This is a genomic window from Ferdinandcohnia sp. GQ5 (assembly GCF_059759275.1).
Window position 1 is genome coordinate 1 of sequence record NZ_JCAXEW010000017.1, and the last position, 57,671, is coordinate 57,671.

Annotated in this window: 59 protein-coding genes and 1 other RNA gene (1 of these 60 running past the window's edge); 44 read left to right on the forward strand and 16 right to left on the reverse strand. The window is 36.9% G+C overall.

Annotated features, from left to right (window positions below):
• Positions 1 to 24: 24 nt before the first annotated feature.
• The 5 genes from AC6CHV_RS19005 to AC6CHV_RS19025 all read right to left on the reverse strand — a co-directional run bounded on the left by AC6CHV_RS19005 (position 25) and on the right by AC6CHV_RS19025 (position 2,030).
• Positions 25 to 168: a hypothetical protein gene (locus AC6CHV_RS19005; RefSeq protein ID WP_341331074.1), complete on the reverse strand. Its 144-nt coding sequence runs from the start codon at positions 166 to 168 to the stop codon at positions 25 to 27.
• A gap of 14 nt (positions 169 to 182) precedes the next feature.
• Entirely contained in the window at positions 183 to 431 is a 249-nt protein-coding gene (locus tag AC6CHV_RS19010; RefSeq protein ID WP_121449657.1) for a sigma-G-dependent sporulation-specific acid-soluble spore protein CsgA, read from the reverse strand.
• A 38-nt stretch (positions 432 to 469) separates the two neighbouring features.
• On the reverse strand, positions 470 to 670 hold the full coding sequence (locus tag AC6CHV_RS19015; protein WP_341331075.1) for a hypothetical protein: 201 nt from the start codon (positions 668 to 670) through the stop codon (positions 470 to 472).
• A gap of 66 nt (positions 671 to 736) precedes the next feature.
• Positions 737 to 1,216 carry an Hsp20/alpha crystallin family protein gene (locus AC6CHV_RS19020; protein WP_341331076.1) on the reverse strand — a complete coding sequence of 160 codons (480 nt, stop codon included), beginning with the start codon at positions 1,214 to 1,216 and terminating at the stop codon, positions 737 to 739.
• A 118-nt stretch (positions 1,217 to 1,334) separates the two neighbouring features.
• Positions 1,335 to 2,030 carry a Crp/Fnr family transcriptional regulator gene (locus tag AC6CHV_RS19025; protein ID WP_341331077.1) on the reverse strand — a complete coding sequence of 232 codons (696 nt, stop codon included), beginning with the start codon at positions 2,028 to 2,030 and terminating at the stop codon, positions 1,335 to 1,337.
• Between the two features lie 242 nt (positions 2,031 to 2,272).
• Here AC6CHV_RS19025 and AC6CHV_RS19030 point away from each other — a divergent pair, with 242 nt between their 5' ends.
• The 7 genes from AC6CHV_RS19030 (at position 2,273) to AC6CHV_RS19060 (ending at position 8,828) form a co-directional block, all read left to right on the forward strand.
• Complete coding sequence (locus tag AC6CHV_RS19030; protein WP_341331078.1) at positions 2,273 to 3,958, forward strand: peptide ABC transporter substrate-binding protein; 1,686 nt, start codon at positions 2,273 to 2,275, stop codon at positions 3,956 to 3,958.
• A gap of 96 nt (positions 3,959 to 4,054) precedes the next feature.
• Positions 4,055 to 4,984, forward strand: coding sequence for an ABC transporter permease (locus tag AC6CHV_RS19035; RefSeq protein WP_341331079.1), 930 nt, complete (start codon positions 4,055 to 4,057; stop codon positions 4,982 to 4,984).
• Positions 4,981 to 5,910, forward strand: coding sequence for an ABC transporter permease (locus AC6CHV_RS19040; protein WP_440274864.1), 930 nt, complete (start codon positions 4,981 to 4,983; stop codon positions 5,908 to 5,910). The genes AC6CHV_RS19035 and AC6CHV_RS19040 overlap by 4 nt, the downstream gene beginning before the upstream one ends.
• Positions 5,911 to 5,944: 34 nt before the next feature.
• A complete protein-coding gene (locus tag AC6CHV_RS19045; protein WP_341331081.1) occupies positions 5,945 to 6,943 on the forward strand; it encodes an ABC transporter ATP-binding protein in 999 nt (332 codons plus the stop codon).
• Positions 6,944 to 6,957: 14 nt separating this feature from the next.
• Positions 6,958 to 7,914, forward strand: coding sequence for an oligopeptide/dipeptide ABC transporter ATP-binding protein (locus tag AC6CHV_RS19050; protein ID WP_121449665.1), 957 nt, complete (start codon positions 6,958 to 6,960; stop codon positions 7,912 to 7,914).
• Between the two features lie 376 nt (positions 7,915 to 8,290).
• A complete protein-coding gene (locus tag AC6CHV_RS19055) occupies positions 8,291 to 8,497 on the forward strand; it encodes a cold-inducible protein YdjO-related protein (protein ID WP_121449666.1) in 207 nt (68 codons plus the stop codon).
• Positions 8,498 to 8,627: 130 nt separating this feature from the next.
• Entirely contained in the window at positions 8,628 to 8,828 is a 201-nt protein-coding gene (locus AC6CHV_RS19060) for a cold-shock protein (protein ID WP_099351638.1), read from the forward strand.
• A 106-nt stretch (positions 8,829 to 8,934) separates the two neighbouring features.
• Here AC6CHV_RS19060 and AC6CHV_RS19065 read toward each other — a convergent pair whose 3' ends face one another.
• Entirely contained in the window at positions 8,935 to 10,440 is a 1,506-nt protein-coding gene (locus AC6CHV_RS19065; protein WP_121449667.1) for a DHA2 family efflux MFS transporter permease subunit, read from the reverse strand.
• Between the two features lie 154 nt (positions 10,441 to 10,594).
• Here AC6CHV_RS19065 and AC6CHV_RS19070 point away from each other — a divergent pair, with 154 nt between their 5' ends.
• The 12 genes from AC6CHV_RS19070 to AC6CHV_RS19125 all read left to right on the forward strand — a co-directional run bounded on the left by AC6CHV_RS19070 (position 10,595) and on the right by AC6CHV_RS19125 (position 24,307).
• A complete protein-coding gene (locus AC6CHV_RS19070; protein WP_121449668.1) occupies positions 10,595 to 11,467 on the forward strand; it encodes a TetR family transcriptional regulator in 873 nt (290 codons plus the stop codon).
• A gap of 41 nt (positions 11,468 to 11,508) precedes the next feature.
• Complete coding sequence (locus AC6CHV_RS19075) at positions 11,509 to 12,951, forward strand: protein adenylyltransferase SelO family protein (RefSeq protein ID WP_121449669.1); 1,443 nt, start codon at positions 11,509 to 11,511, stop codon at positions 12,949 to 12,951.
• A 121-nt stretch (positions 12,952 to 13,072) separates the two neighbouring features.
• Positions 13,073 to 15,355 carry a DEAD/DEAH box helicase gene (locus AC6CHV_RS19080; protein ID WP_121449670.1) on the forward strand — a complete coding sequence of 761 codons (2,283 nt, stop codon included), beginning with the start codon at positions 13,073 to 13,075 and terminating at the stop codon, positions 15,353 to 15,355.
• A 13-nt stretch (positions 15,356 to 15,368) separates the two neighbouring features.
• Positions 15,369 to 16,631 (forward strand): ribonuclease H-like domain-containing protein, encoded by a 1,263-nt coding sequence (locus tag AC6CHV_RS19085; protein WP_121449671.1) that lies wholly within the window; start codon positions 15,369 to 15,371, stop codon positions 16,629 to 16,631.
• 518 nt (positions 16,632 to 17,149) lie between these two features.
• Positions 17,150 to 17,386, forward strand: a complete 237-nt coding sequence (locus tag AC6CHV_RS19090; protein WP_121449672.1) for a CotD family spore coat protein — start codon at positions 17,150 to 17,152, stop codon at positions 17,384 to 17,386.
• 116 nt (positions 17,387 to 17,502) lie between these two features.
• Positions 17,503 to 18,063 carry an SLOG family protein gene (locus AC6CHV_RS19095; RefSeq protein WP_121449673.1) on the forward strand — a complete coding sequence of 187 codons (561 nt, stop codon included), beginning with the start codon at positions 17,503 to 17,505 and terminating at the stop codon, positions 18,061 to 18,063.
• Positions 18,064 to 18,150: 87 nt separating this feature from the next.
• Positions 18,151 to 18,450 carry a cell division regulator GpsB gene (gpsB, locus tag AC6CHV_RS19100; RefSeq protein ID WP_121449674.1) on the forward strand — a complete coding sequence of 100 codons (300 nt, stop codon included), beginning with the start codon at positions 18,151 to 18,153 and terminating at the stop codon, positions 18,448 to 18,450.
• A 100-nt stretch (positions 18,451 to 18,550) separates the two neighbouring features.
• An RNA gene (rnpB, locus tag AC6CHV_RS19105) (RNase P RNA component class B) lies at positions 18,551 to 18,946 on the forward strand.
• 171 nt (positions 18,947 to 19,117) lie between these two features.
• Positions 19,118 to 20,260, forward strand: a complete 1,143-nt coding sequence (locus AC6CHV_RS19110; protein ID WP_341331082.1) for a THUMP domain-containing class I SAM-dependent RNA methyltransferase — start codon at positions 19,118 to 19,120, stop codon at positions 20,258 to 20,260.
• A gap of 94 nt (positions 20,261 to 20,354) precedes the next feature.
• Positions 20,355 to 20,540, forward strand: coding sequence for a DUF3921 family protein (locus tag AC6CHV_RS19115; protein WP_121449676.1), 186 nt, complete (start codon positions 20,355 to 20,357; stop codon positions 20,538 to 20,540).
• 309 nt (positions 20,541 to 20,849) lie between these two features.
• Complete coding sequence (locus AC6CHV_RS19120) at positions 20,850 to 22,775, forward strand: helicase C-terminal domain-containing protein (RefSeq protein WP_121449677.1); 1,926 nt, start codon at positions 20,850 to 20,852, stop codon at positions 22,773 to 22,775.
• A gap of 14 nt (positions 22,776 to 22,789) precedes the next feature.
• A complete protein-coding gene (locus AC6CHV_RS19125) occupies positions 22,790 to 24,307 on the forward strand; it encodes a carboxypeptidase M32 (RefSeq protein ID WP_341331083.1) in 1,518 nt (505 codons plus the stop codon).
• Between the two features lie 46 nt (positions 24,308 to 24,353).
• Here the strand turns inward: AC6CHV_RS19125 and AC6CHV_RS19130 are convergent, their stop codons facing one another.
• The 3 genes from AC6CHV_RS19130 to AC6CHV_RS19140 form a co-directional block, all read right to left on the reverse strand.
• Positions 24,354 to 26,006, reverse strand: a complete 1,653-nt coding sequence (locus AC6CHV_RS19130; protein ID WP_341331084.1) for a b(o/a)3-type cytochrome-c oxidase subunit 1 — start codon at positions 26,004 to 26,006, stop codon at positions 24,354 to 24,356.
• Positions 26,006 to 26,476: a cupredoxin domain-containing protein gene (locus AC6CHV_RS19135; protein ID WP_121448221.1), complete on the reverse strand. Its 471-nt coding sequence runs from the start codon at positions 26,474 to 26,476 to the stop codon at positions 26,006 to 26,008. Before AC6CHV_RS19135 ends, AC6CHV_RS19130 begins: the two co-directional genes overlap by 1 nt.
• Positions 26,477 to 26,587: 111 nt before the next feature.
• The gene (locus tag AC6CHV_RS19140; protein WP_057997355.1) at positions 26,588 to 26,743 is read right to left on the reverse strand and encodes a cytochrome c oxidase subunit 2A; all 156 of its coding nucleotides are present in this window, start codon (positions 26,741 to 26,743) and stop codon (positions 26,588 to 26,590) included.
• Positions 26,744 to 27,303: 560 nt separating this feature from the next.
• On the opposite strand from AC6CHV_RS19140, the gene AC6CHV_RS19145 reads away from it, so the two are divergent.
• The 6 genes from AC6CHV_RS19145 to AC6CHV_RS19170 all read left to right on the forward strand — a co-directional run bounded on the left by AC6CHV_RS19145 (position 27,304) and on the right by AC6CHV_RS19170 (position 35,894).
• The gene (locus AC6CHV_RS19145) at positions 27,304 to 28,383 is read left to right on the forward strand and encodes a PRK06851 family protein (RefSeq protein WP_341331085.1); all 1,080 of its coding nucleotides are present in this window, start codon (positions 27,304 to 27,306) and stop codon (positions 28,381 to 28,383) included.
• Between the two features lie 226 nt (positions 28,384 to 28,609).
• Complete coding sequence (locus AC6CHV_RS19150) at positions 28,610 to 29,704, forward strand: type III polyketide synthase (RefSeq protein WP_341331086.1); 1,095 nt, start codon at positions 28,610 to 28,612, stop codon at positions 29,702 to 29,704.
• Between the two features lies 1 nt (position 29,705).
• Positions 29,706 to 30,278, forward strand: coding sequence for an isoprenylcysteine carboxyl methyltransferase family protein (locus AC6CHV_RS19155; RefSeq protein WP_341331087.1), 573 nt, complete (start codon positions 29,706 to 29,708; stop codon positions 30,276 to 30,278).
• 316 nt (positions 30,279 to 30,594) lie between these two features.
• Positions 30,595 to 34,275 (forward strand): dynamin family protein, encoded by a 3,681-nt coding sequence (locus AC6CHV_RS19160; protein WP_498079492.1) that lies wholly within the window; start codon positions 30,595 to 30,597, stop codon positions 34,273 to 34,275.
• Positions 34,276 to 34,475: 200 nt separating this feature from the next.
• Positions 34,476 to 34,733: a YpbS family protein gene (locus tag AC6CHV_RS19165; protein ID WP_341331089.1), complete on the forward strand. Its 258-nt coding sequence runs from the start codon at positions 34,476 to 34,478 to the stop codon at positions 34,731 to 34,733.
• 297 nt (positions 34,734 to 35,030) lie between these two features.
• Positions 35,031 to 35,894, forward strand: a complete 864-nt coding sequence (locus AC6CHV_RS19170; protein WP_498079493.1) for a 5'-3' exonuclease H3TH domain-containing protein — start codon at positions 35,031 to 35,033, stop codon at positions 35,892 to 35,894.
• Positions 35,895 to 36,123: 229 nt separating this feature from the next.
• On the opposite strand, the gene sspL is transcribed toward AC6CHV_RS19170, so the two are convergent.
• Positions 36,124 to 36,261 carry a small, acid-soluble spore protein L gene (gene sspL / locus AC6CHV_RS19175; protein ID WP_341331091.1) on the reverse strand — a complete coding sequence of 46 codons (138 nt, stop codon included), beginning with the start codon at positions 36,259 to 36,261 and terminating at the stop codon, positions 36,124 to 36,126.
• 99 nt (positions 36,262 to 36,360) lie between these two features.
• Between sspL and AC6CHV_RS19180 the strand changes: the two genes are divergently transcribed.
• Positions 36,361 to 36,822, forward strand: coding sequence for a divergent PAP2 family protein (locus AC6CHV_RS19180; protein WP_341331092.1), 462 nt, complete (start codon positions 36,361 to 36,363; stop codon positions 36,820 to 36,822).
• A 59-nt stretch (positions 36,823 to 36,881) separates the two neighbouring features.
• Complete coding sequence (locus tag AC6CHV_RS19185) at positions 36,882 to 37,160, forward strand: DUF6123 family protein (protein WP_341331093.1); 279 nt, start codon at positions 36,882 to 36,884, stop codon at positions 37,158 to 37,160.
• Positions 37,161 to 37,189: 29 nt separating this feature from the next.
• On the opposite strand, the gene AC6CHV_RS19190 is transcribed toward AC6CHV_RS19185, so the two are convergent.
• Positions 37,190 to 37,582 carry a reverse transcriptase-like protein gene (locus AC6CHV_RS19190; protein WP_341331094.1) on the reverse strand — a complete coding sequence of 131 codons (393 nt, stop codon included), beginning with the start codon at positions 37,580 to 37,582 and terminating at the stop codon, positions 37,190 to 37,192.
• Positions 37,583 to 37,695: 113 nt separating this feature from the next.
• A complete protein-coding gene (locus AC6CHV_RS19195; RefSeq protein WP_498079494.1) occupies positions 37,696 to 38,373 on the reverse strand; it encodes a queuosine precursor transporter in 678 nt (225 codons plus the stop codon).
• A gap of 188 nt (positions 38,374 to 38,561) precedes the next feature.
• Here AC6CHV_RS19195 and AC6CHV_RS19200 point away from each other — a divergent pair, with 188 nt between their 5' ends.
• Positions 38,562 to 39,221, forward strand: coding sequence for a ribonuclease H family protein (locus AC6CHV_RS19200; RefSeq protein ID WP_440274254.1), 660 nt, complete (start codon positions 38,562 to 38,564; stop codon positions 39,219 to 39,221).
• A 97-nt stretch (positions 39,222 to 39,318) separates the two neighbouring features.
• A complete protein-coding gene (locus AC6CHV_RS19205) occupies positions 39,319 to 39,495 on the forward strand; it encodes a zinc-finger domain-containing protein (protein ID WP_121448235.1) in 177 nt (58 codons plus the stop codon).
• A gap of 97 nt (positions 39,496 to 39,592) precedes the next feature.
• Here AC6CHV_RS19205 and cspD read toward each other — a convergent pair whose 3' ends face one another.
• Positions 39,593 to 39,793 carry a cold-shock protein CspD gene (cspD, locus tag AC6CHV_RS19210; protein WP_010283969.1) on the reverse strand — a complete coding sequence of 67 codons (201 nt, stop codon included), beginning with the start codon at positions 39,791 to 39,793 and terminating at the stop codon, positions 39,593 to 39,595.
• Between the two features lie 514 nt (positions 39,794 to 40,307).
• On the opposite strand from cspD, the gene AC6CHV_RS19215 reads away from it, so the two are divergent.
• The 5 genes from AC6CHV_RS19215 (at position 40,308) to AC6CHV_RS19235 (ending at position 44,657) form a co-directional block, all read left to right on the forward strand.
• The gene (locus AC6CHV_RS19215) at positions 40,308 to 40,469 is read left to right on the forward strand and encodes a hypothetical protein (RefSeq protein WP_498079495.1); all 162 of its coding nucleotides are present in this window, start codon (positions 40,308 to 40,310) and stop codon (positions 40,467 to 40,469) included.
• A gap of 126 nt (positions 40,470 to 40,595) precedes the next feature.
• A complete protein-coding gene (locus tag AC6CHV_RS19220) occupies positions 40,596 to 42,776 on the forward strand; it encodes a DNA topoisomerase 3 (protein WP_498079496.1) in 2,181 nt (726 codons plus the stop codon).
• 138 nt (positions 42,777 to 42,914) lie between these two features.
• Positions 42,915 to 43,523, forward strand: a complete 609-nt coding sequence (locus tag AC6CHV_RS19225; protein ID WP_498079497.1) for a TetR family transcriptional regulator — start codon at positions 42,915 to 42,917, stop codon at positions 43,521 to 43,523.
• A gap of 71 nt (positions 43,524 to 43,594) precedes the next feature.
• Entirely contained in the window at positions 43,595 to 43,957 is a 363-nt protein-coding gene (locus tag AC6CHV_RS19230; protein ID WP_341331099.1) for an SCP2 sterol-binding domain-containing protein, read from the forward strand.
• A 19-nt stretch (positions 43,958 to 43,976) separates the two neighbouring features.
• The gene (locus AC6CHV_RS19235) at positions 43,977 to 44,657 is read left to right on the forward strand and encodes a methyltransferase domain-containing protein (RefSeq protein ID WP_498079498.1); all 681 of its coding nucleotides are present in this window, start codon (positions 43,977 to 43,979) and stop codon (positions 44,655 to 44,657) included.
• Between the two features lie 32 nt (positions 44,658 to 44,689).
• Here AC6CHV_RS19235 and metA read toward each other — a convergent pair whose 3' ends face one another.
• Complete coding sequence (gene metA, locus AC6CHV_RS19240) at positions 44,690 to 45,595, reverse strand: homoserine O-acetyltransferase MetA (RefSeq protein ID WP_341331101.1); 906 nt, start codon at positions 45,593 to 45,595, stop codon at positions 44,690 to 44,692.
• Positions 45,596 to 45,796: 201 nt separating this feature from the next.
• Between metA and AC6CHV_RS19245 the strand changes: the two genes are divergently transcribed.
• The 3 genes from AC6CHV_RS19245 (at position 45,797) to AC6CHV_RS19255 (ending at position 49,393) form a co-directional block, all read left to right on the forward strand.
• Positions 45,797 to 47,485, forward strand: a complete 1,689-nt coding sequence (locus AC6CHV_RS19245) for a formate--tetrahydrofolate ligase (RefSeq protein ID WP_498079499.1) — start codon at positions 45,797 to 45,799, stop codon at positions 47,483 to 47,485.
• A 50-nt stretch (positions 47,486 to 47,535) separates the two neighbouring features.
• Entirely contained in the window at positions 47,536 to 48,048 is a 513-nt protein-coding gene (locus tag AC6CHV_RS19250) for a hypothetical protein (RefSeq protein ID WP_341331103.1), read from the forward strand.
• A 499-nt stretch (positions 48,049 to 48,547) separates the two neighbouring features.
• Positions 48,548 to 49,393, forward strand: a complete 846-nt coding sequence (locus AC6CHV_RS19255) for a DegV family protein (protein WP_498079500.1) — start codon at positions 48,548 to 48,550, stop codon at positions 49,391 to 49,393.
• Between the two features lies 1 nt (position 49,394).
• Here the strand turns inward: AC6CHV_RS19255 and AC6CHV_RS19260 are convergent, their stop codons facing one another.
• A complete protein-coding gene (locus AC6CHV_RS19260) occupies positions 49,395 to 49,640 on the reverse strand; it encodes a hypothetical protein (protein WP_341331105.1) in 246 nt (81 codons plus the stop codon).
• Positions 49,641 to 49,778: 138 nt separating this feature from the next.
• Here AC6CHV_RS19260 and AC6CHV_RS19265 point away from each other — a divergent pair, with 138 nt between their 5' ends.
• Both AC6CHV_RS19265 and AC6CHV_RS19270 read left to right on the forward strand, forming a co-directional pair.
• Positions 49,779 to 50,426 carry an HD domain-containing protein gene (locus AC6CHV_RS19265; protein WP_498079501.1) on the forward strand — a complete coding sequence of 216 codons (648 nt, stop codon included), beginning with the start codon at positions 49,779 to 49,781 and terminating at the stop codon, positions 50,424 to 50,426.
• Positions 50,423 to 52,309 carry an ATP-binding cassette domain-containing protein gene (locus AC6CHV_RS19270; RefSeq protein ID WP_498079502.1) on the forward strand — a complete coding sequence of 629 codons (1,887 nt, stop codon included), beginning with the start codon at positions 50,423 to 50,425 and terminating at the stop codon, positions 52,307 to 52,309. Before AC6CHV_RS19265 ends, AC6CHV_RS19270 begins: the two co-directional genes overlap by 4 nt.
• A 732-nt stretch (positions 52,310 to 53,041) precedes the next feature.
• Here AC6CHV_RS19270 and AC6CHV_RS19275 read toward each other — a convergent pair.
• A complete protein-coding gene (locus tag AC6CHV_RS19275) occupies positions 53,042 to 54,076 on the reverse strand; it encodes a peptidoglycan-binding protein (RefSeq protein WP_498079503.1) in 1,035 nt (344 codons plus the stop codon).
• A 338-nt stretch (positions 54,077 to 54,414) separates the two neighbouring features.
• Between AC6CHV_RS19275 and AC6CHV_RS19280 the strand changes: the two genes are divergently transcribed.
• From AC6CHV_RS19280 to AC6CHV_RS19300, 5 genes are all read left to right on the forward strand, one after another.
• Entirely contained in the window at positions 54,415 to 55,539 is a 1,125-nt protein-coding gene (locus AC6CHV_RS19280; protein ID WP_498079504.1) for a virulence factor, read from the forward strand.
• Positions 55,540 to 55,691: 152 nt separating this feature from the next.
• Complete coding sequence (locus AC6CHV_RS19285; protein ID WP_121448250.1) at positions 55,692 to 56,126, forward strand: BrxA/BrxB family bacilliredoxin; 435 nt, start codon at positions 55,692 to 55,694, stop codon at positions 56,124 to 56,126.
• A gap of 59 nt (positions 56,127 to 56,185) precedes the next feature.
• The gene (locus AC6CHV_RS19290; RefSeq protein WP_498079505.1) at positions 56,186 to 56,959 is read left to right on the forward strand and encodes a class I SAM-dependent methyltransferase; all 774 of its coding nucleotides are present in this window, start codon (positions 56,186 to 56,188) and stop codon (positions 56,957 to 56,959) included.
• An 80-nt stretch (positions 56,960 to 57,039) separates the two neighbouring features.
• On the forward strand, positions 57,040 to 57,174 hold the full coding sequence (locus tag AC6CHV_RS19295; protein ID WP_341331112.1) for a YuzL family protein: 135 nt from the start codon (positions 57,040 to 57,042) through the stop codon (positions 57,172 to 57,174).
• A 371-nt stretch (positions 57,175 to 57,545) separates the two neighbouring features.
• Positions 57,546 to 57,671, forward strand: the start of a protein-coding gene (locus AC6CHV_RS19300; protein ID WP_341331113.1) for a YpjP family protein. 468 nt of this gene lie beyond the right edge of the window; only the first 126 of its 594 coding nucleotides appear in the window; its start codon is at positions 57,546 to 57,548; its stop codon lies beyond the right edge, outside the window.

A 57,671-nucleotide genomic window follows, 5' to 3' on the forward strand; every position in this document is an offset into this window, starting at 1 on the left:
ATTCAGCTTTCTTTTTATATTGGTTTATTTAGGTTTCTTTTGTTCATTGTACTGCTTTGCCAAAAGCTGTAATGCTTCATTATAGGATAATCCAGAATTTGCATTCAATCGTTTTACTTCTTCGACATTTGTATTCGAATACTGTTTCGTAGTAAATCCGTTTCCCATTTTATCCACCTTTTCTAAAGCAATTCATATACTTCATTAAGTTGATGAACACGTGTAAAATCTTTTTCGTCCATCGCGTAATTGATTTCTTCAGGTAAAACTTTGTTCAAAAATTCGATTTCTTCCTCATCTAAATCTCTTACAAATGCTTCTTCAGATGCGTATTGGTTGTTTATCATTTTTGTAAGAATAGCACGGCTTGTCTTATTCTCATCACCATAATTTGAAATTGATTCTATTAGATAGCCTAGCGTTTTATCCACGATTAATCACCATTTCATAATTATTTGAACATCCTCTATTAGGATTCTTCGAAAAATGAGGTAAATTCCTCTCTATTATCTGATTGAGATTCTTTAAAATACGGGTTTTCCTCAGTTGCATTCTTAGGGTCAAGATTCGTCTTAATCACAAGCATTGGTTCATCACTGGCATCTGCAATGATTCGATCATTTAATTCCTTAAAATCAGGTAACTTTTGGTTGCCTGCCTTTTTGTCCATAATTACACCTCCTAGCCATATCATGCTAATCTTCGATAGAAAGTATGTAAAAAAGAGCATGTATTTTCACATGCTCTCATCAATTGTGATTTTTCGTTTTCTTGGCTTTGGGATCCGAATTTTTAAGACACCATTTACATAAGATGCTTTAATTTGGTTTGTGTTTATGGGGTAAGGTAACGAAATTGTCCGACTTGCTTTGTTGAAAGAATTCTTTTTTACATAATAATGTTTTTTTTCATTGGTTTCTTCCATTTCTTCAACATGGTTAACAGTAATCGTAATATACCTTTCCGAGTACTCGATATCAATTTGTTCTTTATTGACTCCTGGTAGGTCTGCTGAAACAATTAGCTCAGTGTCTGTTTCATACATATCAATGGGAATTGTTGAGAACGGGAATGGTTTTTCGAAAAATTCGTCTATCGTATCTAATAGTCGTTTGACAGGTTGCTGGGTAAAGAACTCATTCATTGATTTCATAAGTGGACCGAATGCTTCATTTTCATCTTTTGGGTTTGGTTTATTTGACCTTTCGTCTTTCATTCTTTTTTCTCCTCCCTAGACGTATTATCTATTGTCACTATATTCATTACATATCAAAATGTTTTTATTTTGGGCATGAAAAAAGAACTGAGTTAAATTTGGCTCAGTTCTTTAATACTTAAATAAATAGTTCTTCCTCTAAGCTTTCTAAATCGACCATGATGTTACCTTTTTCATCAACTTCCACTATTTCTTTTTTCTTTAATTTTGTTAACGTTCTGCTCACTGTTTCACGGGTAGTACCAATCATGTTGGCTAAATCCTTATTTGTAAATTGAGTGGTAATCATGATTTTACCATTGGATATCTCCTCGCCATCTGACTTACAAAGGCGCATGATTAATTTAATAATTTGTTCATATGTATTATTTAATATTTGAGCTTCGAGACGATTTTGAAGGTCTACTATTTTCTCACCCAATACCCTGAAGAGCTTGATGCTAACTTGTGGCTGCTGTAGCAATACGTTTTCAAAATGAGAAATTGAAATAACCACAGCCTTTGTATTCTCTAGCACCAAAGCATAAGCAGGATAGTTACCCTTTCTGAAAAAACCAACATGTGGGAACATATCTCCGTCCTTTTGGACAGTCACAATTTGTTCTTTTCCATTTACATCATTTTTATATATTTTTACTTTTCCTTGGTAGATAAAATAAACATTCTCTAAAGGGTCGTCTTGCATAAAAACATGGGACCCCTTTTTATACTGCCGGTATTGGGCAATGTTCACGATTTCATTAAGTTCATTACTTGTTAGTTCTTTAAAAAGTGGTACCGTTTGTAACACCTCAGTTATCTCAATCCGATTCATTTGTATCACTCCAAGTCTCTACTGTTACTTTAAGTGTACCAAACTACTAGATTACAGGTAAAGCATCTCCAAGCTTTTTATCGGCTTAAAAGGTCGTTGTATTAAAGTATGAAAGGAAAACTAGTACTTATCACTTAAAATAAAAAGAAATTTATCGCTAGTGTCATATTTTGATGATTTTTTTTATAGATTTAATGTAGAAATCATATGATTTCAAAAAAATAGTATAGGGGGTCAATTTTTTGAAAAGAAAGCTTTCAGTTGGATTGGTATTATTGCTTTCTATCTTTTTAGCTTTATCTGGTTGTTTTAGTGGTGAATCGACGTCAAATGAACCAGAAAAGCCATCAACTCCTAGTGAGGAAGGTAAAGAAAACGAACAGGAATCATCTGGACCAAAGATTCTGCGCCTTAATAATAATGAGGAGCCTGGTTCATTGCACCCAGGTACTGCACAAGGAACTCATGATTCATGGATTCTTGAACATGCATTTGAAGGATTGACAAAGAAAACACCAGAAGGTGAAATCGTAGCCGGTATGGCAGAATCATGGGAGCCGAGCGAGGATGGGTTAACTTGGACATTCAAGCTTCGAAGTGATGCAAAATGGTCAAATGGTGACCCTGTTACCGCTCATGATTTTGAATATGCGTGGAAATACGCTTTGAATCCAGAGACCGCGTCTACATATGCTTATCAACTCTATTATTTAGAGGGTGGAGAAGCATATAATTCGGCAGAAGAAGGTGCTGATCTAGCAGCACTTGAAGCTGCTGTAGGTGTAAAAGCAGTTGACGATACGACGTTAGAAGTCAAGCTTGCACAGCCTACACCATATTTCTTAGACTTAACATCTTTCTATACGTACTATCCGATTAATAAAGCTGTTCAGGAAGCAAATCCAAATTGGTACCAGGAAGCAGAATCCTACGTTTCAAACGGTGCCTTTAAATTAACAGAGTGGAAGCATAAAGAAAGCATGAAGCTTGCAAAAAATGAAAATTATTACGAGAAAGATAAAATCAATCTAGATGAGGTTCAATTTGTCATTATTGATGATGAAAACACGTCTTGGCAAATGTATCAATCAGGTGAATTGGATTTAGTCTACCCACTTCCACAGGATGTAATTGGTCAGCTAAAAGCTGAAAATAATCCTGAGTTTGAAATTGGTTCTGACCTTTCTGTTTATTATTACAATTTAAACACGGAGAAGGCGCCATTTAATAATGCAAAGATTAGAAAAGCATTATCAATGGCAATTGACCGTGAAACAATTGTGGAACACGTTGCACAAGGTGGACAATCACCAGCATATTCAGTCGTACCACCTGGAATTCCTGATGTTGCAGGGGACTTCCAAGAAAATACAGGTAAGCTATTTGAAGCAAATATTGATGAGGCGAAAAAGTTAATGGAAGAAGGATTGGCTGAAGAGGGCCTCGATAAGTTCCCAGCGGTAACATTAACTTATAACACGTCAGAAGGGCATAAGATGATAGCTGAAGCTGTTCAAGAAATGTGGCGCAAAAACCTTGGTGTTGAGATTACTTTAGAGAATGTTGAATTCCAGGTTAAACTTGACCGTGAAAAAGCGGGAGACTATCAAATCTCTAGAGCGGGTTGGGTTGGTGACTATGTAGACCCAATGACATTTATGGACCTTTGGGTAACGGATGGACCATATAATGACGCAAACTGGAGTAATGCTGAGTACGACAAGTTAGTTAATCTTGCGAAAACGACAATGAATCAAGAAGAACGTATGAAGGCAATGCATGATGCTGAAAAGATCTTAATGGAGGAAATGCCGATTGTCCCAATCTATTTCTATACAAAACCGTTTACTGTGAAGCCACATGTAACTGGTATCTTTACACCAATTAATAGTTATCCTCAGTTCATCTATGCGGATATAACAAACTAAGTATCAGGTTAATCGAGGTATGCTAGCAATTAGCATACCCCGATTTTTATAAAATAGAAACTAAGGCTAGCACTTTAGATTTAAGAGGGGGATAACATGCTTAAGTATATTGGAAAACGGATTGTCCTAGCAGTTGTAACCCTTTGGGTGATCGTCACACTAACTTTTATTCTTATGCATAGTATTCCAGGAAATCCATTTGCCCAAGAGGGAACGATGCCAGAGGCAGTCTACAATAATCTACAAAGCTACTATAATTTGGACAAACCTTTACATGTACAATATGGTCTTTATCTACTTTCTATTTTGCAGTTTGATTTTGGGCCTTCTTATAAATCTTCAACCCTAACAGTGAATGATCTAATCGTGAACGGTTTCCCAGTTTCCTTACATTTAGGAACACAGGCCTTGCTGATTGCGATTCCACTTGGCTTGCTTTTCGGAATTATTGCTGCCCTTTATCGAAATAGGTGGCCTGATTACTCCTCTATGATTCTCGCAATCATTGGAATTTCTGTACCGAACTTTATTCTTGCAACTTTTCTTATCAATTATCTGGCAGTTGAATTAAGATGGTTCCCTGTTGCAACATGGAAATCATGGTCACATACCGTATTGCCGTCCCTATCACTTGCGATGATGCCCATGGCCTTTATCGCGAGATTAATGAGATCCAGCATGCTTGAAGTTATGAGTCAGGACTATATTTTAACAGCAAAAGCAAAGGGACTTAAAAAAGGGTCGATTATTTTAAAGCATGCCATTCGAAATGCGATTTTACCTGTCGTTACAATTGTAGGAATCTTGATAGCCAATATTGTAACTGGAAGTTTTATTATTGAAAAAATCTTTGGTATCCCTGGTATGGGAGAAATGTTTGTAACAAGTATTTTTAATCGGGATTACCCTGTTATTCTTGGCTCGACTATTTTTTATTCTGCCATCCTGATTCTTTTTATTCTGATTGTTGATATCGCCTACACGTGGATAGATCCAAGAATTAAGGTAACGGGGGAGAGCAAATGAAAAATCAACCAAATCTAACGGAAGATATGTTTACACCAGTTGAACAGAAATATGCTGAAGCAGAGAGAATTGCGAGACCAAGTATTTCCTATTGGGGAGACGTTTGGAATCGCCTAAAGGAAAATAAATTAGCAATGTTAGGGCTTATAATCATTATTATTATAGGGGTCATGGCCATCATTGGTCCCCATATAAACGGATATACGTATTATGAGCAGGATTTTACAAAAAAGAACTTACGTCCGAATGCTGAGCATTGGTTCGGAACAGATGCTTCTGGACGAGATTTGTTTACACGAGCATGGTATGGTGCGCGAATTTCTTTATTTATTGGACTAATGGCTGCTCTGATTGATTTTGTAGCAGGGATTATTTACGGAGGTATTTCGGGTATTCGCGGTGGCAGAGTCGATAATATTATGATGAGAATCGCGGAAGTGCTTTATGCCATTCCTTATCTCCTTATGGTCATTTTAGTCATGATCGTCCTTGAAAGAGGATTATGGGCAATTATTATTGCAATGTCCATAACAGGTTGGATACCAATGGCAAGGCTGGTCCGTGGGCAGGTGCTTCAACTCAAGGAGTATGAGTACGTCCAAGCAGCAAATGCGATGGGAGCAAAAACCTCCTGGATTTTAAGAAGACATATGATTCCTAATACAATGGGGCCAATCTTAGTAAATGTCACATTGACTGTTCCAACTGCAATATTTGCTGAAGCAACACTTAGCTTTTTAGGACTTGGGATTCCTGCTCCGAAGGCAAGTTGGGGTACGATGGCGAATGATGCATTAGGCAGTATTTTGATCGGGAATTTCTATCAATTATTTTTCCCAGCTTTTCTCATCTCACTTACAATGTTCGCGTTTAATGTGTTCGGAGATGGTTTAAGAGATGCACTTGATCCAAAATTGCGGAAATAGAATATCTGCATTGATTAGAAGAGGGGGAAAGTAGATGGAAAATATACTAGTAATCAATGATTTGCATGTTTCGTTTGATACAAGTGCAGGAAAGGTAAAGGCAGTTAGAGGAGTTTCCTTTTCAGTAGAAACAGGGGAAGCAATAGCTATTGTTGGTGAATCGGGCTGTGGTAAAAGTGTGACGGCTAAATCGATTATGAAACTTCTTCCAAGCCCACAAGCAAAAATCGAAAATGGTTCTATTCTTTTAAATGGAGATAATTTAGTTCAAAAATCAGAAAAAGCGATGGAGAAAATTAGAGGAAATGAAGTAGGGATGATTTTTCAAGATCCTATGACATCGTTAAACCCTACAACTAGGATCGGGCTGCAAATTGCAGAGGGAATTATTCGTCATAGAAAAGTTTCAAAAAAAGAAGCACTTGAGTATGCCGTAAACATGCTTGAAATGGTGGGTATTCCTCAACCGGAGAAGCGCATTCATCAATATCCACATGAATTTTCAGGTGGGATGAGACAGCGGGTTATGATTGCTATTGCCCTTGCCTGTCAGCCGAAACTTTTAATTGCTGATGAACCTACAACTGCACTAGATGTGACCATACAAGCACAAATTTTAAGACTGATGAAGAAGTTGCAAGAGCAAACCAACACTTCGATTATTTTAATAACCCATGACCTTGGTGTTGTAGCGGAAATGTGCAGTAAGGTTGTTGTGATGTATGCAGGTGAAATTGTTGAAACTGGTAGTGTCGAGGAGATCTTTTCAAATCCGACTCATCCGTATACGAAAGGATTGTTAAAATCCGTACCTCGTCTAGATATGGATAAGCATGAAAAACTATCCACCATAACTGGAACTCCTCCAGATTTACTGTACCCACCTAAGGGCTGCTCATTCTATCCAAGGTGTGAAATGGCAATGAAAGTTTGTGCTGAACATAAACCAGTTTTTGAAGGCGTTAGCCCAACACAGCACAGTTCATGCTGGTTAAATCATCCGATGGCTAAAAATCGTTTAAATCATGTATAGGGGGGGGTAAGAAAGTGGTAGAGAAATCAAACGCATTACTTGAAATAAAAAATGTTAAGAAATACTTTTCTATCCAAAAGAAACCGTTAAAGGCGGTTAATGATTTGAATTTAATCATAAATAAAGGAGAAACAGTTGGACTAGTTGGAGAAAGTGGCTGCGGAAAATCAACAGCAGGAAAAACGATTATTCGCTTAATTGAACCAACAGCAGGTGAAGTCTTGTTTGAAGGAAAAAACATTTATCAGTTTAATCCAAGACAAATGAAGGAGCTTCGCAAAGATGTTCAAATTATTTTTCAGGATCCCTATGCATCCTTGAATCCAAGAATGAAAATTGAGGATATTATTGCAGAACCACTTGATATCCACGGTCTTGCTAAAGGTAAAAAGAGAAAGGAAAGGGTGAAGGAACTTTTAGAATTGGTAGGTCTTCGTCCAGAGCATGCGAATCGATTCCCCCATGAGTTTAGCGGTGGACAAAGACAACGAATTGGAATTGCCAGGGCACTGGCTCTAAATCCAAAGTTTATTGTTTGTGATGAACCAATTTCAGCATTAGATGTATCAATTCAGGCGCAAATAGTTAATCTGTTAAAGAGTTTGCAGGAAAAAATGGATTTAACATATTTATTTATTGCCCATGATTTATCAATGGTCAAATATATTTCAGATCGAATTCTTGTGATGTACTTAGGAAATATGGTTGAGTTTACGAATAGTGAGTCCCTTTATGATGAACCACTACATCCATACACAAAAGCATTATTATCCGCTGTGCCAATTCCGGATCCGGTAGTGAATCGTGAACGAATTGTACTCGAAGGAGAAGTACCCAGCCCGTTATCTCCACCATCTGGTTGTGTGTTTCGAACAAGATGCCAATATGCAATGGAAAGATGTTCAACTGAAGTTCCACAGTGGAAGGAAGTAAAGCCATCTCATTTCACAGCTTGTCATCTTTATGATTAATACCTACGTTTTACAAATATAGGTAGAAAGTGGTATAATATTTACTAACTAAGATAAATTAATAGTAATGCTTATTATAAGGAGTTTCTCAAGGAAGCTTCGCGTTAACAAAAAGCTCTAAAGCCAAAGTTAGCCGTAGTGGCGCTGATCAAGTTTAAAAGCGCACAAAGAACACTTTTTATAATAAGTTTTTTTATTGTCTAGCTCCAGGCGCTATCGGATCTTTGGTCTAAGCGAATCGCTTCGGAAGGCAAAAAAACCTTCTGTCAGTGCTTATCTTATGCTTGTAACCGATAGACGAACGCCTTGCGCTTATCTTTTTAAACAATAATTTACTATAAGTTTCGTGCCAACCAAAACAAAGGAGATGATTTGAATGGCTTTTGGAAGAAGACCAGTCGAAGAAATTGTTACTGAGGAAACGAAGGTGTGGGAATGCACATCTGAGGAATGTAATGGATGGGTACGAGATAATTTTAAGAGCACACAAGAGCCAACCTGTCCATTATGTGGAGCAGAGATGGAGACCAATACAAGATTATTACAGGTTGTCAACAACCATAATAAAAGCTTTTTAGCATAAAAACGTTATTTGTTTCCTCCACCAAAAAATAGAAAAAAATTTTTTAGTTATAAAATGTTTTTTCTATGGACATAATAATTCATGCATTACCTTGCAACAACTTTTGTTGCATTACATAGGAGGAAACAATATGGCACAAGGAAAAGTAAAATGGTTTAACAGTGAAAAAGGCTTTGGATTTATCGAAGTTGAAGGTGGAGACGATGTATTCGTTCACTTTTCAGCTATCCAAGGTGATGGGTTCAAAACGTTAGAAGAAGGTCAAGATGTTACGTTCGATATCGAAGAAGGTAGCCGTGGACCACAAGCTGCTAATGTTCAAAAGGCATAATGAACCAAAAATAAACCGTTCAAAACAGATTCTATTATAGAGTCTGTTTTTTTATTGTTAAAAACCGAACTAAAAAACTCCCCTAACTAATGTTAGGGGAGAAAAATTAATTTGTAGCGGCTTTAACTGGTTTAACAGTTTCAGCCCCATGAACAGCCTTGTTGCTAACATCTACTCGTTTAATAAAGAATGCTAATATTAAAGCAACTATATTAATACCTAATGCTACTAGGAAGGAATAATTAATTCCTGCAAGTAATGCTTGTTGGCCAAGTAAAGCTTGAGTGCTTTCTGTTAATGTCGTTGGATCAACATTTGCCATGAGACTTTCGCCTTCTGACTTGGTCACGCTATTCATGATCGTTACCAATACAGCTGTTCCAATAGAACCAGATACTTGTTGAGCTGTATTGTTGATAGCTGTTCCGTGTGGATAAAAACGTGCAGGCAATTGATTTAATCCGTTTGTCATAATCGGCATCATGACCATTGACATTCCAAACATACGAAGAGTGTATGTTGTTATGATATAGGTGTACGAAGAATCAATTTGCAGTTGTGATAATAAATAGGTTGAAACTGCTGTTACGATTAACCCACAAATTGAAAGAAGACGTGGGCCGAACTTGTCAAATAATTTTCCTGTAATCGGGGACATAATTCCCATAACGATTGCTCCAGGTAACATCATTAAACCAGATTCAAATGGTGAAATTCCACGAACACTTTGAACATATGCTGGTGTTAAAATCATTCCTGAGAACATCGCTACCGCGTTTACGATGGAGATGATTGAAGCTAGTGCGAACATTGGATATTTATAAGCTCGTAAATCTAGAACAGGTTCATCTATTTTTAGTTGACGTAAAATAAAGACAATGAGTGATATGCCACCAATAATTAATGATGCCAGAACTAGGGTATCGCTCCATCCGTCGTTGCTTGCGGAGCTGAATCCATATAATAAGCCTCCAAATCCGATTGTTGATAGAATAATGGATAAATGATCAATCGTCGCGTTTTTGTTTACTTCCATCACATTCTTTGATTTCCATACAGCAAGGACTAAGCTGATTACTGCAAGAGGTAAAATCATTTCGAACAATACTCGCCAATCGTAATGCTCTACAATATAACCTGATAAAGTAGGTCCAATTGCAGGTGCTGTTATCATAACCAAGCCAAAAACACCCATTGCCGCACCGCGTTTTTCAACTGGGAAACTAACAAGCATGATGTTCATTAGTAATGGTCCCATGACTGAAGATCCTGCAGCTTGAACCATACGGCCAGCAAGTAATACTCCAAAATTAGGTGCAAATGCTGCCATTGCAGTACCCAGTGCGAAAATGACCATAGATGTAATAAACAAGCTACGATTTGAAAAACGTGTAATTAAATATGCTGAAGCAGGAATTAATACACCGCTAACCAGCATATATCCAGTTGCAAGCCATTGTACAGTAGAATAATTTTCGATTTTTAAATCAATCATAATGGATGGTAATGCAACATTTAATAATGAATTATTTAAAAAAGAAACAAAAGCACCAATAAATAATACAGCTAACATTAAATATGGTGGTTTTTTTTGTTGTAAAGTAGATTCCATTCATCTTCCCCTCGATTCGTTCAATAAAATATTTACTTGATGATTTTATACCATCAGTTCAATTTGTGCAATATATTTATACTTAAGGTATAATGTTCTAGTAGTAGTAAATAAAATGTTTACTTGGAATATAAAGGAAACGGTTGGAGGATGTATGAATAAACGTAGGAGAAAAGTGGCTGACGTTGCTTTGAAGTTATTTGTAGAGAAAGGATTTCAACAAACCTCGATACAAGATATCATTGAACAAGCCAATATTTCAAAAGGTACATTTTATAATTATTTCTCGAATAAAAATGACTGTATTGCAGAATTATTAGAAGGATTGCGTTATGATGCTAGCCAAATTCGTATGGAATTACAGGTTGGAAAAGATGAAACGGACCGAGTTGTTTTAGTTGAACAAATTTCGATACTAACCAAATTAAATAGAGAGCGTAACCTCAATACCATTTTTGAGGCGATTTTAAATTCAAATGAAGTAGAACTGAAAAAACTGGTGATGCATCACCGGATTCATGAATTGGAATGGTTAGCGGGACGATTTGTAGATGTTTATGGGGATCATATAAGGCCATATGGGTTTGAACTTTCGATTCTTTTTTATGGGATGATGCATTATATCTCATTTACAATGAAGATTACGAATAGTACACAACCAATGCACAAGACGGTAGAGGTGCTATTAACCTATTTGGAGGCAATAATACCAATTATGGTCAAAAATGGCAGTACTTTGCTTGACTCGTCATCTCTTCATTTTTTACAAGCGAGAATTGATCGAAAGGTACTAAACTTACAGGAACTTTTAGATTTAGCTAAGGAAATCGAGCAGGAAGCAATTTTTACAACAGACCAGCGAGATTTATATGATACGATTGTGTCAGAACTACAGCGGGAACGGATTCGGAAAAGTGTGCTTCAGCCTTTGATAAAACCATTTCAACTGTCATTCGTACAATCGGAAATTGAACATGAAGTAAATACTTTTACAAATTTTCTTTGGTATTACTTAAGGATGCATTAAGATAAAAATACAAAGGGGTGTTCGAGATTACAACTAATAAAATGGGTTGGAATTTTGACAATAGTTATGTTCGTTTACCAAAGGATTTGTATTCAAAAACAGATCCTACTCCTGTACGCGAACCAGAACTAGTGATCTTAAACAAGTATTTAGCCGACCTCCTTGGGTTAGATGTAAATGCTTTGCAGAAAGATGGGGTTGAGGTCTTTGCTGGGAATAAGATTCCTGAGGGGGCTGAGCCTATTGCGCAAAGCTATGCTGGTCATCAATTTGGTCATTTTACAAATCTAGGAGATGGCCGTGCGGTGTTGCTAGGTGAACAGATGACACCAGATGGAGAACGCTTTGATATTCAGTTAAAAGGTGCAGGTCGGACACCTTATTCACGCGGAGGGGATGGTCGTGCAGCAATTGGGCCAATGCTTCGCGAATATATTATTAGTGAAGCGATGCATGGCTTAGGTATTCCTACTACCCGAAGCTTGGCTGTAGTTACGACAGGAGAACCGGTTTATCGAGAGACAGTTCTACCAGGTGCGGTTCTTACACGCGTGGCATCAAGTCATATTCGTGTGGGTACATTTCAATTTATTGCTGGACTTGGGAAAATCGATGAACTAAGATTATTAGCCGATTATACGATTGAGCGACATTATCCCGAGATTAAAGAGGAGGAAAACCGGTACCTTGCTTTACTACGAGGGATGATTAATCGCCAAGCCGCTTTGATATCAAAATGGCAATTAGTCGGATTTATTCATGGGGTCATGAACACCGATAATATGACGATAAGTGGTGAAAGCATCGATTATGGCCCATGCGCCTTTATGGATACCTATGATCCAGCCACCGTTTTTAGTTCAATCGACACGGGAGGTCGTTATGCATTTGGTAAACAGCCATATATCGGTGGTTGGAATTTAGCCAGATTTGCAGAATGCTTATTGCCTTTAATAGATGAAAATGAAGAAAAGGCACTTCAATTAGCGCAGGATGAAATGTCAAAATACATCGGGATTTATGAAGAAAATTGGTTAAACGGGATGAGAGCAAAGCTTGGCTTGTTCGATGAAGAGGCAGAAGATAAGAGTCTTATTGAAAACCTATTGGAACTGATGAACTCAAACCAACTAGATTACACGAACACATTTGTAGCGTTAACCTTCAATAAGCTTGATAGCATTGAAATATGTAATTCGGAGAAATTTAAAAGCTGGCAGCAAAAATGGAAGGAAAGACAATCTAGGCAAGGGAAATCTGAGGTTGAGATAAATGAATTAATGAAAACATCAAATCCTGCTGTCATACCACGAAACCACCGTGTTGAAGAAGCATTGGAGGCTGCTGCAGATGGTGATTATAATGTCATGGGGAAACTGTTAAATGTATTAAAAGATCCATTTGCTCACTCCTCTGATCAAGCTGAATACGCAAAACCACCTGAGCCAACAAATAGGCCATATCAAACATTTTGTGGAACTTGATATAAAAAGCACACTTATTTAGGTGTGCTTTTTTGTATGCTTAAATATACCAGAAGGAATAACTTCAAAAACGAACGTTTATTCTGTACAATAGGAGATAGAAATCCTGAGGTGATTGATTATGAAGTTTCGAAAAAATATTCATGAAATAATAGATCTAATAAAAGAAAATCCGCAATACGCGAAAAATATTGTACACTGGCATACGATTGAGGCGACGTCTGCTAAAACAATGGACATGCCGAGAACCATAGATAATAGATTACGAGAAGCGTTGGACAAAAGAGGAATACATCAACTTTACACCCACCAACATTCTGCCTATGAAATTGCACGAAGTGGTGGAAACTTTGTCGCTGTAACTCCTACAGCATCAGGAAAGACACTTTGCTATAATCTTCCTGTATTACAGGCAATTGTTGAAAATGACCAGGCACGTGCACTTTATTTGTTTCCTACAAAAGCTTTAGCACAGGATCAAAAAAGCGAATTAAATGAAATCATTGAGGAAATGGGAGTTGCGATTAACAGTTATACATATGATGGTGATACACCGGCAAATATACGCCAAAAGGTAAGAAAAGCTGGACATATTGTTATCACAAATCCGGATATGCTGCATTCTGCGATTCTCCCACATCACACAAAATGGGTTTCCTTGTTTGAAAACCTGAAATATGTTGTTATCGATGAACTACATACATACCGTGGTGTTTTCGGAAGCCATGTTGCTAATGTAATTAGACGGTTAAAGCGGATCTGTGAGTTTTATGGCAGCAGTCCGGTTTTTATGTGTACATCAGCGACAATTGCCAATCCGAAAGAACTTGCAGAAGATTTGACTGGTACTAAAATGGAGTTAATAGAAAACAATGGTGCCCCAACTGGAAGAAAGCATTTTGTTTTTTACAACCCACCCATCGTCAATAAACCACTCAATATTCGGAGAAGTGCGACACTCGAGGTGCGAAAATTAGCCAGTGAATTTTTAAAAAATAAAATTCAAACCATCGTTTTTGCACGAAGTAGAGTGAGGGTGGAAATCATCCTAACGTATTTACAAGAACTTGTTAAACATAAGCTTGGACCGAAAGCGATCCGTGGTTATCGTGGTGGCTATTTACCGAAGCAACGTCGTGATATTGAACAAGGTCTTCGAAATGGAGACATTTACGGAGTAATCAGTACAAATGCACTCGAATTAGGTGTGGATATTGGACAGCTTCAAGTTTGTATTATGACAGGCTACCCTGGAACAATTGCTAGTGCGTGGCAACAAGCAGGTCGTGCTGGTCGTCGGCAAGGAGAAGCCGTAATTTTTATGGTGGCTAGTTCCAATCCATTGGACCAATATATGATTCAAAACCCAGAATACTTTTTTAGTAGAAATCCTGAGACAGCTCGAATTAATCCAAATAATCTTGTGATCTTAATTGATCATATTAAATGCGCTGCCTATGAATTACCATTTAAAACAGGTGATACATTCGGTGAACTTGATCTGGAAGATATTCTAGAGTTTTTAACCGAAGAAAGAATTCTTCATCAGAATGGTGACAAATGGTATTGGATGAACGATTCATTTCCAGCCCACAATATTAGCCTTCGTTCTGCATCGCAAGAAAATGTTGTCATTATTGATCAAACAGATATTGCTGCAGTCAAGGTCATTGGTGAAATGGACCGCTTTAGTGCAATGACTTTACTACATGATGAAGCTATTTATTTACATCAAGGTGTTCAATACCAAGTTGAAAAGCTCGATTGGGAAGAAAAGAAAGCATTTGTTAGGGAAGTAGATGTTGATTATTTTACAGATGCCAACTTAGCAGTAAGTCTTCGCGTTCTTGAGGTTGATAAAGAACGCTCAGAAGAATCTGTCGAAATTGGCTATGGGGATGTTTCCGTTCAAGCAATGGCAACAATCTTTAAGAAAATAAAATTTGAAACACATGAAAATATCGGTTCTGGGCCGATTCATTTACCCGAAGAGGAACTACATACTTCTTCAGCTTGGATTAGCTTGAAAAAATCAGAGCTTGAAGGCATAAGTGATCAAAGGATTGAAGAAGGATTAGTTGGTGTCGCTAATGTCTTAAGACATGTTGCACCATTGATGACCATGTGTGACCCTTCAGACTTACATGTAGTCCCCCAAGTGAAAGCTGTTCACAATGAGCAGCCGACAATCTTTCTTTATGACCGTTATCCAGGAGGAATTGGTTTGAGTGAAAAAGTCTATGAGGTTATGGAAAATCTCCTCAATGAATCTGAAGAATTAATTGGAAGATGTTCGTGTGAATCAGGTTGTCCCTCTTGTATTGGTACGGATGTGCTAAATGAACGAGCAAAATTTGATGCACTTACTTTAATTACAAAGCTAAAACAAGGTTCAAAACTTTAAAGGGGACATGGTAATGTCGATTAAAGGGAAATTAAATCGATTAAAAAATCATATTGTGAAAGAAGAAGTGGTAAAGCAAAAGCCGGAAGATCTGTCTTTACATTTGGAGGAAATTCCTTATTTAGATAAGTGGAAAGAGTTTGGAGCAGAGCCCTTTTATTTTGATGGTACCTATTGTATGGTTCGTAAAATAGAGTATCCACTGAATTTTCAGCATGGCTTGTATTCTTTTTCTAAATTATACGATGTAATTGAGCTCTGGAATAATTCTGAATTGAATCATCCATTGTCTGCAAAAGGACATCAAGTTTCTGATTTATTTTTCTTTGACACTGAAACAACTGGACTAGGTGGGGGGACGGGCAATACTATCTTTCTATTAGGACACGCTAGGGTTCAAGAAGATCGCGTTGTTCTCACGCAACATTTTTTACCTAACCCAGGTAGTGAGGTAGCTCTTTACCAAAGTTTTCTTTCAAGTGTTGACTACACAACCCTTGTGACTTATAACGGAAAATCATTCGATTGGCCACAGGTGAAAACTAGGCATACATTAATTCGTAATGCACTTCCGAAACTTCCAGAATTTGGGCATTTTGATTTATATCATGCAGCAAGAAGATTATGGAAGAACAAACTCGATTCTGTAAGACTTTCAAATGTTGAAAAAGAAATTCTTGAAATCCAGCGTGATGGGGACGTACCGGGTTATTTAGCACCGATTCTTTATTTTGATTTTGTCGAAAATCAGGTGCCTGATGGGATTTTTGGAGTGATGCGCCATAATGAAATCGATATTTTATCGCTCTTAACCCTTTATATTCACTTATCTGGTGCTGTTATTCTTGACGAAAAGAATAAATATACGACTGATAAATACGAAGTTGCGAGATGGTTAGAGGCACTTGGGGAGACCTCTAAGGCACAGGAACTATATAGACAGGTTGTTGACGTGGACTCAGAGAAAGAAATGAAGGCAAAGCTTGCATTAGCGTTAATATTTAAAAAGGAAAAAAAGCTTGAGGAAGCGATAGAGTTATTTGGTGAAGTATATGAAAATGGGGCAGACCATGATTCTGTTCTAGCAAGTATAGAGTTGGCGAAATATTATGAACATTATACAAAGGATTATAAATTCGCTTTGGATATTGCAAATAATGGCTATTTGAAATGGAAAGAAATCAGCGATCCACGCAATAAGACAAAAAATGAAAAGATTGAAAATGAGTTTCAAAAACGACTTTCAAGAATAACCAGGAAACTTCAAAAAAAATAGAAAATATTGCCCAGGTAAGCGCAAATTTAGTGCTTTTTCGCGCTTTATTTGTCGATTTTATGAAGATTTGTAAACTTCCTTCATTTGTCATTGTAGAACTTTGTAATACCATGTAAAATAGTGTTTTGTGTAAAGGAAATATTATTTTAGATGGAGAGAGAAATGTATGTATAAGAAAATTTTATTTCTGTACTTTTTTGTACTTGTAATAACTGTAATCGTATTAACTGGAATAAAAGAAGGCTCGTATGCCTTTTTCTAATAAGAAGAGAACGATTTAAACTTTTACAGAAAATTGGTAATTTAAATAAGAAAGAAGATGACCGAGATTATCAGGGCGGCGCAGCTTTGAGTTACGGATCGCGATTATGTTTTAAGTGGAACACTGAAAATTGATTCGTTAAATTCACAACAGTTTATAAACTTCTTCTAAAAATAGGTGTTTTGATTAGTACATGACTATCCATTCCTTCATAGGCTATTAATGTAAGACAGATGAAGGAAAGGAGATAAATAAAATGTATTGTCCAACAAACGTAATGCAACCTATTGTTCATCCAACTAAATGCTGTGTCCAACATCATTGCTGTAAAACAATTGTTCCACATATTCATCCTTCACATACGCAACATGTAAATCATCATATGTATCAACATATGCATTATTTCCCACACACAGAATCTGTTGCGAATGAGGTAACGAATCAACACTTTAATTGTGGACCAAGACCACCAGGACCATTTATGGGAAGATAATTCAAAAATAAAACGCAATATAAAAATGTCGTATAAGAAGTCAATCTAACAGGAACTTTCATGGTTCCTGTTTTACATACTTTAGAAAAATTCATTCGATGTAAAGGAGTGTTGACATGGTAAAGGTTGTTGCAATCACAGGCTATAAACCATTTGAACTTGGGATCTTTGGACAAGATCATCCGGGAATCAAATATATTAAACTAGCCCTTAAGAAGCAACTGATCCCCTTAATTGAAGACGGACTAGAATGGGTTATTATAAGCGGTCAACTTGGTGTTGAGCTTTGGGCTGCCGAAATTACATTCGAGCTTCAAGAGGAATATCCTGACCTGAGACTTGCTGTCATTACTCCATTTCTTGAACAAGAAGAAAAATGGAATGAAACAAACAAAGAATTTTATCAGCTTATTTTGTCGCAAGCCGACTATGTAAACAGCATCACAAATCGAAAATATGATAATCCATCACAATTTCGCTTAAAAAATGCTTTTTTTCTTGATAAGAGCGATGCATTATTAATTTTTTATGACGAGGAAAAGGATGGTAGTCCTCGTTATATCTATGCAGATGCAAAAAAGAAAGCTGAATATGAAGATTATCAACTTATTACAATAAACGCTTATGACCTTCAGGCAATCGTGGAAGAAGAACAATTCGCGAATAATGACTACTAATGGTTACACCATTTAAATTGACAATACACGAATTTTTTGAAAAAATAGGTTTAGGAATAATGGGGAAAGTGTATCGAGGTGATTGATATGATATCAGATAAAATTAAATTAAGTGCGACACAAATACTTGAAAAAGAATTTAAAACAGGCATGAAAGGCTATAAACAAGAAGAAGTTGATAAATTTTTAGATGTTATTATTAAGGACTATGAAGTGTTTTACCAAGAAATTGAAGAACTTCAACAAGAAAACCTCCGTTTGAAGCGTCAGCTAGAAGATTCTTATAAGAAACAGCCACAGGCACAAACGGGAACAACTAATTTTGATATTTTAAAACGGTTATCTAATCTTGAAAAACATGTTTTTGGTAGTAAATTATACGACTGACTATGGTTTACTGATTTTATGATTAAGGAAAAAATTGCCAGTTTGTAATACTTGCAATATTAATGTTTTTCCACTATACTATTTTTTGCACACATTAATAACGTTCGGGTAATCGCTGCAGGGTAACCTGCAGAGGAAAGTCCATGCTCGCACGGACTGAGATGTCCGTAGTGTTCGTGCCTAGCGAAAAAATAAGCTAGGGTAGCTAAAGTATTGAACTTTGCTAACGGCAGGGAAAAAACCTAAGTCCATTAGGATATGGTTTGACTACCTTTAAAGTGCCACAGTGACGAAGTCCTGTAAGAAATTACAGGAGTGGAACGAGGTAAACCCCACGAGCGAGAAACCCAAATTATGGTAGGGGCACTTTCTCTTTTGGAAATGAACAAGGAGAAGGACAGGCGTACAAACGTCTGTAGATAGATGATTACCACCGGAGTACGAGGCATTCGTTTTGCCGACTGAAGTACGAAGGAACAAAACATGGCTTACAGAACGTTATTAATTAAACGATCATACGAATAAAGAAGCAAAGCTCTTCAGAATTGAAGAGCTTTTTGTATGCTTTCGTTCATTTTTTGACGATATTTAATAGCATTTCTTGCTTTACACTGTGAGTTTCTTTATTCTTTTACTATACATAATGTACATAGTTAGGGTGAACGTAATGGGAAAAGTAACACTTATTGCAACAGCAGCAATGGGAATAGAATCGATTGTTGCCAAAGAAGTGCGGGATTTAGGTTATGAATGCACGGTTGAAAACGGCAAAATTACATTCGACGCTGATGAACAAGCAATATGCCGGAGTAATTTATGGCTTAGGACAGCAGACCGTATAAAGCTAAAGGTTGGAGAATTCAAGGCCACAACCTTTGATGAATTATTTGAAAAGACCAAAGCCCTTAATTGGGGGGACATTATTCCAGAAAATGCGGAATTTCCTGTTATAGGAAAATCAGTAAAATCAAAGCTTTTTAGTGTCTCAGATTGCCAAAGCATCGTAAAAAAAGCGGTTGTTGACAGCCTCAAAAGGCATTATCGTAAAACATCTGGTTGGTTTGAGGAAACTGGACCATTATATCGGATTGAAGTCGCTTTACTGAAAGATGTTGCCACGTTAACAATCGATTGTAGTGGAGTTGGACTCCATAAACGTGGTTACCGTGCTGATCAAGGGGAAGCGCCATTAAAAGAAACACTTGCAGCGACACTAGTCAAGCTTACCAATTGGACACCAGATAAACCCTTTGTTGATCCATTTTGCGGCTCAGGAACGATTCCAATTGAGGCAGCGTTAATCGGTCAAAACATTGCACCTGGTTTTAACCGAGATTTTGTATCTGAAGAGTGGGATTGGATTGGTAAAAACAGATGGGATGAAGCACGACAAGAGGTAGAAGATTTAGCAAAATATGATCAGCCACTTGATATTAGCGGATTTGATATCGACCATAGAATGATTCAAATAGCAAAGGATAACTCAGATGAGGCTGGTTTCGGAGATATCATCAACTTTAAACAAATGCAGGTTAAGGATTTTACAACGACTAAAGAATATGGTGTGATCGTCGGAAATCCGCCATATGGAGAAAGACTTGGTGAAAAGAAAGCTGTTGAAGAAATGTACCGCAGCATGGGAGAAGTACTCCGTACCTATGATACTTGGTCAGTCTATATGTTAACTTCACATCCAGAATTTGAGCAATTATATGGCAAGCCTGCAACAAAAAAACGTAAATTGTTTAACGGGTTTATTCGTACAGACTATTATCAGTATTGGGGAAAAAGACCGCCAAGAAATCAATAAAGATTTTCGTTATTTCTAGTAATTCATGAATAGTTCCAATCCTAAGGACATATACTCTATTGGTGTCTACAAAATTACCAGGAGTGAATGAATAATGAATTATATAGACTTTAAGAAAATTCAAGATGCGCTGAATGATACATATCGGGCACTTCAAAATGAAGTCGGAGAAGAGATGGATCCACTTAAATCCATTGTCAAAGCAAAAAACGACCTTCTTCATGCCATGTCTCATTCAACTTCCATAGACGTTGATTATTTACGATATAAGAATGAATAATGGAATAAAATAAAAACTCGCTATTGCGGGTTTTTATTTTATTAATTTTTCTAGTTCTAGACTTCATGTGCCACCTAAAAATATTGACTTCCCACATTTACTAGTAGATAATTAAACATTGGCTGAATAATTAAAGCCTCCGGCGTATGCCACAGATTTTAAAAGAAAGTTTTCGAGTATAGGATCAAAGACTAAGAACGCCACTTCCTGTGGCAACGTCTTTGTGACCCACCTCGTGTGGGCCTAAAAAATATGGGCGTAAATACGCAAGGCGCATTTTGATCTTGTTGGTTTTGGGGGTTTTTACATATGATTGGAGAAGGGTTACCCTTTGAAATTTCCAGAAATGAAAATTTCTTTGATAAATTAAATGAGTGGATTGGCGATGTTTTTTATGACGTCCTTCCAGAAAAAGGTTTTGAGCTCCGCGATGAGCAAATTTTTATGGCATTTCAACTAGAAAGGGCGTTTAAGGATAAATCAATTGTCTTTGCAGAAGCTGGTGTAGGCACAGGAAAAACAATTGTTTATCTTTTATATGCTATTTGTTATGCCAGATATATGAGAAAGCCGGCAATTATCTCATGTGCTGATGAGTCATTAATTGAACAGCTTGTTAAGCCTGAAGGAGATATTGCAAAAATAGCGGATGCATTAGATTTGAATATTGATGTTCGACTCGCAAAAGCACAGGATCAGTATTTATGCATTCGAAAATTAGATCATGCTACTCGTCGGACATCTAATGAAAAAATCGCAAGAATCTATAACGAACTACCAGATTTTGTACATAATCATTCTACCATGCAAGCTTTTCATCATTACGGGGACAGAAAAACATATCCTGATCTTGCAGATGAAGAGTGGAAAAGTGTCGCATGGGATAGCTTTCAGGACTGCTTTTCTTGTGAGTTAAGACATCGGTGTGGGCTTACACTTTCTAGAGAACATTATCGCAAGGCCGTTGATTTAATTGTCTGCTCACATGACTTTTATATGGAGCATGTGTGGACAATGGAAGCGCGCAAAAGAGAAGGACAGCTTCCGTTTTTACCGGATAGCAGCTGTGTGGTTTTTGATGAAGGCCACTTACTTGAATACTCTGCACAAAAAGCATTAACCTACCGTATCCAAGAAACCACTTTGGAATCACTGTTAACAAGATTATTAGGTAATGATATTCGTGAAGAATTTGCACAATTAATTGAGGATACAATCGAACAAAATGAGCAGTTTTACAGAAGTCTCCAAGAAAATAGCAAAGCAGTCGAAGGCTCTGAGCGAATGGAAATTAAGCGGACAGTACAATTAGTTGCCGCTGCGAAGAAACTGCATCAAATGATTGTTGAGATTGGCAATAACCTTGTTTTTGAAGCAGAAACGTATACAATTGACCAATATGAATTACATATTGTAGATGAGTACTTAGACCAATTGGAATATTCATTAAAGCTTTTCGGTGAAGAGAATGATGCGATTACGTGGGTTGAGGCAGATAGTGAGAGTGATACGCTTGTCATAATGCCCCAAGCAGTAGAAACGATCTTAGCGGAGAACGTATTTTCGAAACAGATTCCATTTATCTTTTCTTCTGCAACATTATCTGAAGATAAATCGTTTGACTATATTGCGAATAGTCTGGGAATCAAAAACTATCAATCATTTTCGGTGGAATCACCATTTGACTATGAAACTCAGATGAAGATCCAAATGCCTAAGTTCAATATTAACGAGGATGTATTCCAATCGAAAGTGGATTTTGCATGGAATGATATCGAAAAATCAGAAGGCAGGGCTTTGCTTTTATTTAATTCAAAGGAAGAACTCCAGAGATTTAAAGAGAACTGTAGGACTGAAAAATATGAGTTTCTCTTTGAAGGGGATCAAGAAATCAGTGGATTGGTTTCTAAATTCCAAAACACTGAACAAAGTATCCTTTGCTCAGTTTCCTTGTGGGAAGGTCTCGATATCCCAGGTCCTTCTTTATCCAATGTCATCATTTGGTCATTACCATTTCCACCAAATGACCCGGTTTTCCAGGCAAAACGAAAAGGAGCAGAACATTCCTTTGAGCAAGTTGATTTACCATATATGCTTCTGAGATTGAGACAAGGAATTGGTCGATTAATTCGGTCAAGTGAAGATACAGGTACGGTTAGTATTTTTGTTGATAACCAAGTTTCTATCGAGGTTTTAAATAAAATTAAAAATGTACTGCCAACAGAAACATATTAATGGGGGGACTAAATATGTCTGAGCAACTAAAACAAACTGAACTAGCGTTTCTTGAATTAGTAAAGAAAATGACAAGCTACAATGAAGCAATTGGGGTTATGTATTGGGACTTGCGAACTGGTGCTCCAAAAAAAGGAGTCGAACAACGCTCAGAAGTTATTGGAATGCTGTCTTCTGAAGTATTTGCAATGTCTACTTCCGTTGAAATGGAAAGCTACTTGAAAGAATTAACGACACCTGAAGCTCAGCAACAACTTGGTGAAATTACAAAGAAAGTGGTTGAGGAGTGTCAAAAGGATTTTGAACGAAATAAAAAAATACCTGCTGATGAATTTCGAGAGTTTGTGATTCTTCAATCAAAAGCTGAATCTGTATGGGAAGATGCAAAAGAAAAATCTGACTTTGAAATGTTCCGCCCCTATTTGGAAAAGCTTGTCGATTTCACGAAGAAATTTATTAGCTACTGGGGTTATGAAGGGAACAAGTACAATACATTATTAGATATGTACGAGCCAGGAGTAACAGTTGAGGTAGTTGATGCCGTGTTTGCTCAATTACGAGATAAAATTGTACCACTTGTAAAAGCAGTAACAGAATCACAAAACAAACCAGAGACTTCATTTTTATTTAAAGAATTCCCTAAGGAAAAACAGCGTGAATTTAGTTTAGAGATTCTAAGAAAAATGGGGTATGACTTTGAAGCAGGACGTCTTGATGAAACTGTTCACCCTTTTGCAACTGGGTTAAATCCAGGGGACGTTCGAGTTACAACAAATTATGTTGAAAATGATTTTAGAACTGCAGTTTTTGGAACAATCCATGAGGGTGGACATGCTCTTTATGAGCAAAACATTTCTTCAGATTTAGTTGGAACGAACCTTGCACAAGGAACTTCAATGGGGATACATGAATCTCAATCCCTTTTTTATGAAAATATACTTGGGCGCAGCCTGTCATTTTGGAAAAATAATTTTGAGTTATTAAAAAAATATGCAAGTGGTCAGTTTGATGGAGTATCAATCGAAGACTATTATCGAGCAATAAATGAATCAAAACCATCTTTTATTCGAATTGAAGCAGATGAATTAACATATCCATTGCATATCATGGTGAGATATGAAATTGAAAAAGGTTTGTTTAATGATGAGATCGAAGTAAAAGACCTACCAGAAATATGGAATGCTAAGTATGAAGAGTACCTAGGTATACGTCCAGAGAATGATGCAAAAGGAGTCCTGCAGGATGTCCATTGGGCAGGCGGTAGCTTCGGATATTTCCCTTCTTACGCCCTTGGATATATGTATGCTGCTCAATTCAAGAATGCCATGGAAAAGGACCTTCCAAACTTTGATGAGTTACTAGAAGAGGGGAACTTACTTCCGATTAAAGAATGGCTAACTGAACATATCCATAAGCATGGAAAAATGAAAAAGCCTTTAGAAATCATCAAGGATGTTACAGGTGAGGGGTTAAATGCAAATTATTTAATCCAATATTTAGAAACTAAATATAGTGAAATATATAAGTTGTAGAAAAAGGAAGCTACGCAATCTAGATATTGCGTAGCTTTTATATCTCTTATAGTAAATGTTTAAATGGTTTTGCCCCTGGTGGTGCATTTTGAATCATATCGACAAATGGAATTGTATAAGCGATTAAGATTAATACTGCAAGTACACCAACCCAAAGTTTCCAGTTTTCTAAAAGCATAGGTGTTTTTTCTGCTTCTTTAGCAACTTCTCCTACAGGGAATTCTGTTTCACCCTTAGGAGCAAAGAAGGCAAGGTTAATAAATATAACTAGAACTAGGATGATACCAATAAAGAGAATAGATCCGCCAATCGCTTGAGCAATTTGATAAGGTATCCAATCCATTGCTTGTGCTGAATCCCCGTATGTTGAGAAAGCAGAACGTCTAGGTGCTCCTAGTAAGCCTGCAAAGTGCATAGAAGTTGACATAAACGTCATACCAATTGTCCAGACAATTGTTTGAACAATGGCAAGTTTGTTCATCGCTTTTGTCATAACTCGACCAGTTAAATGTGGAATTAACCAGTAGGCGATACCAAAGAATGTTAGTAAAACAGTTGTTGCTACGGTTAAGTGAAAGTGTCCAGTTACCCAAATTGTATTATGAATCACTTGGTTCATTTGGTGACTCGCATTGATGATTCCACCCGCTCCTGCTGGAATAAAGAATAACATACCAATGAATGGTGCGAAGAAACGAGCATCTCCCCATGGAAGTTTTCTAAACCAGCCGAAAAGTCCTGTAGCTCCTTTTGATCTTCCGTATGATTCGAAAGATGCGAACAATGAGAATGCCGTCATCAACGATGGGATTACAACCATGAATGTCAGAACAACTTGCAAGTACTTCCAATTCGGATCAATCCCCGGTTCAGTTAACTGATGGTGGAATCCTACTGGAATAGAGAATAACAAGAACAGAATAAAAGATAATCTTGCTAGTGCATCTGAGAAGATTTTTCCTCCGATTACCTTTGGAATTACAACATACCATGCCATGTATGCAGGTAATAACCAGAAATACACAAGTGGGTGACCAAAATACCAGAATAATGTTCGACTAATGAGAACATCAATAGTTTCAACCCAACCAAAAGACCATGGAATAAATTGAATAAGGACAGATGCAGCTACTCCAAGTGTTGCAACTAACCATAAAATCATTGTCATGATAGCCATGTAGCTTAATAAAGGCGTTACTTGACCAGGGTTTGCTTTTTTCCATTTACCAAAATGGGTGAACATTGCAAAGCCGCTGATCCAGCTACCAACCACAACTAGTGCTAACCCAATATAAAAGAAAGGGTGTGCTTGTAGTGGTGCATAAAATGTATAAAGAACAGATGCTTCACCTAAAAGAATCGTAGTTGCTGTAGAAGCAGTTCCAATTGTCATTGTCAAGAAACCAATCCAACCTGTTAAACGAATTTTTGATGATAGGGTCCCAGCTGTTTTACTTAAGCTAGCAAATAAAAATCCTATGATAAAAAATGTAGTAAGTACAAGTCCCAATAAAACTCCGTGAACGGTTAACAATTGATAGTAACCAATTCCAGCTGGTAAAGTAAATTTTCCTGAACGAACAAGGGTTTGAAGCAAACCTGCAGTTCCTCCAAGGAGTAGGGCAGCGAAGGCTACATAAAAGTGTGCCATTGCTAATTTTCCGTCATTTCTGTCTACCTTGAAATTTGAATTTATCATTATTCGGTCACCTCAACTTTTGCCATCATTAAGTGGTGTCCAGCTCCACAATATTCATTACATAATACTAAAAATTCGCCTGTTTTAGAAAATGTTTGAGTATAAGTGCTTACATATCCAGGTTCAACCATCATATTGACGTTTGTGCCTGCAATTGAAAATCCGTGAACAACATCTTTTGTTGCAACGTTAATTGTTACTTCTGCGCCTTTTGGAATTTGGATGGTACTAGGTGTGTACGCAAAGGCTTCTGCAACAAGATTTAATTCATATTTGTTTCCTTCAATATGAACAAGTCCAGGATTATCAAATGGTGCTGTTTCAGCCACCTTTTCGGGATCAATTGTTTTAATACTGCTTGCTGGCTGGTGACCCATCGCAAATGCGCCAACACCAACAACTGCTAGAAATACGAAAAGTATTCCAATACCAAAAGTGAGCCATATTTTTTCAAATTTATGCAGATGCATGGCTTTTTTCCCCTTTCAAATTTTCACATTCTTTTTCTGTTTGTTTTCCCATAAAATATTACAAGCCATTTTTTAATGGATGTTCCGCGTAATCTTAAATGGAGATTACTTTTACAATCTGTCTAAGAACAAGAAATAGACACCAAGCCAAGATAAAATTAAGAAAAGTCCAAGTAAAAATACAGATGCTAATGTTCCTTTTAAGGAAGTTTTTTCATCTTCAATTTTTGTCTTTTGGTTTGTTTTTGTAAGCTGTGTCTTTGCCATTCCTCACGACCCCCTTCAAGCGTAAATTCAAAGGTTTTTACATAATCATCATACAAAACAATTTGATAAAAACTAGTCAGTTTTGACTATTTCACAAATTGTTCATTCCTAATCTAATCACTATATTAATAGTGAAAAATTAATAAAACAGTGATTTTTATCACATTTGAAAAAGAAAACATTTGACTAATTTGTGACATTCGTAATAACAGCAATTCATACTTCAACATAGGATAAATAAAAAAGGGAGTGGTGTGTAAATGATTAGGTATTATTGTTCTAGATGTCATACGCTCTTGCTAAATAATAAAGAAAGATGCTTTAAGTGTGGAAACGGAACAATTAGTCAAATTGATATTAATGTACAAAAGAACGATCAAAAGTCCTCCTAATCACTATTTTTTAATAGTGGTTTTTTGTGATAATAAGAGTAAAAAGGTTTATTAAAATAGAAAAAATAAATGATACAGTTCAAAAACAATATTATTTTTATTCACACACATCATCTACCTGCCATACTCTAATGTAGGCGAATGTCTACAAGGAGGTATGTAGTTTATATGGCAAAAGTAAAAAATTATTATGCAGGTACAAATTCAAGTGTAGGATTTTACTCGTTCTATGATGAGGCATTAAAAGGGCTAGAAACTCTATATATTTTAAAAGGGGGACCTGGAACAGGTAAGTCCACCTTTATGAGGAAAATCGGTCTAGTGTTTATGGAGAAAGGCTACGATCTCGAATACTTACACTGTTCTTCAGATAATCACTCTATAGATGGAATCATTATTCCTGAACGAAAATTAGGATTTGTAGACGGAACGGCACCACATGTGATCGAGCCTAGATATCCTGGAGTCGTTGAAAAGGTAATTGATCTCGGTCAATACCGCAATGATCAATATTTAGCTCAATTTAAGGATGAAATCATTGAACTGACAGATGATATTTCAAAGAACTTTGAAGAAGCTTATAAAACCTTTGCAGAAGCGAAGAAGGTTCATTTAAAACGTGAGGATATTTATGTCTCATCAATGAGTTTTAAAAAAGCAGATGCTGTCCTTCAAAACTTGATTGATGCAATATTTAGTAAACCATTTACAGCTGAGGAAAAGCCAACAAAAAGAAGGCGATTCTTTGGAGCGGCTACACCGAAGGGCGCAGTAAATTTCATTGATAATATTACGGAAGAATATGATAAGCGTTATATTGTTAAGGGAAGACCAGGAAGTGGAAAGTCAACTTTAATGAAGAAGGTCGCGAAACATGCAGAACAAAAGGGATTATCAGTTGAATATTTTCACTGTGCATTTGACCCGAAAAGCATAGATATGATCATCATTCCAAAGTTGAGTGTCTCGATTGTAGATGGAACAGCACCACATGTTGTTGACCCATTCCGTGAGGGTGATGAGGTCGTAGATATGTTTGCTTTATGCATGGATCCGAAAATTGAAAGCACGTTTAAAAAAGAAATTGAAGAGCTTAACCTAGAATACAAGAATAAAATGACGATTGGTACCAACTATTTAAGTGAAGCAAAAAGACTTCATGACAAACTAGAGGATTACTATAAAGCTGCCATGGACTTTGATGCAATCGACAAAAAGCGAGAAGAAATCGTAAAGACATTACTATAGAAAGAAAAGAATTTTTTCCCTAATATGAAACCAAAAATTTACTAGTGAATGTTTGAAAAGTTTGAGTTATACTATAAATGCACAACAACAAAACAACTCCTTTGAAACGTGAGCTTTCCCGTGTTGGGAAGGCTTTTTTTATGCCCTTTTTTATTTGTTTGCATACTAATTTTATAACTGGAAAAAGTAACCTTAAGAGATTTCCTTTAAAGTAAGGGGGGGCACCATGCCTAAAATCATTTCAGTGGGTATTTGTAATCCACCACATAAGATTAATCAATCCAAAACCACTGAATTTATCAGGGATTTATTCCAAGACCACTTTCCAGACATAGACCGTCTTATCCGAGTATTCACGAATAGTGAAATCGAAGAACGGTATTTTAGCGAATCATTAGAGTGGTATAGCAAAGACCATCGTTTTGAAGAAAAAAATAATACATATATTGAAAAAGCAATTTTGTTTGGAGTGAAATCCATTCAGAATTGCTTAAATAATACCACCCTGCTTAAAGAAAAGATCATGCCGAAAGAAATTGATGCCATCATTTTTATATCGAGTTCTGGTATCTCCACTCCAAGTATTGAAGCAAGGATTATGAATCAAATGGACTTCGGAACACATACAAAGCGGATTCCAATTTGGGGACTTGGTTGTGCGGGAGGGGCTTCTGGATTGGCGAGAGCATTTGATTACTGCAAAGCATATCCTGATGCAAAAGTGCTTGTAGTTGCAGTAGAGCTTTGTAGCTTAACTTTCCAAAAAAATGACTTTTCTAAGAGCAATTTAATAGGTACTTCGTTATTTGCGGATGGAACGGCTTGTGTGTGTATTGTGGGAGATGAAGTAGAGTATCAGAAAATTTCAGAATCAGATGTATTACCCAAATTTGTTTCTGCACAATCCACCCTAATGGCACATTCAGAGGATGTTATGGGCTGGGATATAAAAAATACAGGTCTCCACGTGATCTTTTCAAAGGATATCCCTAGTATTGTAAAATCGTGGTTAAAAGGAAATGTAGATGAATATTTACATGCAAATCAGCTGGATATGAGCCATATTAAGCATTTTATTGCACATCCAGGTGGAAAAAAAGTATTGGACGCATATGAGGTAGCGCTTGAAATTCCACGCTCGATGACAGATATCGCTAGGGAAGTATTACGAAAGCAGGGGAATATGTCTTCTGTAACGGTGCTATATGTACTGAAGGAATTTATGGAGAAGCAGCTAGGCACAGAAGGCGACTATGGGCTTGTTACAGCCTTAGGACCTGGGTTTAGCTCAGAGTTAGTCCTTTTACAATGGAGGAAGTAGGATGATATTTTGGATATTCATTACGTTGGTAATCGCTCAAAGATTAATTGAAATGCGAATTGCAAAAAGAAATGAAAAGTGGATTTTGTCTCAAGGTGGCTATGAGGTAGGGCATGGGCATTACAAATACATTGTTCTTATGCATATCCTGTTTTTTATTACGCTCATGGTTGAGTTTGTCTATTTTAATAAAGAGTTATCAACATATTACCCATTTCTATTTTTCTTATTTGCTTTAACACAGCTAGGGCGATTGTGGGCAATTCAATCATTGGGAATGTTTTGGAATACCAAAATTATGATTCTCCCGACAAAACAAGTTCAGGCAAAAGGTCCGTATAAATATCTTAAGCATCCTAATTACCTTGTTGTAGCGTTAGAGTTCATCTTAATCCCGGTGTTATTCCAGGCATATATAACGGCAATTGTTTTCACAATATTAAACCTGATGGTAATGGCTGTTCGGATTCCAATCGAAGAACGAGCTTTAGCTGTTCATGTTGAATATCAGAATATCGGATTTGTCCGAAATCGATTCATACCAAATAGATTGAAAACGCTAAAAAAGGATTGAAAAGTAAAAAATCTGCTGATACACTATTTATAGATGAAAATAATTATCACTATCAGTTGAAAGCTGGTGATTTGATTGCTAACTTTATTTATCGCTCTAACGATTGGAATATACAGCTTTATCATGTATCATGTCCTACATAATGTTCTAAACTCAAAACAAAAAACATCATAATTCTATTCACGTAACCAGGTAAATACCTGGTTTTTTTTATGAAAAATTTGATTCCTAATATTCTGCTTTGTCAAAAGCATTCGTGTAGAGTAAAATACATATATATTGAATTTTTATGCAATGTACAATAAGGGGATTAGACATGATACAGACAGAACAAATCAAACACATCACAAAGGGAGACTTAGAAAAAAGACTATCTTATTTGTATGATATTTTTGAAAAAAACAATGATAAAGAAAGCAGTTCAAAAATTATTCAGTTGCTAAAAAAGCTATATAACTCTGAATATATGATTGGTTTTTCTGGCCACTTCTCGGCTGGAAAATCGAGCATGATAAATGAACTCATAGGGGAGAGTCTTCTACCATCAAGCCCGATTCCAACCAGCGCAAATTTAGTAAAAGTAAAGTCAGGACGAGAATACGCACGTGTTTATTACCGTGATGGAAAAATCATTGAATACCCAGCACCATATGATTATGATGTAATCAAATCATATGCTAAAGACGGGGAAGCAATTGAGTCCATTGAAATTAGTCATGATAATAGGAAACTCCCAGAGCAAGTAATTGTGATGGATACGCCAGGGATTGATTCTACGGATGATGCCCATCGTGTATCAACTGAATCGGCTCTCCATTTAGCAGACTTGTTGTTTTATGTGATGGACTACAATCATGTCCTTTCAGAGCTGAATTTCCAATTTACAAAGGAACTAACGGATCGAAACAAGACGGTTTATTTAATCGTAAACCAAGTTGATAAACATAAAGAATCAGAGTTAAGTTTTGTATCCTTTAAACAAGGTGTCGAAGAGGCGTTCCAAAATTGGAATGTGGCCTATTCAGATATATTTTTCACGACATTAAAAGAACCCAATCACGTGCAGAATCAGTTTAAGCAAGTTCAGCAGTTGCTTCAGGATAAAATTGCTAACAAAGAACACCTTTTATTAGAGGGTGTATTCCATTCTGCAAAACAAATTATTCTTGAGCATATTGCATTTTTAGATGATAAAAATGCCGTAGAGCTGGAAGATACGAAAGAAAAGCTTCGGTCATTATCAGAAACTGAGCGGGAGACAATCCCCAATCAAATTAAAAACTTAAACAATCAACTAGCTAGCTTCAAAAAAAACAGAGAAAAAATCGAAGTTGAGTATATGAATGAAATTGATACGATTTTATCAAATGCAATTCTGATGCCGTTCCAAACACGTGATTTAGCGAAAAATTTTGTTGAATGTATGCAGCCTGATTTTAAGGTCGGATTATTATTCTCCAAAAACAAAACAGAAAAGGAACGTGACGAACGGAAGCAAGCATTTCTAGCTGATGTGAAAGAAAGAATGTCCACTCAATTGGAATGGCATTTAAAGGACTTTGTAGGGAAATTTGCAGGTAACTTACGACTTTCGAAACAACCGACTGGAAACGAGCTTGCAACTGACTTGAGTGCGAAGGAGTTACAAGATTTAGTTAAGCCTGGAGCGGGTGTTACTGGAGAATACATTTTAACTTATACAGATGATGTAGGAAATTATATTAAGAGAAAATATAAACAAAAAGCAGTTACGTTATTAAATGACATTCTAGAACAGGTAAAGACTAGTACTGCAAAAGAAGAGCAAGGGATAAAAGCAGAGTTAGAAAAATATGAGGTTTATCAAGAAGCGTTTGTTACTTTGAAGACGTTTGAGTCGAAGCGAACTGAAATTCTCTCGAAGCTTAACGACATCATGAATGGAAATTCTGAAAAAAATCGTGTGGAATCAGCTGAAAAACTACTTTCAAGATTTGCTGAAAATGTGGAGATTTCTTCTACTGAAGAAATTCTACAGGATTTGGAGAATCAAAAGGCAGCCACTCCGACATATGTAGAAAAACCAACACAACAGCAAAAAGAAAACAAGGGTACATCTGATCAGGCGATCAAACACTTAGAAAAAGCGCATGAATTGATAAAGCCAATTACAGGTCTTTCAACGCTTGCGAAAGATATTAAGGAAAAAGCTCAACGTTTAAAACATAAACATTTTACGGTTGCATTATTTGGGGCGTTTAGTGCAGGGAAATCTTCCTTTGCGAATGCATTAATGGGGAAACACGCACTTCCTGTTTCACCGAACCCAACAACTGCAACAATTAATAAAATTACATTTCCAACTGATGAACATCAACATGGAACAGTACTGGTAAAAATAAAATCAACCAATCAATTATTAGATGATATCAACCATTCATTACACATTTTTGGTGAAAAAGCAGGCAGTCTTGATGTTAGTATAGAAATCATAAAGTCGAAAATTAGCAATATCGAAAAAATCGAAGCGAAAGAAAAGCCACATTTTTCATTCTTAAAAGCAGTATTGGCAGGGTTTGAGAAAATTGCTTCAGATTTAGATCACGTTTTAACAACTGATATGGATGGTTTTAATGAATATGTTGCGAAGGAAGAAAAGGCATGTTTTGTAGAATGGATTGAGCTTTATTATGATTGTCCACTAACCAAGCAAGGGATTACGTTGGTAGATACTCCAGGGGCAGATTCAATCAATGCTCGCCATACAGGGGTTGCTTTTGAATATATTAAAAATGCCGATGCCATTCTATTTGTAACTTACTATAATCATGCTTTCTCTAAAGCAGACCGCGAATTTTTAATTCAACTTGGCCGTGTTAAAGACACCTTCAGTATGGATAAGATGTTCTTCATCATAAATGCGGCAGACTTGGCTAACTCAACTGAAGAGTTATCAGATGTTAAAGATTATGTCGAGTCACAGTTAGTAGGCTATGGAATTCGTTTTCCTCGACTCTACACCGTATCAAGCCGTGCTGCCTTACTTGAGAAGCTTAACGAAGACAGTCAAAAAGATCGTGGAATCCTTGCGACTTCTGGTATCGAACGTTTTGAAGCTGATTTCCATTCATTTGTTATTGATGAGTTGACAGAAGTAGCAGTTAATGAAGGATACGTTGATATTCAGCGTGCTGCTTCTATCATTGATTCGTATATTCAATCTGCGAAAGAAGATAAGGATATTAAGCGTGCTAAACTCCAAGATGCTAAAGACCAACATGTGGGAATGAAGTCGGTAATTGAAACTGTCGATAAGCAGGAATCATTTGGAGTGGTTGAGCAAGAAATCAAGGAGCTCAGTTACTACATTAAACAAAGGGTCTTCCTACGTATATCAGATATGTTTAAGGAAGCATTCAATCCATCATCATTAAGAGATGATGGCCGAGATTTGAAAAAAGCGTTACAATCATGTTTGGCTGAATTTCTAGAGTCAGTCGGCTTTGATTTAGCTCAAGAATTGCGCGCGACTTCATTGCGAATAGAAACTTTTATTTCAAAGCGACTACTTGGGCAAATCGGAACATTTAATGAGCAAATTAAGTCAATCAATTCCAATATGAGTATTTCAGAGTCCATTGAACTAGATTTTGAAACAATTGAATTTAAGAATGGACTTAAGCAGGAGGAGCATACTCGTTACAAAAAGGCACTAGCTCTGTTCAAAAACCCTAAATCATTTTTCGAAAAAAATGAGAAAAAACAAATGCAAGATGAATTAGAAATATTGCTTGATGCACCCGTGAGCTCATATCTTGAAGAAAACCAAGCATACCTTGTGAATTTCTACAAACAGGAATTTTATAGAGGGCTACAGGCACTTCAAAAGGATGCATTGCAAGAAATCCATGAGTATTTCGATGGTGTCACCAAAATTTTATCTGAGGATATCGATATCGAAAACCTAGAACAGGTACATGAAAAGCTGTCTGGTTACTACGCGGAGCATATGGGGTGAGTTGATTTGACTGACTCGAAATCAAAATATCATGCATGTGCCACTTGTGTTCATTTCGTAGCAGCACGAAAAAGTGGGAAGATGAACTACAGATGTGGACGTTTAGGCTATGATACAATGCCAGCTTATAAATTCAATTGTTGGACGCCTAAACCCCATATTGTTAAACTAATGAAGACTGATACAACGGAGGAGAAATAATGTCAAACGTCCATGAAGCAATCACAAAACATTCAAAATCACAGCACGAAATTGTTAAAACATTCGTGGGACTAGAGCAACAAAGAGAACTATTTATTGATGAGGCAGTTGCTTTAGCAAAACAAAACAAAGAATTCACCGTTGATAAAATCAATAGAGTGACGAATGAAATGAACAAACTTGCAAAAAAAGGAATTGTACCATTGAGGAAGCTTGTAACCGCTGATATGGTGAAGGAGTACGCATTCCGCAAATAAATGATGCATGTTGGGTTAATACTAACCATAATCTCTAATAAAGGAGACATGCATGTGAAAACCGATAAACAATCTGCTTCGAAAAAAGATAAAAAGCAAGATGGTAAAGGGACTACCCCTTATCATTTTGCTTCCTATGCTGAAATTGAAGCAGAAAAAATGAAAAGTAAATAAATGTGAGCCCTCTTGTGTAAGAGGGCTTTTTTGTGCACATGGAAGGAAGATACAAACAAATGCACTTTAGATATATGTTATAATTCTATTTATGATGATTTTTGCTGAAAGGGAGGATATGCGATGAAAAAACAGATTATGTTAATAGATGGGATGGCATTATTGTTTCGCTCTTTTTATGCAACGGCAATGAGTGGATATTTTATGGTAAATAGTAAAGGGGTTCCAACAAATGGGATTCACGGATTTGTAAAACATATGATGACTGCCGTTAATAAGTACAAGCCTTCACATGTTATTTGTTGTTGGGATATGGGCAGCTCTACATTCCGTACAGAAATGTATGATGGATATAAAGCAAATCGTGGCGCACCACCGGAAGAGTTAATTCCACAATTTGATTTAGTGAAGGATGTAGTTGAATCCTTTGATATTCCGAATGTGGGACTTTCTGGATATGAGGCAGATGATTGTATAGGTACGTTAGCAAAACAATATGGCCAAGATTCTGATGTGATCATTTTGACTGGTGACCAAGACATCTTGCAATTGCTTGATGAAAATATTACGGTTTTAATAATGAAAAAAGGAATCGGTAATTACGCAGAGTACACGAGTGAAAGCTTTCTTGAAGAAAAAGGCATTACTCCTCAGCAAATGGTTGACCTTAAGGCATTAATGGGTGATACAAGCGACAATTATCCGGGTGTTAGAGGGATCGGTGAGAAAACAGCACTTAAACTACTTCAACAGTTCGGGTCAATTGAAGGTATTCTTGAAAATGTAGAAAATTTAACAAAAGCGCAAAAGACAAAAATCAAAGAGGATCTGGAAATGTTACATTTATCACGTAAATTGGCGAGAATTCATTGCGAAGTTCCGATTAATTGCTCACTTGATGATGCATTAATCCAAATTAACCGTGAAAAAGTACATGAAAAGTTTTCGGAGCTTGAATTTAAAGGCTTGGATCAATTTATTAGTTAATGGAGTACTCAATTTGAGTGCTCTTTTTTTGATTTTATTGGAGACGTTAAGATTAAAAATGTTGCTTATGGCTGTTAATTTGAGTTTATGGCCAATAAATAAATTTTATAGCTGATAAATAATAAATATGGCTATTATGAAAATTTTTCGGCTGAACGCCTATGCGATTCATCCGTACAACAAGGATGCCCCGTGATCACAACCAATCACAGGGCATCTCACAAATACCTTATCTTTTTGTATTTGATTTCTTTGCTTTGTTTTCAAGCTCACTTTTTGGTTCCATAGAAAATTCGGTATCTTCATTATGACCTTGAGGGTTTACGCCTTTTGGAGCTTTTCCGCGGTTGTTTCCTTTTTGTGCCATGATATGTCACCTCCATTTCGTATTATTTCCATCCTAATTTGGAATATGTCTTGAATAGAAAATGAGGTGATACATGAAACTAACCATGAGGTGAGAATCGTGAACAAAGGAATCTATACTGCGCTACTTACAATTGGGCTTGCTCAATTTTTAAAAATTCCAATTAAAAAAGCCAAAACCGGAAAATGGGATTGGGGTACTTTTTTTGAAACGGGTGGCATGCCAAGCTCGCACTCAGCTGGTGTATCCTCTCTTGCAACTTTTATTGCGTTGAAAAGGGGTATTCCCACGATAGATTTTGCATTATCAACCATATTTGGCTTAATCGTAATGTATGATGCACAAGGTATCCGCCGCCAATCAGGTGAACTCACTATTAAGGTGAACGAGCTTGATGAAGAAATAGAGCGATTAGCAGGACAAAAGGACCATCACTACCATGATAACAAGGAACAGAGATTAAAAGAAAGACTTGGCCATCAGCCAGAAGAAGTACTTGGTGGAGCAATATTTGGAATGATTGCAGGTACAATAGCCCATTTTTTAACAAAAAAATCGTAGTATTTCGACAAAAAGTGCGATATTATTAGGGTAGAATTTTTTGTTGGGGTTGGGGTCTATTGTTTAAACTAGAAAAAAAAGTAAATGAATATTTACAATTCTTGGCGCAAAAGGGTTTTAACTTTGGAGAGGACGCAGTTGGCTTCATTACATTTGGTCAGCAATATACCAATGCAACAGACGAAATTGTCAATGTTGCAATCGAAATCACTTTAAAGGCCCAAAAGGAATTTGATGGAAGCTTCTTCATATCTTTATTAGAGATGCTGAAGGAAAATCAAATCCAAAGTCGAAAACAAGCAATTCGTTTTGTAGAAGAACGAAATATAATGGCATAAAACCCTTGGACAAGTTAGTCCAAGGGTTTCTAAGTTTCATTTTTTCGGATGGCTTGTCTTGCTAATTCATCAGCCACTTTATTTTGTGCGCTTGGGATCCATTTAAGAAAAAAAAGGTCAAGTTCATTAGAAAGTAGCAATGCTTTTTCAAGCAAAGGAGCGAATTTTTTATTTTTGACGTATTCCTTTGCTATCGCTCGGTCAACCAGTTGTGAATCGGTTCGAAACGATACCACTCTGTAGTCATTCTTGATGCAAATTTCAAGACCTTTTAAAAGAGCATAGTATTCAGCTTCGTGGTTCGTCATAATCCCAAGAGGAATCGAATGTTTTTCCACGACACCATTTCCCTTAATAAAAACCCCAGCACCAGAAGGACCAGGGTCACCAGCGCTTGCACCATCTATATACACTTCGATCATCTAATGCCTCCAAAATATACTAAATAATGCCTATTTTATCATTAATCATGTAAAGTTGTGAAGATAATAAGAACAGGACGTCTACTCGCAGACATCCTGTCCTCTCACGTTTATTATGCATTTTTATGAAATCTTCTAGCGATATAAATAAATGGTGTATCGATTAAAGCAACTAACCATTTAATAAAGTATGTCGTTATGAAAATTTCAATCCATACGTCAAACGGATATGCACCTAAGAATGCAACACTTGTAAAGATTAATGTATCAAGTAGTTGGCTAATCATTGTGCTACCATTATTCCGTATCCAAAGTTGGTTATCCTTTGGAAATCGAGCTTTAATTTTTGAATAAATAATTACATCTGAATACTGACTGATCAGAAACGCAAGAAGGCTTCCTAAGGCAATCCGTGGAAGAAGTCCAAAAATTGTTTCCAACGACCCTTGAGCAAAGTCAACCTCATGCGGGTCAAACGCAAGAACAAACTGCATGATAACAATCATGGAAAGCAGTGTGAAAAAGCCAAGCCAAACACCTTTTTTCGCTTCCTCTTTTCCATACTTTTCATTCAGAATATCAGTAATTAAGAAAGTTGTTCCATACATAATATTACCGAGGGTAGCGGTTAATCCAAACAGCTCAACCGTTTTTACAACCTGCAGATTTGCTATAACGGTAGAAAAACCAATCCAAACAAATAATCCGGATTTTCCAAAAATGCGGTAAATCGTTAAGACTAAAATAAAATTGACAAGTGCAAAAATGAACCAAAGAATCTCGTTATACATACTATTACCTCCTATAGTTTTGATAACGCGGGAGTTTACGAACCGCGAAAGGACTTCATTTAATTGTCAAAGGTTTATTATAGTACGATACGAATAAAAGTGGAAGTACATAACCTAATGGAAAAAGTGTATAATGAGTAAAAAATTAGGAAAAATGAAGATACGTTCCACTAGAGAGGATGAGCATGATGAAACTTAAGCTGGAATGGACTTATAAAACGCCAAAAAACCAAGTGATAACCTTAATGTCGGATGAAGTATCTGCGGAAGAGGCATTGCTCTTAGCAGATGACTTTGAACGAACTGGACGCACAAAAGAAATCGTATTTTATGATGAGCGACATACAAAATGGACGAAAAAAGAAATCATTAAATTGATGAAAGTAGTTGAAACGGAACCTCAGGATGTTATTGCTTATTTCGATGGCGGGTTTGATATTCAATCAGGTAAGGCCGGCTTAGGTGTTGCTATATATTATTCCCAAAGTAAAAAGCCATATCGGGTTAGAGTAAATGAAGTATTTGAAGAAATGGAATCAAATAATGAGGCGGAATACGCAGCGTTTTGGTTACTTTTAAATACTCTTGAGGAAATAGGAGTACAGCATGCAACTGTCACATTTAAAGGGGATTCCCATGTTGTATTAAAACAATTGTCAGGGGAATGGCCGTGCTTTGAGGAGAACCTGAATAGGTGGCTGGATAGGATAGAGGAGAGAATTGAAAAGTTAGGGATTCATCCAATCTATGATCCGATTGGCAGGAAACAGAATGCAGAAGCAGATAGACTTGCTACACAGGCGCTCGAAGGAACCATTGTTTCGAGTAAAATTGAAATAAAAGGGTAAGTAATTAAGCCTATTCATCATACTCATAAAGTAGGTGAATTTGATTGGGATGGATTCGAGTGGGCGATACCGATGAAAATAGGAGCTGATTTTTTTCATGAAACGGAAGGAACTTATATTGGAAGTTGGTGAAATACTTGACACCTATTGCCAAGATTGTTTTGTAAAAGAATATTTTCGCAAAGAACATGGCAAACGCTATGCCCAAAACTTCTGTATTAAAAACTGCACGGTTGGTCAAAAGCTGAAGGCATATGGAGAGAAACTATCATAATGTACGTAAAAAGGGCTCTTTTCGGTAGAAAGAGCCCAAAGAAAAGGCTGATAAAAAATCAGCCTTGGTTTCACATTGTTAAGTTAAAATGTAAGAATTATAGCTTTACAACGTTTGCAGCTTGAGGTCCACGATTTCCTTCAACAACTTCGAAAGAAACTTCTTGACCTTCTTCTAAAGATTTGTAACCTTCACCTTGGATAGCTGTGAAGTGTACGAATACATCGTCTCCGCCTTCAACTTCGATGAAGCCAAATCCTTTTTCATTGTTAAACCATTTTACTTTACCGTTTTGCATTATGCTTTTCCTCCTAAACCTTCGGCACAACCGTGCATCGTAAAAATTTTATCATTTAGCTACATATTTATGTATCTTTAAAAATAATAATATTGTAAAAAAAATACTTAACTACTAGCTAAATGATGATATTAATATACAACCTAAATCGTGTTAAGTCAAGGGAATAAAGGGTTTTTTACGTATTATTGGAAGATATTTGTGACAAAGAAGAGGGAAAATGTTAAAATTCTTAAATATTTTTGTATATTCGAATAATTATTGAAGAAATTCCATTATTTGATATAATGATAGAAAGAAAAGTTTGAGGTGTCCAATACGATTATCGATTCATATTTCAAAAAACATGAAATTGAAAGCGTTTTATCATTACTGTTGGATGGAGGCTACTATTATGTTTAGACACAATTACAATGGGAAAGAAATCATTATCAGGTTTACCTCAAATTCGAATAGCACCAAGGTCAATAAGGATTTTTTGTATAAAAAAATATTATCCATATGTGAAAGTATAATGTCTGCAGATCATGAAACTCCTTTCATAGTCGAGGATGATCAACGATGCCTTGCCGTAGGCACGGTACAGCATGGTGATTTAACTGTTATCTCTATCCATCATATTGTCGAACCATTGAATATGTATCTCCAAATAAATGAAGTTAAAAAACCATCTTGAATGGTTTTTTAACTTTAATTATCCCTCCTATCTGCCTCTCATACTCTCCCACCAAAATCTGTATTTCTATGAATCCTAAAGTTTTGATAAAATAATCATAGTAGTGTAATTGAAAAGAGGAATAAGATGAAGGTTATTATCGCGGAAAAACCAGACCAAGCGATGAAGCTTGCAGCTCCATTTAGGAGTAAAAAATCTCAAGGGTTTATTGAGGTTTCGCCAGATCCAATATTTCCTAAGGGTGCTTACTTTACATGGGCAGTCGGTCATATTTGCGAGTTGCTTCCACCCGAAGAATATAATCCTGCCTGGAAAAAATGGAGAATTGAAACACTCCCTCTCATCCCCGACCAATTCTCATATCGGGTCATGAAATCAAAATGGAAACAGTTTACCATTATAAAAAATCTCCTTCGAAAAACTGAAGTAACGGAAATCATTCATGCAGGTGATGCTGGACGTGAGGGAGAACTAATTATCCGTAATATTATTGAAATGGCCAAGGTAAGTAAGCCGATAAAACGATTATGGATTTCATCTTTAACGGAAAAAGCTGTGAATGATGGATTTCAAAATCTATTAATGGAGGAGGATACTAGGAATCTATACTATGAAGCGAAGGCAAGGGCATGTGCAGATTGGATTGTTGGGATGAATGCATCTAGAGTCTACACATTACTGCTGAAGCAAAAAGGAGTATCTGATGTATTCTCAGCAGGAAGAGTTCAAACTCCTACTCTGGCTTTGATTGTTAAACGTGAAAAAGAAATTGCTAATTTCAAATCTGAGCCATTTTGGGAGGTATTTGCCAAGTTCCAAGTGAATGGTAAGCACTATGAGGGGAAATGGATAAAAGATAATGAATCACGGCTTTCTTCACAAGACATGGCTGAGAGGATTGCGGCTTTTTGTCGGGATAAGCCTGCGGAAATTGCTGAAGTGGAAATAGAGAAGAAAGAATATCAGCCTCCTTTACTATTTAATTTGTCGAGTCTTCAGGCAACCGCAAACAAAGCGTTTAAATTCTCACCAAAAAAAACATTGGATGTCGCACAAAGTCTATATACAAAAGGGATTATTTCCTATCCCCGTTCGGATTCAAGCTATATAACAAAAGGGGAAGCACAGACAATACCAGAAATTTTTTCAAAGCTTAATAAACTGGAAGACTACAAGGATTTTTTTCCAACACCTAATGTGTCAATAATGAATAATTCACGTTACGTTAATGAGAAAAAAGTGACTGATCACTATGCAATTATTCCAACTGAGCAGGTTCCGAATCCTGAAAAGCTATCCGGTGATGAGAAGAAGATTTACGATCTAATCGTTAAACGTTTGATTGCCGCGCACTATAAGCCTGCTATTTTTAACTATACAACCGTAAAAACTTTAGTGGATAAACGTGCTGAATTTGTAACAAAGGGAAAGGTAATGCTTCAGGAAGGGTGGAGAAAGGTACTCTTCCAGGATAATTCAAAGGATGAGGATGTAATCTTGCCACCCCTAGAAAAGGACGAAGCAGGGGTAGTCGAAAACAGTTACACAAAAGAAGGGAAAACACAGCCGCCGAAACGCTATACTGAAGGACAGTTGATTACCTTAATGAAGACGGCTGGTAAGCATATTGACAATGATGAGTTAGAGAAAATTCTTGCTAAAACAGAAGGTCTTGGCACCGAAGCAACACGCGCGGGTATTATCACTATGTTAAAACAACGGAACTATATTAAGGTAGAGAAAAACCAAGTATTTGCAACAGAAAAAGGGATTCTATTAATCGATGTGATTGGTGAAAAAATCCTTGCATCTCCTGAAATGACAGCGAAATGGGAACAGCGTCTTCATGAAATAGGACAAGGGAAAGCTTCGCCTGCATCATTTATGATTCAGACGAAGAAGCTTTCTCAAAAAATTGTGGATGATGCAAAAGTACAAAGTGATACATGGGATTTCTCAAATATCAAGATAGAAAATGTTAGTTCCCAAAACAGCTCGTATAATAAAAAAGACATCGGAACAGTTGTAGGAACCTGTAAAAAATGTGGTGGTGAGGTTATCAATAAAGGTAAATTTTATGGTTGTGCAAACTATAAAACAAAAGGCTGCCAATTCACAATTTCAGGAAAGATCTTAGGTAAAACAATTACGAAAACAAATATTCAAAAATTACTTTCAGCAAATAAAACTAATTTAATAAAAGGATTTAAAAAAGATAGCAAAACATTTGATGCATATCTTAAATGGAATGACCAAACAGGAAAAATAGAATTTGAATTTCCGGCAAAAATACTAAATAATAATTAAAATGTAAGAGAAAAGGCAAAATGCCTTTTCTCCTTTTTTATAATTTTCGAAAAACTGGATTGAACCATATATAACCAGGTTGTATAATAGAAAAGAATGCTTGATACGTACACGTACTAAAAGAATGGATGGATTGATTTGTTATTTGTAAAGGAAATGCCGATAGAGGCAAGAGAAAAACTTTTATTTGCTGGACTTAGGCTATTTACAGAAATGGGGTATCAAAAGACATCTGTACTTGAAATTGTCGAAATGGCGAGAGTTTCAAAGACAACCTTCTATCAGCATTTTAAAAGTAAGGAAGATATCATGGTTGCTTTGTTTGAACAGCTTGGCAACGAAATGTCTGAGGAAGTGAAACTAGCAATCTCACTAGAAGAAAGCATGTCTTACAAAGCGTTTGCTGGGATTAATCGGTATATCCAAATTTGTTTTGAAAATAAACATGTTGCACAAATATTATTGGTTGAATCAGTTGGAGTGTCGCGGAATGTTGAAATGGTGCGCCAAAGGTCTCACCAAGTGTTTGCATCAATTATTCTGCAAACAGTTCAGGCAGAGCTGCCGAAAACTGTTTCAAAGATAGAAATGCGAATCGTGGCCCAAGCAATGGTTGGTGCAATTAATGAAGTCATTATGCAAAACTTTTTTAACAATGAAGAAAAGACAATTGATTTTGAGGGGATATCTAGATTGTTAAACCGAATCGTTATTTCTGCATTTGTGAATCTTGGAATGCAGGAATAATCTATTTCTGTAGGAGGAATACGATTTCGTACTCAATGTTAATAATTAAAAATATTTGGGAGGATGCTAACATGACAAATGGTATTGAGAGTTACACATTATCTGAATTGATGCAAAGAATTGAAGAAGTGATTAACCAAAACCCGGGACCTATTGAAGGTCTTAATGTGATTTATCAGTTTAATATTACGGGAAATGAAGAAGCAATCTTTCAACTTAAGGTCGAAGGTGGTCAGGCAAAGATATCAGAGGCTACTGAAGGGGCAGATTGTACGCTAATTTTATCACTAGTAAACTTTAAAAATTTCTTAATAGGAAAACTAGGTGGAACTGCTGCTTTTATGACAGGGAAATTAAAAATGAAAGGTGATATTGGCAAAGCAATTAAATTAGAAGGACTATTACGGGAATATAATCTTAAAGAACATCTATAAGTTAGAGAGGGTGAACAGGATGGGCGATTTCAGATGGCATAAGGAAGCTGAAAAGCAATGGGATGGTCGTGCTGACTTTTGGAGTAAGCAAAGTCAAGTTATGTGGAATTCCGGAAGCCGCTCCACAATTATTCCTTTTTTTTCAAAGCACCTAGCGGATAAAGCTCATATTTTGGATGCAGGTTGTGGTGACGGTTACGGGTCATATTTACTTTCTGAGCTTGGGTTTCAAGTAGTTGGGGTTGACATTTCAGCTGAGATGATTGAAAAAGCCAATAAGAGAAGTCAATCTGAAAACCTTTCATTTACACAATGTGATTTGACAAATCTACCTTTTAAGAATGAAACTTTTTCAGGAATCATGGCAATTAACTCAATTGAGTGGACAGAGCAACCACTACAAGCAATTAATGAAATCAGGCGTGTGACAAAACCAGGAGGTATCTTTTGTGTTGGGCTATTAGGTCCTACGGCAGGACCAAGGCAACATGCATATCAACGCTTGTACGGGGATACCGTCATCCAAAATACGATGATGCCTTGGGAATTTGAGCAATTGGCATCTGAAAATGGCTGGCGAGTAGTTGATGGTCAGCCTGTTTATAAGGATGCTGTGAAAATCGAAACAACGAAGGGATTACCCAAAGAACTAAAACAAGCATTATCGTTTATGTGGGTGTTTATTTTAAAAAAAGCGTAAGAAAAGGTATCTCGAGCCCGAGATACCTTCTATTATTCCCAGTCATATGGAGTTTCTTGATAAACATAATAATTGAGCCAATTTGCAAACAATAGATAAGAGTGTGATCTCCAGCTGTGAACCGGTGGATTGGCCGGGTCATTGTTTGGAAAATAATTAACAGGAATAATGACTTTACCTTTAGCGAGGTCACGTTCATATTCCTCTTTTAACGTATTAACATCATATTCAGGATGGCCAGTAAGAAAAATATGTTTTCCGTCTTTTGAAGCAACTAGGCACACACCTGCATCATTTGAAAAAGATAAAAGTGTCAATTCTTCAGTATTTTCAATTTCCTCAAGTTTTACCTCAGTAAACCGGGAATGCGGTACATAATATAAATCATCAAAGCCGCGAACCAATTTCACATCCTTATTAACTAAATGGTGGTGAAACACACCCGTACATTTTTCAGATAGCGGGTATTTTTTAACCCCATAATGATAATAAAGCCCCGCTTGTGCACCCCAGCAAATATGTAATGTCGAGGTTACGTTGGTTTTCGTCCAATCCATAATTTCCTTTAGCTCTTCCCAATAGTTCACGTCCTCGAACGAAAGATGCTCAATCGGTGCACCAGTTATGATCATCCCATCAAACTTTCTGTGCTTAATGGCAGAAAAGGAGGTGTAAAATTTATCAAGGTGATTCTTTCCCGTGTTTTTAGCAACATGCGTTTCTGGGAATAACAATGTAATATTCAGTTGTAATGGGGAGTTTCCAAGTAGTCTAAGGAGCTGAGTTTCTGTTCGTTCTTTTTCTGGCATAATGTTTAAGATTACTATATTAAGTGGACGAATATCCTGACTGTAAGCGCGATCTTCATCCATTACAAATATATTTTCAGATTCTAATACTTCTTTTGCAGGTAAATCATGAGGGATATTAATTGGCAATCCTATCATCTCCTAGTTTCTTATAATTGAAATTTTACAACAATTCACACAGGAATATCAAATAAAAAATCTTTACTTGTTTTATGCACTAAAGAGTAAGGGGTAAAAATAGAAGTTTCACTTTATACCGATGTATCAAATAAGGTAAGATATAGGAGTATGGGAAGTTTGTTCACTAAAATTGTCTTGGGGGTATTGTGCATGAGTTTATCAACAAAGTATAAGTCTGATATTGAAATTGCTCAAGAGGCTGAGTTAAAGCCAATTAAGGAAATTGCAGAACAGTTAGATTTACTTGAAGAAGAACTAGAACCCTATGGTCATTACAAAGCAAAAATTTCCTTAGACGTGATGAAGCGTCTTGAACAAAAAAAGGATGGTAAAGTCATCCTCGTAACATCCATTAATCCTACGCCGGCGGGGGAAGGAAAATCGACAGTCACTGTTGGACTTGGACAAGGACTTGCTAAACTTGGAAAAAGCGTAATGGTTGCGATGAGAGAGCCATCCCTAGGACCAACGATGGGAATTAAAGGCGGTGCAACGGGTGGCGGATATTCACAGGTAATCCCAATGGAGGACATCAACCTGCATTTTACAGGAGATTTTCATGCGATTACAACTGCAAATAACACACTATCTGCATTAATTGACAACCATATTCATCAAGGAAATGAACTTCAAATTGATGTCAGACGTGTCACATGGAAGCGCGTTGTTGATTTAAATGACCGTGCACTACGAAATGTTGTAGTAGGGCTGGGAGGACCTACTCAAGGTGTGCCTCGTGAAGATGGATTTGATATTACCGTTGCATCAGAAATTATGGCGATATTCTGTCTAGCAACAGACATACAGGATTTGAAGCGAAGACTATCAAAAATAGTAGTGGCTTATAATATACATAAACAACCGGTCACAGCAGCAGACCTAGGAGCAGAGGGCGCGCTTACCCTTTTATTAAAGGATGCTCTTAAACCAAATTTAGTTCAAACACTCGAACACACACCAGCTCTTATTCACGGTGGCCCTTTTGCTAATATCGCTCATGGCTGTAATAGTGTAATCGCCACAAAAATGGCGGCGAAATTAGCTGATTATGTGTTAACAGAGGGTGGTTTTGGTGCTGATCTTGGAGCCGAGAAGTTCCTCGACATTAAAGCAAGATATGCAGAAATTAAGCCAGAGGCAGTTGTGATTGTTGCAACTAACCGAGCTTTAAAAATGCATGGTGGTGTTAAAAAGGAAAATTTAACTGAAGAAAATGTGGAAGCTTTAGCGAAAGGTTTAGAGAATCTTCAAAAACATATTGAAACCATTCAAGCTTTCGGATTGCCATTTGTAGTGGCGATTAACCGTTTCGTTACGGATACTGAAAAAGAAGTTGAAAAAATCGAATCTTGGTGTGCGGAACACTCTTATCCTGTTGCACTTACAGAAGTTTGGGAAAAAGGCGGCGAAGGTGGAGTGGAGCTTGCTAAGAAGGTACTCGATACAATCGAAAATGGTGAAAATCACTATGCCCCAATCTACGAATTATCTGCTTCAATTGAAGAGAAAGTAAAGGCAATTGCTAAAACTGTTTATGGGGCAAAAGATGTTGAGTTCTCGAATAAAGCGAAAAAACAAATGATTGATTTTGAAAAATTCGGGTGGAGCAATCTTCCAGTTTGTATGGCGAAAACACAATACTCCCTTTCAGATGATCCAACATTGCTCGGAAGACCAACGGATTTTACCATTACTATACGTGAATTTAGACCATCTATCGGCGCTGGATTTATTGTAGCTCTAACGGGTGATGTCATGACGATGCCTGGGCTACCAAAGAAGCCATCAGCACTTAATATGGATGTTTCTGAAGACGGAAAAGCTGTAGGCTTATTTTAGATAATGATAGGGGGATTTCCCCCTTTATACCAAAAAGGAAGGTATATTTTATGTTTGATCCAACCGTATTTGAAAACCTAAAGGTTGTAATTGAGGGAGCCCTTTATGATTTAGATCTAGAAGGACAACTCTTGATTACTGATCGTCAGGATCAAGTGGAAATGGCGAAAATGGGTAGGCATTATCGCATTACCTTTAAGGATAAAACGATTGATAAAATTCAAGCCTATATTAATTTGAAAGTTGACCTTGATAATCTTGTTACTGAACTACGAAGCCTTGATGATAGTAAACCAGGGTGTCATTTGGAAATAGGGTTTATTTTTAAACTCGAATCGCTGGATGTTTGCCCAAGTATTGATCGAGTATTAACCACTATTTGGGGTGACGAAAGGGAAATCGAACAGGAAATTTCTTTTCAATATGGTACGAGAAATCAATATACAAACAATAGTAAAATTACTTTTCACCGATTAATTCAAGAAGATCATATAGATGATTTACTTGAAATGATTGACTATATCATTAAGACGATTCATCAACTACATACTGCTACTGCTTAGGGGCAATCTAGCCTCTTTTTTTTAGGCTGTTTTCTAAAAGATTGTTGCTTTTATATGTAGGGTGATTTTGGCTCCTGGTACTCGCTTTCCGCGGCGATCCGCAAGCCTCCTCAACAAAATGTGGAGGCGGCTTGCACAGAAACGAGAAAATTGGCCGACTAAAGCGCCACGTCCTGTGGCGAAGTCGGCACCAGTACGTCCTGTGCGTCTGAGACTCCGAAAAAGAGGCGTATTTTGCCTCTGAAGGAGGAGTTGAAATTTCTCGAGTCTAGCCGCTGAAACTGGACACGTCGCTGCTGCTCTGCGGGGTCTCTTCTGGCTCGCTTATCTAGCAGGAGTTCCCTTGCATAATCGAATCAAAAAGCAACAAAGTTTACGAAAATATCCTTTTTTTTACAACTAAAGGATTAAATTTTCTGAAAATTTAGTGTTTTTTATGATATAGTAAGAGCATATATAGTAATATAGTGATAATGGTATTTGTTAAGGGGGCGATTTTATGGGGAAAATTGCATGGGTCACAGATAGTACAGGATTTTTAGATGAGGAACTTTTGGACCATGAGGATATTTTTGTGATTCCAATGACGGTCTTTTTCGATGAGGAAGAATATATTGATGGAGTTACGATTACTCCTGCTCAATTTTTTGAACGATTGAAAACGGCAAAGACCATCCCAAAAACATCACAGCCTTCCATTGGAAGCTTTGTAGAATTATATAATAGTCTCGAAGAAAATTATGATGAGATTATCTCGTTGCATATCTCGGAAAAATTAAGTGGAACCGTTTCGTCAGCAAGACAAGCTTCAGAATTAGTGAATATTCCAGTAACAGTCATTGATTCAAAAATCCTTACCTATCCGATGACAAAATTAATGAAAGAAGGGATGAAGCTTTTACAGGAGGGTGGGACCGTAGCAGAGGTTGAAGAACAAATTGTGGATATGGCTGAGAAATTAGAAACCTATGTCATTATCGGAAGTTTAGAACAACTGCACCGAAGTGGACGAATGAACACGGCCCAATATTTCCTTGGGAGCATGCTTCAAATTAAGCCAGTCATCCAAATTAACGATGGTGCTCTTTCTGTAAAAGAAAAAGTACGCTCTGAAAATAAAGCAACAAGTAAAATACTAGGTTATTTAAAGGATGCCATAGCGAAAAATCATGTGGATGAGGTCTATATTTTATATGGCTTGGACGATTCTAAGACTAAGGAATGGGAGCAACACATCCGGGAATTTGCGCCAGACAATATTTCGATTAATGCGTACCCACTTGGTGTTGCGATTGGCGTACATGCTGGTGAAAATACCATTGGGATTAGTTGGATGAATAAATAATCTATTTAACTAGGATGTATTGTACTTCGTTATGAGATAGGGGGGCAATGGCTGCGATATTGTACCCAATACTTAAGAATTGGGAGATTGTTTCTGCACAATTTGGATGTGGTGGTTCAGTAGGAGCATGAAGGCTCTTATGGAGTTGTAAAAATTGATTTGTAGCGGGATTACACGTTATTAATACAACATGACGCCCAAACCATGCAGTGCCAATTTCCCGATTAAAACCTTCAGGATAATACATATTTATTTACCACCTTTCAAATTACCAGAGTTTACTCTGGTTTTTTTAGTTTATGCATGTGTTTTGTAGTGCGCGACAGTTTAGTTGGCGCTAGAATATGATACAATGGTTACGATATTGATGGTAGTGGAGGATACGATGGATCAGCAGAAAATAATTGAAGCAACAACTACTTTTGTGAAAAATATTTTGCAACATGATAGCAGTGGTCATGATTGGTGGCATATAGAACGCGTCAGAAAAGCAGCATTGCAAATTGGTGAAGAAGAAAATGCCAATTTATTTGTCGTAGAAATGGCAGCATTATTACATGATGTGGCAGACGAGAAATTAAACAAATCAGAAGAGGAAGGCCTCATGAAAGTACGGAACTGGCTTTCATCTATACAAATAACTGAGTCTGAACAAGAGGAAATCATTGAAATCATCTCAACAATGTCTTTTAAGGGTGGCAGTAGACCGCCAATGAAAACAATTGAAGGCAAGGTTGTTCAAGATGCTGATCGATTAGATGCGATTGGTGCAATTGGAATTGCAAGAACCTTTGCTTATGCAGGGGCGCACGGTGATTTAATCTATGACCCAGCACTCCCTTTTCGTGAAAGCATGACAAAGGAAGAGTACCGGAACGGTAAATCCACAGCAGTCAATCATTTTTATGAAAAATTATTAAAATTAAAAGATACTCTTAATACAAATGCAGCAAAAAAAGCAGCCAAGGAACGTCATGATTTCATGACAGCGTTTCTTGATCAATTTTATAAAGAATGGAATGGACAGTTATGAGGCTTTTAACGGTTGAGGGTTTAGCAAAAAGCTATGCTGAAAAAACATTGTTCGAGGATATCTCATTCAGCATTACAGATAATGAGCGAATCGGTATAATCGGTGTGAATGGAACCGGAAAATCGACGTTATTAAAAATCATTGCAGGTGTAGAAGAGGCTGACCACGGCGAGATTACTCATTCAAAGGGATATACAATTAGCTATTTACCGCAACAACCTGAATTTACTCAAGGGAATACGGTTCTTGACCAAGTATTCCAAGGCAATACGCCGCTCCTCCGGCTGTTAAAAGAATATGAGGAAGCGATGCTTCAGATTGAAAAAGATTCGATGAATACAGTGTATCAAGAGAAACTATACGACCTGCAACAAAAAATGGATGCCGCAAATGCGTGGGAGGCAAACTCCAACGCAAAAGCTGTATTATCAAAGCTTGGAATTATCGATTTTTCTCAGGACGTGATGGAACTGTCAGGTGGCCAGAAGAAGCGGGTGGCATTAGCTCAAAGCTTAATTGAAGTTCCGGATTTACTCATTTTGGATGAGCCAACCAACCATTTAGATTACGATACGATTAAGTGGTTAGAAGACTATCTCGCAAAATACAACGGAGCACTACTGGTTGTTACGCATGATCGTTATTTCTTAGACCGTGTGACGAACCGAATTATTGAGCTTGATGAAGGAAGGCTATTCACCTATACCGGAAACTATAGTAGCTTCTTAGAGGCAAAAGCGGTTCGAGTGGAACAGGAGCAAGCATCTGAACTAAAGCGACAAAACCTATATAGACGTGAACTTGCTTGGATTCGTCGTGGTGCTAAAGCGAGAACAACAAAGCAAAAAGCACGGATTCAGCGTTTTGAGGAAATTGAAAATGCAAAAAAGACAATAAATACGGATTCGCTTGATATTTCAGTTGGTGGTAGCCGACTAGGTAAAAAAGTTATTGAATTGAAAAATGTTTCAAAGAGTTTTGGTGACACGAAGATTTTAGAGGATGTCAATTTACTTGTAAAACCGGGTGACCGAATCGGAATTGTTGGACGTAATGGTAGCGGAAAGTCTACATTATTAAATATCATTGCAGGTCAAGTTCCTGTAGATACGGGAGAAATCGAGGTTGGGCAAACAGTTAAACTGAGTTATTATACTCAGGAAAGCATGGATATGGACCTCAACAAACGAATGATTGAGTATATAAAAGAAACAGCTGAAATGATTCATACCCTTGATGGTAAATTGATATCAGCAGCGCAAATGCTGGAGCGGTTTTTATTCCCAATGCATACCCATGGTACACCGATTCGCAAGCTTTCTGGCGGAGAACGAAGACGTTTGTATTTATTGAAAATTATCATGGGTGAGCCAAATGTGTTGTTACTGGATGAGCCTACGAATGATTTGGATACTCATACATTGACAGTATTAGAGGATTATTTAGAGGACTTCCCTGGTGTTGTAATCACTGTTTCGCATGACCGATATTTCTTAGATAAAGTGACAGACCAACTGTTAATTTTTGAAGAGGGGCACCAAATTTCAACGTATTTTGGAGATTACTCAGATTACCTTGAAAAAAATTCAATTGAGGCTGCGAAGACAGTACAAAAAGAAAAAATCGAAAAAACACCTGCACAAGAGACGCCGAAACCAAAGAAAAAGAAGCTTTCCTACAAGGATCAGCTTGAATGGGATGAAATTGAGGGGAAGATTGAGGCCCAAGAGGAGAAGGTTGCAGCACTTGTTAAAGAAATTGAAGAAGCAGGAAGTGATTACCAAAAGGCACAGCAGGCAATGGATGATCATGCAAAGGAATCAGAAGTACTGGATCACTTACTTGAAAGATGGGCAGAACTATCTGAACTTGTCAATGACTAAGAAGAGAGGCTAGGCATCATATTTGGTTTTAAAATATAATCTTTTTTGATTTTGATATCCAAATTATCTTTTTTTGGTTTTGTGAATGACTTTATACTGCAAATTTAAATAAAAGCATCCGCATTCCTTTTTTGCGTATGCTTTTATTCCTTTTTGATTTAAAAATAATACGGAAATGATTAATTTTAACATTCCATAATGAGTTTAAAACGATTTATTCCATTTATTGGGCTTTGCGAATGCCTTTATACTGTCAGTTTAGCTAAAAGCATCCGCATTCCTTATTTTCGTATGCTTTTATCACATTTTGCCTTGAAAACGATACGCAAATGGATATTTATTACACTTTTCATCGCGTTTAAAACGATTACTACCTTTTATTGGATCTTTCGTATACCTTTATACTGCAAATTTAAATAAAAGCATCCGCATTCCTTTTTTGCGTATGCTTTTATTCCTTTTTGATTTAAAAATAATACAGAAATGGTTAATTTTTACATTCCATAATGAGTTTAAAACGATTTATTCCATTTATTGGGCTTTGCGAATGCCTTTATACTGTCAGTTTAGCTAAAAGCATCCGCATTCCTTATTTTCGTATGCTTTTATCACATTTTGACTTGAAAACAATACGCAAATGGGTATTTATTACATTTTTCATCCCCGTTTGAAACGTTTCCCAACTGGAGGCTACAGTTTTTCCAGTTGTTGGTTAACCCCAATTAAAAGAAATTATAATCTTTTCGCACCTAAATAGCGTGATTGCCAGTAGTTGATCGTCATTTCATCAATACTTACACCATCGGTGGAATCGGCATGGATAAATTTATTGTCGCCAAGATAAATACCAGCGTGTGATGGACCTGGTTTATAGGTTTGGAAAAAGACTAAGTCCCCAACACTTGGTGCCGACACACTCGTACCTTGATTCCATATACCAGTAACAGTTCGTGGGATGTTAACTCCTTTTTGCGCAAACACATATTGTAAAAAACCACTACAATCAAATCCACTTGGTGACGTTCCACCCCAGACATATGGAACCCCCATGTAATCCATTGCAATAGATATCACACTGCCATCAACTGGCGGTGTTTCAATTGGTTCAACGGCGGTTTCATCCGTTTTGTTAGTCGAATTTGGCAGTGTCTGAGCTGTAACCACAGTTACTTTTTTAATGGTTAGCCCCCTGACATTTTTGTTTTTCATAATGTGATCGATTGTTTCGTCAGTGGCAAGCCCGTTTGATTCTAGGTTGAACTTTTTTTGATATGCCTTCACGCTTGCCTCCGTGACGGATTCAAACTTCCCATCTACTAAACCACTATAATAGTTTAATTTGTGTAATTTGGATTGTAGCTGTTTGACCTCAGGCCCCTCGTCACCAACAGAGTAGAAAGGGGGCTTTGGCTGTATGATGACTTCATTTAATTTCTCTAATGTTACTTCTCCAGCAATTCCGTCAACCTTCAAATCATATAATTCTTGAAATCTCTTTACAGCTTCTTGAGTAGTTTCTCCATATTGACCATCGATTGTTTCATAATAAAAATTTAATTTATGTAATTCGAATTGAAGAAAACGGACTGGATATCCGGTATGACCATAGCGTAATTCCTGATTTGTATCGAATTGATAGTTTTTATCTAGTAATGGATCCAAATTCTGCTTTTCAGTTGCATCAGCTGCGAGTGGGGAGCCGAAGAAAAATCCAGCAGCTAGAGATGTCACGACAATGGCTTCGCGTGTTCCATAGCTTTTTTTCATAGAAGACCTCCTTGGTGTTTGCGAAAGCAAAATAGTATAGTTTTCGAAAGTTTGTTGTAGAGAAAGGCTATGGATTTGAGTTGAGTACGATAACTCACTTAAAAAATGTATTACTTTTTCCAATCCTTAGTACAACAAAAGCGAAAACAACTCTTAATGAACACACATTTATGATATTGAGTCAAATAAGTCATTATGACATAAGTTCGGATAATTAGTACTAAAGCGCTAAAATAAGACAAGGACTAATCGGTAATATAAGTTCTCACAATGGATATATTGTTATTTCGTGTGCTACAATTACGATAGTATACTCAGTAGGAGAAGGAGCGGTAGATGTGAAAATTAAATCAATTGAACCAACACCTAGTCCGAATACAATGAAAATCATTTTAGACGAGGAACTACCAAAGGGGAAAAGCAATAATTATAAGAAAGAAAATATAGATCAAGCACCACCTCTTATTAAAGAAATATTGGCAATAGAGGGTATTAAAGGAGTCTATCATGTAGCAGATTTCCTAGCGGTTGAACGAAATGCGAAGTATGACTGGCAGGAGCTGCTGCCAAAGGTTCGAAAGGTTTTTGGGGAGGTTGTAGTAGAAGGCGAAAACGAAGCTCCAAAGCTGGATGAGCATTTTGGAGAAGTAAAGGTTTTTGTTCAAATGTACAAAGGTCTTCCAATGCAGGTTAAGCTTCTTGACGGTGAACAGGAATTCCGATTTGGATTACCTGATGTTTTTCGGGAAGCATTGCTACGTGCACAAGAGGTTTCAGGTAATGTTGTGTTAGAAAGAGAATGGAAGGAACAAGGTGTTCGATATGGCAATCATGAAGAAATAGGGAAAGAGGTTGTCGATGAGCTAGCTGCTGCATATCCCAAAGATAGACTTGACCGCATTGTTAAACAGATTTCAGAGCAAACTTCTGCTCCAACTATCCAAAAAAGACAATCCTATAAAGTTACTTTGGAGATGTTGGAAGATCCTGAATGGACAAAACGCTATGCAAGTCTCGAACAAATGGATCCAGAAGAGGAGGATATTCCTGTCCTTGCTAAAGCATTGAAAGATGAAAAACCGTCTATTCGTCGTTTAGCAACTGTGTATTTAGGGATGATTGAAAAGCCTTCAGTGTTACCTTATTTGTATGAGGCTTTAAAGGATAAGTCTGTTACTGTTAGAAGAACAGCAGGTGATTGTTTATCAGATATCGGTGACCCTGCTGCAATGGAAGCAATGTGTGAGGCATTGAAGGATCCGAGTAAGCTTGTAAGATGGCGCGCAGCAATGTTTTTATTTGAGGTTGGAGACGATTCTGCATTAGATGCTCTAAAAGCCGCTGAAAATGACCCGGAATTCGAAGTGAAAATGCAAATCAAATTAGCCATCGAACGAATCGAGGGTGGAGAAGAAGCAAAAGGTTCAGTATGGAAGCAAATGACCGAAAGCCGAAATAACTAATTGGGTTTCATCCGTGTTTCATTAAACATTCTGGGGGTTAACTCCAGAATAAAAAACATTGATATTGATTGGATGTTTGAAAATTGATTTTGCTTGGTCATCTATAGTATGCTAAGTTTATCGAATTTGAATTGGAATTGGGAGGGATTTATATGTCAATGGCATATGATGAATATATGAAGCAAATTGTGAAGCCGATGCGCCAAGAACTTGTTGTTGCTGGATTTGAAGAGCTTCAAACAGAAGAAGAAGTAGAAAACTTCATGGAAAAAACAGAAGGTACTACATTAGTTGTAGTAAATTCTGTATGTGGTTGTGCTGCTGGACTTGCAAGACCTGCAGTTACTCAAGCAGTTCTTAATAACGAGAAGAAACCAGACCATCTTGTAACTGTTTTTGCAGGTCAAGATAAAGACGCAACAGCAAAGATGAGAGAGTATTTTGAAGGCATCGAGCCATCATCTCCATCTATGGCTTTATTAAAGGGCAAGGAAGTAGTTCACTTCATTCCAAGACATGAAATTGAATCAAATTCAATGGAAGCAATCATGGAAAACATAACTTCCGCATTAAATAAGCATTGCTAAAATAGAAGTTCAAAAAGGATGTCACTGCGACATCCTTTTTTGTTCAAATAGGTGATTATATGGTTGTAACGACAGCAGGAAGAACAAATGATGAGATGGTTGAGTTGGCGAAAAAAACTGCATTGGAACTCAATGTTCCTTTTATCGAGCGGAAAAAGCGTTCTATCGCAAAGATACAAGAACAAACCAACGAAGATGTTCTTGTTGTGGGAAAAAATAGAATTGAAATCTATCCTTCTCATGGTGATGAGCCACTATTCTTCCATCCGAACTCTGCTATGTTTCGCATGAAAAGAATCATGAAGGGGGAGCATGATCCCTTTATTCAAGCATCAGAACTTACCCAAGGTAACTCAATTTTAGATTGTACCTTAGGCTTGGGGTCGGATAGCATTGTAGCAAGTTTCGTTGTGGGTGAATCAGGAAAAGTAGCCTCCCTTGAAGGAAACAAGTATTTGTATTATCTATTAAAGGGAGGGTTAAAGAGCTGGGATACCGGAAATACGATCATGAACGAAGCGATGGCTCGAATTGATGTGATGCACGATACTTATGAAAGCTTTTTAACAATCTGTCCCCCGAATAGCTTTGATATTGTGTATTTTGATCCAATGTTTGAGGAAACAATTGAAGAATCAGAAGGGATAAGGGGTCTCCGTAATTTCGCAATTTACTCCACAATAAGTCCTGAAGCGATTGAAGAAGCAAAGCGAGTTGCGAAGAAAAAAGTAGTACTCAAAGATCATTGGAAAAGTGAACAATTTGAAAAGTACGGTTTTACCGTTTATAAACGAAAAACTGCAAAGTTCCATTTCGGAGTGATTGAGGTTTAAGAGGGATTACTGCCGTCGGTTAATGCAGGATATTTTGCCACACCTTTGGATACTTTAAATAACGTACGGAGGTGATGAACATGGCAAAACGTAAAAAAGATCCTTCAACAATCGGATTAGGCTCTGCAGATGTAGAGGGACAAGGTACTACCAATCAAGAGACGGGACGAATAGAAATGGATTCGTCTAGACGCAAGAAAAAGAAAAAGATGTAACTAAAAAGTTGTATTACATATTCGTACAAAAATAAAGCCCGCTTAAAAAGCGGGTTTTGTCTATTCAGTCACACAACAAGTTATAAAATAAAGTAATGTAACAACACATGCAATACCAAAAATCCAATCCATTTTAACGAATCCACCTTTCAAATATGTATAGTATCCCTATTTTATCAAATATTGAGGATTTTATGAACTTTAATTTTACGAAGGATGTATTTCATGTCCTTATAATGTGGAGGTTTGATGATTTTCCATGATGGGCATTTATCCTTATTTTTTTATGATTTCTTAATTTCATAGTAAAAATTTTTGCTAGATTGTGTTAAAATGACGATAAGGGTAAATGTTGAAAGGGCGTTTTCGTTATGAAAAAATGGTTGCGAAAAGCATTAGTCGTCTCATTTTCTATTTTAACTCTTGGTTTGGTAACGCCACCACCGGCTCTCACTATGCAGCAGGCGGATGCCGATAAGCCAAGTAAGTTAAATTCG

Bases quoted from the DNA above. Each gene is read 5' to 3' on its own strand.
- AC6CHV_RS19005 (WP_341331074.1), bottom strand. From the start codon at position 168: ATGGGAAACGGATTTACTACGAAACAGTATTCGAATACAAATGTCGAA.
- AC6CHV_RS19015 (WP_341331075.1), bottom strand. From the start codon at position 670: ATGGACAAAAAGGCAGGCAACCAAAAGTTACCTGATTTTAAGGAATTA.
- AC6CHV_RS19020 (WP_341331076.1), bottom strand. From the start codon at position 1,216: ATGAAAGACGAAAGGTCAAATAAACCAAACCCAAAAGATGAAAATGAA.
- AC6CHV_RS19025 (WP_341331077.1), bottom strand. From the start codon at position 2,030: ATGAATCGGATTGAGATAACTGAGGTGTTACAAACGGTACCACTTTTT.
- AC6CHV_RS19035 (WP_341331079.1), top strand. From the start codon at position 4,055: ATGCTTAAGTATATTGGAAAACGGATTGTCCTAGCAGTTGTAACCCTT.
- AC6CHV_RS19040 (WP_440274864.1), top strand. From the start codon at position 4,981: ATGAAAAATCAACCAAATCTAACGGAAGATATGTTTACACCAGTTGAA.
- AC6CHV_RS19045 (WP_341331081.1), top strand. From the start codon at position 5,945: ATGGAAAATATACTAGTAATCAATGATTTGCATGTTTCGTTTGATACA.
- AC6CHV_RS19055 (WP_121449666.1), top strand. From the start codon at position 8,291: ATGGCTTTTGGAAGAAGACCAGTCGAAGAAATTGTTACTGAGGAAACG.
- AC6CHV_RS19060 (WP_099351638.1), top strand. From the start codon at position 8,628: ATGGCACAAGGAAAAGTAAAATGGTTTAACAGTGAAAAAGGCTTTGGA.
- AC6CHV_RS19065 (WP_121449667.1), bottom strand. From the start codon at position 10,440: ATGGAATCTACTTTACAACAAAAAAAACCACCATATTTAATGTTAGCT.
- AC6CHV_RS19070 (WP_121449668.1), top strand. From the start codon at position 10,595: ATGAATAAACGTAGGAGAAAAGTGGCTGACGTTGCTTTGAAGTTATTT.
- AC6CHV_RS19075 (WP_121449669.1), top strand. From the start codon at position 11,509: ATGGGTTGGAATTTTGACAATAGTTATGTTCGTTTACCAAAGGATTTG.
- AC6CHV_RS19080 (WP_121449670.1), top strand. From the start codon at position 13,073: ATGAAGTTTCGAAAAAATATTCATGAAATAATAGATCTAATAAAAGAA.
- AC6CHV_RS19085 (WP_121449671.1), top strand. From the start codon at position 15,369: ATGTCGATTAAAGGGAAATTAAATCGATTAAAAAATCATATTGTGAAA.
- AC6CHV_RS19090 (WP_121449672.1), top strand. From the start codon at position 17,150: ATGTATTGTCCAACAAACGTAATGCAACCTATTGTTCATCCAACTAAA.
- AC6CHV_RS19095 (WP_121449673.1), top strand. From the start codon at position 17,503: ATGGTAAAGGTTGTTGCAATCACAGGCTATAAACCATTTGAACTTGGG.
- gpsB (WP_121449674.1), top strand. From the start codon at position 18,151: ATGATATCAGATAAAATTAAATTAAGTGCGACACAAATACTTGAAAAA.
- AC6CHV_RS19110 (WP_341331082.1), top strand. From the start codon at position 19,118: ATGGGAAAAGTAACACTTATTGCAACAGCAGCAATGGGAATAGAATCG.
- AC6CHV_RS19115 (WP_121449676.1), top strand. From the start codon at position 20,355: ATGAATTATATAGACTTTAAGAAAATTCAAGATGCGCTGAATGATACA.
- AC6CHV_RS19120 (WP_121449677.1), top strand. From the start codon at position 20,850: ATGATTGGAGAAGGGTTACCCTTTGAAATTTCCAGAAATGAAAATTTC.
- AC6CHV_RS19125 (WP_341331083.1), top strand. From the start codon at position 22,790: ATGTCTGAGCAACTAAAACAAACTGAACTAGCGTTTCTTGAATTAGTA.
- AC6CHV_RS19130 (WP_341331084.1), bottom strand. From the start codon at position 26,006: ATGATAAATTCAAATTTCAAGGTAGACAGAAATGACGGAAAATTAGCA.
- AC6CHV_RS19135 (WP_121448221.1), bottom strand. From the start codon at position 26,476: ATGCATCTGCATAAATTTGAAAAAATATGGCTCACTTTTGGTATTGGA.
- AC6CHV_RS19140 (WP_057997355.1), bottom strand. From the start codon at position 26,743: ATGGCAAAGACACAGCTTACAAAAACAAACCAAAAGACAAAAATTGAA.
- AC6CHV_RS19145 (WP_341331085.1), top strand. From the start codon at position 27,304: ATGGCAAAAGTAAAAAATTATTATGCAGGTACAAATTCAAGTGTAGGA.
- AC6CHV_RS19150 (WP_341331086.1), top strand. From the start codon at position 28,610: ATGCCTAAAATCATTTCAGTGGGTATTTGTAATCCACCACATAAGATT.
- AC6CHV_RS19155 (WP_341331087.1), top strand. From the start codon at position 29,706: ATGATATTTTGGATATTCATTACGTTGGTAATCGCTCAAAGATTAATT.
- AC6CHV_RS19160 (WP_498079492.1), top strand. From the start codon at position 30,595: ATGATACAGACAGAACAAATCAAACACATCACAAAGGGAGACTTAGAA.
- AC6CHV_RS19165 (WP_341331089.1), top strand. From the start codon at position 34,476: ATGTCAAACGTCCATGAAGCAATCACAAAACATTCAAAATCACAGCAC.
- AC6CHV_RS19170 (WP_498079493.1), top strand. From the start codon at position 35,031: ATGAAAAAACAGATTATGTTAATAGATGGGATGGCATTATTGTTTCGC.
- sspL (WP_341331091.1), bottom strand. From the start codon at position 36,261: ATGGCACAAAAAGGAAACAACCGCGGAAAAGCTCCAAAAGGCGTAAAC.
- AC6CHV_RS19190 (WP_341331094.1), bottom strand. From the start codon at position 37,582: ATGATCGAAGTGTATATAGATGGTGCAAGCGCTGGTGACCCTGGTCCT.
- AC6CHV_RS19195 (WP_498079494.1), bottom strand. From the start codon at position 38,373: ATGTATAACGAGATTCTTTGGTTCATTTTTGCACTTGTCAATTTTATT.
- AC6CHV_RS19200 (WP_440274254.1), top strand. From the start codon at position 38,562: ATGAAACTTAAGCTGGAATGGACTTATAAAACGCCAAAAAACCAAGTG.
- AC6CHV_RS19205 (WP_121448235.1), top strand. From the start codon at position 39,319: ATGAAACGGAAGGAACTTATATTGGAAGTTGGTGAAATACTTGACACC.
- cspD (WP_010283969.1), bottom strand. From the start codon at position 39,793: ATGCAAAACGGTAAAGTAAAATGGTTTAACAATGAAAAAGGATTTGGC.
- AC6CHV_RS19215 (WP_498079495.1), top strand. From the start codon at position 40,308: ATGTCTGCAGATCATGAAACTCCTTTCATAGTCGAGGATGATCAACGA.
- AC6CHV_RS19220 (WP_498079496.1), top strand. From the start codon at position 40,596: ATGAAGGTTATTATCGCGGAAAAACCAGACCAAGCGATGAAGCTTGCA.
- AC6CHV_RS19230 (WP_341331099.1), top strand. From the start codon at position 43,595: ATGACAAATGGTATTGAGAGTTACACATTATCTGAATTGATGCAAAGA.
- AC6CHV_RS19235 (WP_498079498.1), top strand. From the start codon at position 43,977: ATGGGCGATTTCAGATGGCATAAGGAAGCTGAAAAGCAATGGGATGGT.
- AC6CHV_RS19245 (WP_498079499.1), top strand. From the start codon at position 45,797: ATGAGTTTATCAACAAAGTATAAGTCTGATATTGAAATTGCTCAAGAG.
- AC6CHV_RS19250 (WP_341331103.1), top strand. From the start codon at position 47,536: ATGTTTGATCCAACCGTATTTGAAAACCTAAAGGTTGTAATTGAGGGA.
- AC6CHV_RS19255 (WP_498079500.1), top strand. From the start codon at position 48,548: ATGGGGAAAATTGCATGGGTCACAGATAGTACAGGATTTTTAGATGAG.
- AC6CHV_RS19260 (WP_341331105.1), bottom strand. From the start codon at position 49,640: ATGTATTATCCTGAAGGTTTTAATCGGGAAATTGGCACTGCATGGTTT.
- AC6CHV_RS19265 (WP_498079501.1), top strand. From the start codon at position 49,779: ATGGATCAGCAGAAAATAATTGAAGCAACAACTACTTTTGTGAAAAAT.
- AC6CHV_RS19270 (WP_498079502.1), top strand. From the start codon at position 50,423: ATGAGGCTTTTAACGGTTGAGGGTTTAGCAAAAAGCTATGCTGAAAAA.
- AC6CHV_RS19275 (WP_498079503.1), bottom strand. From the start codon at position 54,076: ATGAAAAAAAGCTATGGAACACGCGAAGCCATTGTCGTGACATCTCTA.
- AC6CHV_RS19285 (WP_121448250.1), top strand. From the start codon at position 55,692: ATGTCAATGGCATATGATGAATATATGAAGCAAATTGTGAAGCCGATG.
- AC6CHV_RS19290 (WP_498079505.1), top strand. From the start codon at position 56,186: ATGGTTGTAACGACAGCAGGAAGAACAAATGATGAGATGGTTGAGTTG.
- AC6CHV_RS19295 (WP_341331112.1), top strand. From the start codon at position 57,040: ATGGCAAAACGTAAAAAAGATCCTTCAACAATCGGATTAGGCTCTGCA.